Source organism: Streptomyces sp. BR1 (assembly GCF_052373795.1).
In the GTDB taxonomy this organism is placed as follows: Bacteria; Actinomycetota; Actinomycetes; order Streptomycetales; family Streptomycetaceae; genus Streptomyces.
This window is the reverse complement of record NZ_CM126252.1, coordinates 4970173-5027648: the sequence shown is the minus strand read 5'-3', so window position 1 is coordinate 5027648 and position 57476 is coordinate 4970173. Positions and strand designations below refer to the sequence as shown.

Annotated in this window: 50 protein-coding genes, 3 tRNA genes and 1 pseudogene (2 of these 54 only partly in view); 27 read left to right on the top strand and 27 right to left on the bottom strand. The window is 71.0% G+C overall.

Annotated elements, in window-relative coordinates:
• Positions 1-881, bottom strand: partial view of a phosphoribosyltransferase gene (locus ACT1U9_RS21805; RefSeq protein WP_444534355.1) — the beginning only. 1570 nt of this gene lie to the left of the window's left edge; only the first 881 of its 2451 coding nucleotides appear in the window; it begins with the start codon at positions 879-881; its stop codon lies beyond the left edge, outside the window.
• 50 nt (positions 882-931) lie between these two features.
• Positions 932-2095 carry an HpcH/HpaI aldolase/citrate lyase family protein gene (locus ACT1U9_RS21800; RefSeq protein WP_444534354.1) on the bottom strand — a complete coding sequence of 388 codons (1164 nt, stop codon included), beginning with the start codon at positions 2093-2095 and terminating at the stop codon, positions 932-934.
• Between the two features lie 227 nt (positions 2096-2322).
• Between ACT1U9_RS21800 and ACT1U9_RS21795 the strand changes: the two genes are divergently transcribed.
• Positions 2323-3180, top strand: coding sequence for a TerD family protein (locus tag ACT1U9_RS21795; protein WP_444534353.1), 858 nt, complete (start codon positions 2323-2325; stop codon positions 3178-3180).
• Positions 3181-3271: 91 nt separating this feature from the next.
• Here the strand turns inward: ACT1U9_RS21795 and ACT1U9_RS21790 are convergent, their stop codons facing one another.
• From ACT1U9_RS21790 to ACT1U9_RS21765, 6 genes are all read right to left on the bottom strand, one after another.
• Positions 3272-4006, bottom strand: coding sequence for a TerD family protein (locus tag ACT1U9_RS21790; RefSeq protein ID WP_444534352.1), 735 nt, complete (start codon positions 4004-4006; stop codon positions 3272-3274).
• Between the two features lie 131 nt (positions 4007-4137).
• Positions 4138-5286 (bottom strand): DUF475 domain-containing protein, encoded by a 1149-nt coding sequence (locus tag ACT1U9_RS21785; protein ID WP_444534351.1) that lies wholly within the window; start codon positions 5284-5286, stop codon positions 4138-4140.
• Positions 5287-5373: 87 nt separating this feature from the next.
• Positions 5374-5949 carry a TerD family protein gene (locus ACT1U9_RS21780; protein WP_444534350.1) on the bottom strand — a complete coding sequence of 192 codons (576 nt, stop codon included), beginning with the start codon at positions 5947-5949 and terminating at the stop codon, positions 5374-5376.
• An 89-nt stretch (positions 5950-6038) separates the two neighbouring features.
• On the bottom strand, positions 6039-6614 hold the full coding sequence (locus ACT1U9_RS21775) for a TerD family protein (RefSeq protein WP_444534349.1): 576 nt from the start codon (positions 6612-6614) through the stop codon (positions 6039-6041).
• Positions 6615-6735: 121 nt separating this feature from the next.
• The gene (locus tag ACT1U9_RS21770) at positions 6736-7194 is read right to left on the bottom strand and encodes a peroxiredoxin (RefSeq protein WP_444534348.1); all 459 of its coding nucleotides are present in this window, start codon (positions 7192-7194) and stop codon (positions 6736-6738) included.
• Between the two features lie 118 nt (positions 7195-7312).
• Positions 7313-7735: a DUF3052 domain-containing protein gene (locus tag ACT1U9_RS21765; protein WP_444534347.1), complete on the bottom strand. Its 423-nt coding sequence runs from the start codon at positions 7733-7735 to the stop codon at positions 7313-7315.
• 394 nt (positions 7736-8129) lie between these two features.
• Here ACT1U9_RS21765 and aceE point away from each other — a divergent pair, with 394 nt between their 5' ends.
• Positions 8130-10877, top strand: a complete 2748-nt coding sequence (aceE, locus tag ACT1U9_RS21760) for a pyruvate dehydrogenase (acetyl-transferring), homodimeric type (RefSeq protein ID WP_444534346.1) — start codon at positions 8130-8132, stop codon at positions 10875-10877.
• A gap of 66 nt (positions 10878-10943) precedes the next feature.
• On the top strand, positions 10944-11714 hold the full coding sequence (locus ACT1U9_RS21755) for a potassium channel family protein (protein WP_444534345.1): 771 nt from the start codon (positions 10944-10946) through the stop codon (positions 11712-11714).
• A 75-nt stretch (positions 11715-11789) separates the two neighbouring features.
• Here the strand turns inward: ACT1U9_RS21755 and ACT1U9_RS21750 are convergent, their stop codons facing one another.
• Positions 11790-13388 carry an MFS transporter gene (locus ACT1U9_RS21750; protein ID WP_444534344.1) on the bottom strand — a complete coding sequence of 533 codons (1599 nt, stop codon included), beginning with the start codon at positions 13386-13388 and terminating at the stop codon, positions 11790-11792.
• A 116-nt stretch (positions 13389-13504) separates the two neighbouring features.
• Here ACT1U9_RS21750 and ACT1U9_RS21745 point away from each other — a divergent pair, with 116 nt between their 5' ends.
• The 3 genes from ACT1U9_RS21745 to ACT1U9_RS21735 all read left to right on the top strand — a co-directional run bounded on the left by ACT1U9_RS21745 (position 13505) and on the right by ACT1U9_RS21735 (position 16644).
• Entirely contained in the window at positions 13505-14164 is a 660-nt protein-coding gene (locus ACT1U9_RS21745) for a TetR family transcriptional regulator (RefSeq protein ID WP_444534343.1), read from the top strand.
• A gap of 274 nt (positions 14165-14438) precedes the next feature.
• Positions 14439-15632 (top strand): alpha/beta hydrolase, encoded by a 1194-nt coding sequence (locus tag ACT1U9_RS21740; protein ID WP_444534342.1) that lies wholly within the window; start codon positions 14439-14441, stop codon positions 15630-15632.
• A gap of 148 nt (positions 15633-15780) precedes the next feature.
• Positions 15781-16644 carry a DUF4429 domain-containing protein gene (locus ACT1U9_RS21735; RefSeq protein ID WP_444534341.1) on the top strand — a complete coding sequence of 288 codons (864 nt, stop codon included), beginning with the start codon at positions 15781-15783 and terminating at the stop codon, positions 16642-16644.
• Positions 16645-16820: 176 nt separating this feature from the next.
• Here ACT1U9_RS21735 and ACT1U9_RS21730 read toward each other — a convergent pair whose 3' ends face one another.
• Both ACT1U9_RS21730 and ACT1U9_RS21725 read right to left on the bottom strand, forming a co-directional pair.
• On the bottom strand, positions 16821-17888 hold the full coding sequence (locus tag ACT1U9_RS21730; protein WP_444534340.1) for an aldo/keto reductase: 1068 nt from the start codon (positions 17886-17888) through the stop codon (positions 16821-16823).
• 6 nt (positions 17889-17894) lie between these two features.
• Positions 17895-18356, bottom strand: a complete 462-nt coding sequence (locus tag ACT1U9_RS21725) for a MerR family transcriptional regulator (protein ID WP_444534339.1) — start codon at positions 18354-18356, stop codon at positions 17895-17897.
• A gap of 87 nt (positions 18357-18443) precedes the next feature.
• On the opposite strand from ACT1U9_RS21725, the gene ACT1U9_RS21720 reads away from it, so the two are divergent.
• Entirely contained in the window at positions 18444-18914 is a 471-nt protein-coding gene (locus ACT1U9_RS21720) for a GNAT family N-acetyltransferase (protein ID WP_444534338.1), read from the top strand.
• A gap of 247 nt (positions 18915-19161) precedes the next feature.
• Positions 19162-19974: a serine hydrolase domain-containing protein gene (locus tag ACT1U9_RS21715; protein ID WP_444534337.1), complete on the top strand. Its 813-nt coding sequence runs from the start codon at positions 19162-19164 to the stop codon at positions 19972-19974.
• A gap of 111 nt (positions 19975-20085) precedes the next feature.
• Here the strand turns inward: ACT1U9_RS21715 and ACT1U9_RS21710 are convergent, their stop codons facing one another.
• Positions 20086-20745, bottom strand: coding sequence for a pirin family protein (locus tag ACT1U9_RS21710; RefSeq protein ID WP_444534336.1), 660 nt, complete (start codon positions 20743-20745; stop codon positions 20086-20088).
• 92 nt (positions 20746-20837) lie between these two features.
• Here ACT1U9_RS21710 and ACT1U9_RS21705 point away from each other — a divergent pair, with 92 nt between their 5' ends.
• The 5 genes from ACT1U9_RS21705 (at position 20838) to fabF (ending at position 25690) form a co-directional block, all read left to right on the top strand.
• Positions 20838-22034, top strand: a complete 1197-nt coding sequence (locus ACT1U9_RS21705) for a PucR family transcriptional regulator (RefSeq protein WP_444534335.1) — start codon at positions 20838-20840, stop codon at positions 22032-22034.
• An 89-nt stretch (positions 22035-22123) separates the two neighbouring features.
• Positions 22124-23038, top strand: coding sequence for an ACP S-malonyltransferase (locus ACT1U9_RS21700; protein ID WP_444534334.1), 915 nt, complete (start codon positions 22124-22126; stop codon positions 23036-23038).
• A 13-nt stretch (positions 23039-23051) separates the two neighbouring features.
• Positions 23052-24050 (top strand): ketoacyl-ACP synthase III, encoded by a 999-nt coding sequence (locus ACT1U9_RS21695; protein WP_444534333.1) that lies wholly within the window; start codon positions 23052-23054, stop codon positions 24048-24050.
• Positions 24051-24106: 56 nt separating this feature from the next.
• On the top strand, positions 24107-24355 hold the full coding sequence (locus tag ACT1U9_RS21690; RefSeq protein ID WP_188277950.1) for an acyl carrier protein: 249 nt from the start codon (positions 24107-24109) through the stop codon (positions 24353-24355).
• Positions 24356-24427: 72 nt separating this feature from the next.
• Positions 24428-25690, top strand: coding sequence for a beta-ketoacyl-ACP synthase II (fabF, locus tag ACT1U9_RS21685; RefSeq protein ID WP_444534332.1), 1263 nt, complete (start codon positions 24428-24430; stop codon positions 25688-25690).
• A gap of 84 nt (positions 25691-25774) precedes the next feature.
• Here the strand turns inward: fabF and ACT1U9_RS21680 are convergent, their stop codons facing one another.
• Positions 25775-26269 carry a DUF3145 domain-containing protein gene (locus ACT1U9_RS21680; protein ID WP_188277952.1) on the bottom strand — a complete coding sequence of 165 codons (495 nt, stop codon included), beginning with the start codon at positions 26267-26269 and terminating at the stop codon, positions 25775-25777.
• A 316-nt stretch (positions 26270-26585) separates the two neighbouring features.
• Here ACT1U9_RS21680 and ACT1U9_RS21675 point away from each other — a divergent pair, with 316 nt between their 5' ends.
• The 3 genes from ACT1U9_RS21675 (at position 26586) to ACT1U9_RS21665 (ending at position 29833) form a co-directional block, all read left to right on the top strand.
• Complete coding sequence (locus ACT1U9_RS21675; RefSeq protein WP_444534331.1) at positions 26586-27509, top strand: SGNH/GDSL hydrolase family protein; 924 nt, start codon at positions 26586-26588, stop codon at positions 27507-27509.
• 33 nt (positions 27510-27542) lie between these two features.
• A complete protein-coding gene (locus ACT1U9_RS21670) occupies positions 27543-28469 on the top strand; it encodes an aldose epimerase family protein (RefSeq protein WP_444539215.1) in 927 nt (308 codons plus the stop codon).
• Positions 28470-28636: 167 nt separating this feature from the next.
• Positions 28637-29833, top strand: a complete 1197-nt coding sequence (locus ACT1U9_RS21665; RefSeq protein WP_444539214.1) for a pyroglutamyl-peptidase I family protein — start codon at positions 28637-28639, stop codon at positions 29831-29833.
• On the opposite strand, the gene ACT1U9_RS21660 is transcribed toward ACT1U9_RS21665, so the two are convergent.
• The 3 genes from ACT1U9_RS21660 to ACT1U9_RS21650 form a co-directional block, all read right to left on the bottom strand.
• Entirely contained in the window at positions 29826-30617 is a 792-nt protein-coding gene (locus ACT1U9_RS21660) for an EI24 domain-containing protein (RefSeq protein ID WP_444534330.1), read from the bottom strand. The genes ACT1U9_RS21665 and ACT1U9_RS21660 overlap by 8 nt on opposite strands.
• Positions 30618-30765: 148 nt before the next feature.
• Positions 30766-31191, bottom strand: coding sequence for an organic hydroperoxide resistance protein (locus ACT1U9_RS21655; protein WP_444534329.1), 426 nt, complete (start codon positions 31189-31191; stop codon positions 30766-30768).
• 125 nt (positions 31192-31316) lie between these two features.
• Entirely contained in the window at positions 31317-32345 is a 1029-nt protein-coding gene (locus ACT1U9_RS21650) for an NADP-dependent oxidoreductase (RefSeq protein ID WP_444534328.1), read from the bottom strand.
• 92 nt (positions 32346-32437) lie between these two features.
• Here ACT1U9_RS21650 and ACT1U9_RS21645 point away from each other — a divergent pair, with 92 nt between their 5' ends.
• On the top strand, positions 32438-32863 hold the full coding sequence (locus tag ACT1U9_RS21645; protein ID WP_188277958.1) for a MarR family winged helix-turn-helix transcriptional regulator: 426 nt from the start codon (positions 32438-32440) through the stop codon (positions 32861-32863).
• A gap of 133 nt (positions 32864-32996) precedes the next feature.
• On the opposite strand, the gene ACT1U9_RS21640 is transcribed toward ACT1U9_RS21645, so the two are convergent.
• Positions 32997-33722, bottom strand: a complete 726-nt coding sequence (locus ACT1U9_RS21640; protein ID WP_444534327.1) for an SCO2400 family protein — start codon at positions 33720-33722, stop codon at positions 32997-32999.
• Positions 33723-33867: 145 nt separating this feature from the next.
• Between ACT1U9_RS21640 and ACT1U9_RS21635 the strand changes: the two genes are divergently transcribed.
• From ACT1U9_RS21635 to ACT1U9_RS21615, 5 genes and pseudogenes are all read left to right on the top strand, one after another.
• Complete coding sequence (locus ACT1U9_RS21635; protein ID WP_444534326.1) at positions 33868-34458, top strand: hypothetical protein; 591 nt, start codon at positions 33868-33870, stop codon at positions 34456-34458.
• Between the two features lie 326 nt (positions 34459-34784).
• Positions 34785-35822 carry a rod shape-determining protein gene (locus ACT1U9_RS21630; protein WP_444534325.1) on the top strand — a complete coding sequence of 346 codons (1038 nt, stop codon included), beginning with the start codon at positions 34785-34787 and terminating at the stop codon, positions 35820-35822.
• A gap of 227 nt (positions 35823-36049) precedes the next feature.
• Positions 36050-37588, top strand: a pseudogene (locus ACT1U9_RS21625) (sensor histidine kinase); the annotation flags it as partial.
• 309 nt (positions 37589-37897) lie between these two features.
• Complete coding sequence (locus tag ACT1U9_RS21620; protein WP_444534324.1) at positions 37898-39325, top strand: acyl-CoA synthetase; 1428 nt, start codon at positions 37898-37900, stop codon at positions 39323-39325.
• Positions 39326-39350: 25 nt separating this feature from the next.
• Complete coding sequence (locus tag ACT1U9_RS21615) at positions 39351-40709, top strand: carboxyl transferase domain-containing protein (RefSeq protein WP_444539213.1); 1359 nt, start codon at positions 39351-39353, stop codon at positions 40707-40709.
• Positions 40710-40852: 143 nt separating this feature from the next.
• Here ACT1U9_RS21615 and ACT1U9_RS21610 read toward each other — a convergent pair whose 3' ends face one another.
• From ACT1U9_RS21610 to ACT1U9_RS21590, 5 genes are all read right to left on the bottom strand, one after another.
• A complete protein-coding gene (locus ACT1U9_RS21610; protein ID WP_444539212.1) occupies positions 40853-42076 on the bottom strand; it encodes an MFS transporter in 1224 nt (407 codons plus the stop codon).
• Positions 42077-42264: 188 nt separating this feature from the next.
• Positions 42265-43005, bottom strand: a complete 741-nt coding sequence (locus ACT1U9_RS21605; RefSeq protein WP_444534323.1) for a class I SAM-dependent methyltransferase — start codon at positions 43003-43005, stop codon at positions 42265-42267.
• 690 nt (positions 43006-43695) lie between these two features.
• Positions 43696-43769: transfer RNA gene (locus ACT1U9_RS21600), tRNA-Ile, on the bottom strand.
• Between the two features lie 165 nt (positions 43770-43934).
• A tRNA-Asn gene (locus ACT1U9_RS21595) sits at positions 43935-44007 on the bottom strand.
• Positions 44008-44012: 5 nt separating this feature from the next.
• Positions 44013-44085 (bottom strand) — tRNA-Asn (locus ACT1U9_RS21590).
• Between the two features lie 185 nt (positions 44086-44270).
• Between ACT1U9_RS21590 and ACT1U9_RS21585 the strand changes: the two genes are divergently transcribed.
• The 4 genes from ACT1U9_RS21585 (at position 44271) to ACT1U9_RS21570 (ending at position 49994) form a co-directional block, all read left to right on the top strand.
• Positions 44271-44591 carry a YtxH domain-containing protein gene (locus tag ACT1U9_RS21585; RefSeq protein WP_444534322.1) on the top strand — a complete coding sequence of 107 codons (321 nt, stop codon included), beginning with the start codon at positions 44271-44273 and terminating at the stop codon, positions 44589-44591.
• A gap of 103 nt (positions 44592-44694) precedes the next feature.
• Positions 44695-46146 carry an FGGY family carbohydrate kinase gene (locus tag ACT1U9_RS21580; protein ID WP_444534321.1) on the top strand — a complete coding sequence of 484 codons (1452 nt, stop codon included), beginning with the start codon at positions 44695-44697 and terminating at the stop codon, positions 46144-46146.
• Between the two features lie 189 nt (positions 46147-46335).
• Positions 46336-48069, top strand: a complete 1734-nt coding sequence (locus ACT1U9_RS21575; RefSeq protein WP_444534320.1) for an ABC transporter ATP-binding protein — start codon at positions 46336-46338, stop codon at positions 48067-48069.
• Complete coding sequence (locus ACT1U9_RS21570) at positions 48066-49994, top strand: ABC transporter ATP-binding protein (protein ID WP_444534319.1); 1929 nt, start codon at positions 48066-48068, stop codon at positions 49992-49994. The genes ACT1U9_RS21575 and ACT1U9_RS21570 overlap by 4 nt, the downstream gene beginning before the upstream one ends.
• 91 nt (positions 49995-50085) lie before the next feature.
• Here the strand turns inward: ACT1U9_RS21570 and ACT1U9_RS21565 are convergent, their stop codons facing one another.
• The 5 genes from ACT1U9_RS21565 to ACT1U9_RS21545 all read right to left on the bottom strand — a co-directional run bounded on the left by ACT1U9_RS21565 (position 50086) and on the right by ACT1U9_RS21545 (position 57113).
• Positions 50086-51318 (bottom strand): RNA polymerase sigma factor, encoded by a 1233-nt coding sequence (locus ACT1U9_RS21565; protein WP_444534318.1) that lies wholly within the window; start codon positions 51316-51318, stop codon positions 50086-50088.
• Positions 51319-51489: 171 nt separating this feature from the next.
• A complete protein-coding gene (dnaG, locus tag ACT1U9_RS21560) occupies positions 51490-53382 on the bottom strand; it encodes a DNA primase (protein WP_444534317.1) in 1893 nt (630 codons plus the stop codon).
• Positions 53383-53411: 29 nt separating this feature from the next.
• On the bottom strand, positions 53412-54692 hold the full coding sequence (locus ACT1U9_RS21555; RefSeq protein WP_444534316.1) for an NAD(P)/FAD-dependent oxidoreductase: 1281 nt from the start codon (positions 54690-54692) through the stop codon (positions 53412-53414).
• A 153-nt stretch (positions 54693-54845) separates the two neighbouring features.
• The gene (locus ACT1U9_RS21550) at positions 54846-56147 is read right to left on the bottom strand and encodes a deoxyguanosinetriphosphate triphosphohydrolase (RefSeq protein WP_444534315.1); all 1302 of its coding nucleotides are present in this window, start codon (positions 56145-56147) and stop codon (positions 54846-54848) included.
• Positions 56148-56192: 45 nt separating this feature from the next.
• On the bottom strand, positions 56193-57113 hold the full coding sequence (locus ACT1U9_RS21545; RefSeq protein WP_444534314.1) for a sirohydrochlorin chelatase: 921 nt from the start codon (positions 57111-57113) through the stop codon (positions 56193-56195).
• Positions 57114-57299: 186 nt separating this feature from the next.
• On the opposite strand from ACT1U9_RS21545, the gene ACT1U9_RS21540 reads away from it, so the two are divergent.
• A protein-coding gene (locus ACT1U9_RS21540) for a SanA/YdcF family protein (protein WP_444534313.1) crosses the window boundary here: on the top strand, positions 57300-57476 show its 5' end (the start). 507 nt of this gene lie beyond the right edge of the window; 177 of the gene's 684 nt are visible here — the first part of the coding sequence; the start codon lies at positions 57300-57302; the stop codon falls past the right edge of the window.

Genomic DNA, 57476 nt, shown 5'->3' with positions numbered 1-57476 from the left:
AGTGCGGCCTCCAGGGTTTCCCGGTGCACCGGGAAGAAGCCGTGGCGGCCGCCATCCGGGAGGCCGGGGGGCCAGTGCAGGTCGACCGGGGCTGAGGCCGAGGGAGCGGTGCCCGGCACCGGGGTGCCGCTGTGCCCACCCGTGCCGCCCTGCGGCACGATTGCCCACAGCTCATCAGCAACGGTTTCATGTTGCGCCACCAGCGCCTGGCCTCGCTCCAGTACGCCCTCCGGTAGGTGAACCGTTCCTGCTGCCAGGGTCACCAGGTCCACGCGCGCGCCCAGTTCGGACGCGAACGTGGACAGGCGGGACTGGTCCGACGGGGAGCGCATGTCTACCAGGGCGACCACCACGTACCGCTCGCGGGGGTAGCGGGCGTGCAGTGCCCGGATCGTGTTCAGGACCGTGTTGCCCGTCGAGAACTCGTCGTCGACCAGTACCAGCGGCCCGTCCCCCGCGAGCAGCGAGGGGTCCTCCGGCAGCAGCAGGTGCGAGGTCGCGTGGGAGTGGGACTCCTCGAAGCCGCCCGCCTGCGCGACGCCCGCGACCGGGCGCCGGGTGGAGTGCAGATAGGGCGCCACTCCCAGGCCGTCGGCGACCGCATGGCCCAGACCCGTCGCCGTCTCCGCGTAACCGAGCACGACCGCGCGTGCCGACTCGGCGCCGAGCAGCGCCCGTACCTCCTCGCCCAGACCGAACCCCGCCCCGTACACCCGCGAGGGCAGCTGGGGCACATGCTTGCCCAGCACGTTCGAGACCAGCAGATGCGCCCGCTTGGGGTTGCGGCGCAGGGCCAGCCCCAGCAGGGCGCGCAACCGCTCGTCACCTTGCAGTTCGACCCCGAGCCGCTCCGCGACCCACGTTCCCGACCAGACCACCACGTTCGCTACGTCCTCTAGTTGTTCGCTGGATTGTTGTCCGGGTGTGCCGGTCAGCCGGACAGGCCGGCGGTCAGCAGCTCCACGAAGCCGGTGTCCTCGCGCGCGACGCCGAACACCTCGGCGCGCTGCAGGGTCCGCTCGGCCCAGGCGCGGTGCGGCTTCACCTCGTTCATCTTGTTCGTGTACGCCGAGCGCAGCACCCCTCCCCCGCCGCGCTCGGGCCGCAGGATGTCCTGCGCGTCGCTGTACTCCTCGTGGCTGACGACGGAGAGCGCGTGCACCGGCACCACGTGCGAGGGGTGGATGCAGGTCTTGCCGAGCAGTCCGTTGGCGCGGTCGAGTTCTATCTCGCGCAGCAGGCCGTCGATGTCGTGCTCGATCAGCGCGTCGCGCAGGTCCTCGGCGCGGCCCTCCAGGAAGGGGCTGCGGCGCAGCTGCGGCTTGAACATGCGCTCCTGGAGCCGGAAGTACTCCCAGACCGGGCCGGTGATGGTGAAGCCGGTGCCGTCGGCGCGCCCCAGCACGTTCACCACGTCCGCGATCACCCCGGCCACGATCTGCACGTCGTACGCCGTCATGTCGGGCGAGCGCCGCAGCCCGTACGCGGAGCAGAAGTCGGTGACGCCGAGCCGCAGCGCGAGCACCCGCTCGCGGTACTTGTCGACGGTGCGGGCGATCCCGGTCAGCGTCTCGCAGCGGGATTCCAGATGCAGCAGCTCGGGCGATTCGAGCACCGGCATCGCGAAGAGCCTGCGCCCGCTCGCCGCCTCGGCCACGGCCAGCGCCTCCAGGAACGGCACCCCGCGCTCCTCGGTGAACTTCGGCAGCACGAACCCGGAGAGCAGCCGGGCGGTCGGGCCGAGCCGGTGCACCAGGTCGGGGATCTGGGAGGGCTCGCGGACCCGGATGAAGAGCAGCGGCGGCTCACCGCCGCGCGCGTCGAGGTCGGCGAACTGGCGGACCAGATTGGCCTCGGCCCCCGCGACCTCCGCGTCGTCGATCGAGTCCTCCAGGCAGAGCACCATGGACACGACACCCCGGCGGGCCTGCTTCATGACGTCGTCGGCGAGCGTGGGCCGGGTCGCCGGGCTGTAGAGGGTGGCCCCCAGGGCGGCGGAGAGCAGGCGCGCGGGCGAGTCCGGGCTGAACTCGGCGGGCTCCCGATGGAAGAGATCCTTCCGAGCAGCAGGCGGAACGTGTCCGAAGTGACGCATATGGATTCCCCTGAACTGCAACGATGGCCCGGACTGACGTGTTGGGTGGCCGGTAATAGTACGTAGGAACACGTGTCCCGAGTTCCCCACCCGCGTGAAATCCAGGTAACCCGCCCACCCCCTTCCCGTGCGGTGTGCGTACGCGGTACGTAAGGTACGTACCGCTCATCTGCGGGACAAGGCCCCCGCGTTGTCCGGGCGGGCGGCGGGAAGGCAGGATGGCGAGCATGACGCACGCGATGCTGAAGGGATCGAACGTCCCGCTGGACGCCATGGCCGTACGGGCGGTGCTCCGCTGGACGCCCGGCGCCGACGTGCCGGACGTGGACGCCTCGGCGCTGCTGCTCGCCGCCGACGGCCGGGTGCGTTCCGACGAGGACTTCGTCTTCTACAACCAGCCGCGCCATCCCTCGGGCCTGGTGCGGCGACTGTCGAAGAAGCGGGTCGCGGAGGCGTTGACCGACACCATCGAGGCCGATCTGGCCGCGCTGGACCCGTCCGTCGACCGCGTCCTGGTCACCGCGTCCTCGGACGGCGCGACCTTCGGCTCGGTGCGCGATCTGCGGGTCCTGCTGTACGACGCGGGGCCGGGCGGGACCGAGCCGCTGGCCGTGTTCGACGTACGGGCGGAGACCGGCGAGGAGACCGCGATCATCTGCGGCGAGCTGTACCGGCGCGCGGACGCCTGGAAGTTCCGCGCGGTGGGGCAGGGCTATCCGACCGGCCTGGTGGGGCTCGCCACCGAGTACGGGATCTCGGTGGACGAGGCCACCGAGGACGCCTCCTCTGGCGCGACGGCGGCCCCGGCCGCGCCGGAACCGGCCCGTCCGGCCTTCCCGGCGCATGCGCAGACCTCGGCCCAGCCGCAGACCCAGCAGTACCCGCCGCCGCCCGCCTCCTCGCCCTCCTACGGGTATCCGCACCCGGCGCCGCCGCAGTACCCGCCCGCGCAGCAGCCCGCCTACGGCTATCCGCAGCCGGCCTCCGCGCAGCCCTCGTACGGCTATCCGCAGCCAGCGGCGGCTTTCGCGCCGGACCCGAACTTCGTACTGCCGCCGATGGGGCCGCAGTTCATCCGGCAGTGACACCGGTGACGGCCGCGGTGGCAGCAGCGGCCGTCGCAGAAACGGTTCGCGGGTGGGCGATAAACCGCCCGGCCCGCTCACGCGCGCGCTCTCATGCCTTCGTCTTGTAGCCGCGGCCCCACTGCAGCCCCCATCCGTACAACCGGTCCAGCTCGGCCTGGAAGCCGTACACGAACTTCACCTCGCGCCGCACGACCATGTCGCCCTTGATGTTCTCGATGGTCACCACCGCGCAGGAACGCGCCTGCGGGGCGTGCTCGTCGAGGTCGATCTCGATGCGCGGGCCGTTGCTCGGGAAGAGCGTGACCTTCGCGTGCGTACGGTCGAACGCGGGCGTCGAGTCGTAGATGTAGACGAAGATCAGCAGCCGCTTGATGGACTCGCGGTGGTCCAGGTTGACGTATATCGTCTCGCCGGACGCCGAGCCGAACCGGTCGTCGCCGCTGAGCTGCACATACGGCGGCGCGTTGGTGGCGCCGAAGAGGCTGCCGAGCGGCTGCACCACGCCCTTGGAGCCGTCGGTGAGCTCGTACATGCACCCGAGGTCGAGGTCGACGTTGACCAGGGCCTGACTGTGCGCCTGGACCACCTCGGGCTTGAAGAGCTTGAGGGGGTGGCGCAGTACGCTCGGCTGCGCGCGGCCGCCCAGGTCGGAGGTGCGCATCCGCCACGACAGGTTGACGCGCAGATTGCCCCCGTTGGCACCCTGCTTGCCGAGCGAGACCACCGGATGCCGCTTGGTCAGCTCGATGGAGTTGCTGGCGGCGCTGCCCGTGTCGAACTGCGCCGAAGGCCTGCCCCGCAACAGGCTGTCCCAGAAGGCCATCTGTCCCCACCCCTATGCAAAGAGAACGGCGGGGCGGCCAGGAGGCACCGGACCTCATGACCGCCCCGCACAGAGCGTTCCGCAATCGTCGGCGGATCACACCACTCAGTGAGTGATCACACCAGGGAGATTCAGGCTCCCGTGACGGCTTCGGCCTTCTCGCTGCCGGCCTCTTCGCCGCCCTCGGCCGCAAGCCGCTTGTTGCGGCGGACCGACGACCAGAAGGACCAGGCGATCAGGACGACGCCGACGAGGCCGGTGATGACCTCGTTGATCTCGTACTGGATGGTGACCAGGAGGATCACCGAGAGGGCGCCGATCGCGTAGTGCGCGCCGTGCTCCAGGTAGACGTAGTCGTCGAGGGTGCCCTGGCGGACCAGGTAGACGGTGAGCGAGCGGACGTACATGGCGCCGATGCCGAGGCCGAGCGCCATCAGCACGATGTCGTTGGTGATGGCGAAGGCGCCGATCACACCGTCGAAGGAGAACGACGCGTCCAGGACCTCAAGGTAGAGGAACATGAAGAACGCGGCCTTGCCGGCGAGCAGGACCGCCGAGGCGCCGCCCCGGCCGGTCTTCTTGGCCTCTTCCTCGGCCTCCAGCTCGCGCTCCTCCTCTTCTTCGAGGCGGTCCTCGAAGTAGCCGGAGAGCCCGCCGACGATCATGTACGTGATCAGACCGGCGATGCCCGCGATGAGGACGGTCTGGGCCTTGTCCGCGTGCGCGCCGCCGTGCAGATGGGCGTGGGTCGCGAACGTCATCGACGAGATGAGCAGGACGACCAGCGCGACGGCGACCGAGAGCATGTCGACCTTGCCGAGCTTGGCCAGCGGCCGCTCGATCCAGCGCAGCCACTGGATGTCCCGGTCCTCGAAGATGAAGTCCAGGAAGATCATGAGCAGGAACATGCCACCGAAGGCGGCGATCGACGCGTGCGCGTCGGTCACGAGCTCCTTGTAGTGCTCCTTCTCGTTCAGCGCGAGGTTGACGGCGTCGATGGGGCCGATCTTGGCGCTGATGGCGACGATGACGACGGGGAAGACCAGCCGCATGCCGAAGACGGCGATCAGGACGCCGACCGTGAGGAAGATCTTCTGCCAGAAGGCATTCATCTTCTTCAGGATTCCGGCGTTGACCACCGCGTTGTCGAACGACAGCGAGATCTCCAGGATGGACAGGATCGCCACGATCCCGAACGCGGTCCAGCCGTCGTAGAGCACCGCGAGCGCGAGGCCCACCGCGGTGATCACGAATGACCAGCCGAAGGTTTTCAGAATCACTGACTACCCCATCTAGCTCATGGGGGTCCCCCGGACCAGGTCCGAGGGAGAGTCTCCCCCCGCGCCGCGCACCTCTTGGGCACAGCTTTACGAAACATTGACCCCGAAGTCTAGAGCGATGCCCCGCAGTCCGGACGCGTACCCCTGTCCCACGGCACGGAACTTCCACTCGCCGCCGTAGCGGTAGAGCTCGCCGAAGATCATCGCGGTCTCCGTCGAGGCGTCCTCGCTCAGGTCGTAGCGCGCGAGCTCCTGGCCGTCGGTCTGGTTGACCACGCGGATAAACGCGTTGCCGACCTGGCCGAAGGACTGGCCGCGGTTCTCCGCCTCGTGGATCGAGACCGGGAAGACGATCTTGTCGCAGGCGGCGGGCACCTTCGTGAGGTCGACGATCAGCGACTCGTCGTCGCCCTCGCCCTCACCCGTCAGGTTGTCCCCGGTGTGCTCGACCGAGCCCTCCGGGCTCTTCAGGTTGTTGTAGAAGACGAAGTACTCGTCCCCCAGGACCCGGCCCGAGGCGCAGAGCAGGGCGCTGGCGTCGAGGTCGAAGTCCGCACCGGTGGTGGAACGCGCGTCCCAGCCGAGGCCGACCAGCACCTGGGTGAGGTTGGGTGCGGCCTTGGAGAGGGAGACGTTGCCTCCCTTGGCGAGCGTGACGCCCATGATCGTGAATCCTCCCCTGAATGGCGAACGAAGGGTTGAGCGCGTCCGGCGCCGCACGGGGTGCGGCGCCGGACGAGGGAGAGCGAGGCTCAGACGTTGACGCCGAAGTCCTGCGCGATGCCGCGCAGACCCGACGCGTAACCCTGGCCGATGGCGCGGAACTTCCACTCCGCGCCGTTGCGGTACAGCTCGCCGAAGACCATGGCGGTCTCCGTCGAGGCGTCCTCACTCAGGTCGTAACGGGCCAGCTCCGAGTTGTCGGACTGGTTCACGACGCGGATGTACGCGTTGCGGACCTGGCCGAAGGACTGCTGGCGGCTCTCGGCCTCGTAGATCGAGACCGGGAACACGATCTTGGCGACATCGGCCGGAACTCCGGCCAGGTTCACCTTGATCACTTCGTCGTCGCCCTCGCCCTCACCCGTGAGGTTGTCCCCCTGGTGCTCGACGGAGCCGTCGGGGCTCTTGAGGTTGTTGAAGAAGACGAAGTTCGAGTCGTTGGCGACCTTGCCCTGGTCGTTGGTCAGCAGCGCGCTGGCGTCCAGGTCGAAGTCACCCCCGGTGGTGGTACGAGCGTCCCAGCCCAGACCCACGATGACCGCGGTCAGGTTGGGGGCGGCCTTGGTCAGCGAGACGTTGCCGCCCTTGCTGAGGCTGACTCCCACGAGTCCTCCCAATGGTGTGAGGGGCCGGCTTGGTCAGCGTCCCCGTCCGTACGTTGTATCGGATCAACGTCTGGATCCTAGTGACCGGTTCCCGCCTCAAACAGGCGATTCGACCGAAGGATCACAGGGTGTCGAGCGCCTTCACGTAGTCATTGAGGTCGCGGGCGTCCGGAAGGCCGTTCATGACGGTCCAGCGCACCACGCCCTCCTTGTCGATCACGAAGGTGCCGCGCACCGCGCAGCCCTTGTCCTCGTCGAAGACCCCGTACGCGCGCGAGGTCTCGCCGTGCGGCCAGAAGTCCGAGAGCAGCGGGTACTCCAGGCCCTCCTGCTCGGCGAAGACGCGCAGGGTGTGGATGGAGTCGTTGGAGACGGCGAGCAGCTGGGTGTCGCGGTCCGTGAACTGCGGCAGGTTGTCGCGCAGCTCGCACAGCTCGCCCGTGCAGACGCCGGTGAAGGCGAACGGGTAGAAGAGGAGCACCACGTTCTTCTCGCCGCGGAAGTCGGAGAGCTTCACGGTCCGGCCGTGGTTGTCCTTCAGCTCGAAATCCGGGGCCTTGGTGCCGACCTCGATCGCCATGGAAACGCCATCCCTTCTGTGGGCCTCTGCCGAGGCCGCATGGGCCGTTCAGGTGAGGAACACATTACGCACAGGGCCCCCGCCGAAGAATCCGGCGGGGGCCCTGGGGCGTGGAGGATCAGCGCTTGCCGGACTTCAGGCGGGTGCCCGACCAGTCCTTGCCGACGCTGATGCTCTTGGCCGACGAGAGGCCGGCCGTCTGCGCGGCGTCGTTGATGTCGCTGGGCTCGACGTAGCCGTCCCGGCCGGTCTTGGGAACCAGCAGCCAGATGGTGCCGCCGTCCTCAAGAAGGCCGATGGCGTCCACCAGCGCGTCTGTAAGGTCCCCGTCCTCGTCACGGAACCACAACGTCACGACGTCGGCGACGTCGTCGTAGTCCTCGTCGACCAGGTCCTGGCCAATCAGCGATTCGATGCCCTCGCGGAGATCCTGGTCGACGTCTTCGTCGTAGCCGATCTCCTGGACCACCTGTCCGGGCTCGAACCCCAGCCTGCTGGCCGGGTTGGTCCGCTCCTCCGCGTGGTCCGCGGTCGCGCTCACGGCTTGCCTCCTGATCTTGATTCGGTAAGTACTGCAGCCGCGCGCGTACGCGAGGCTTGTGGGCGTAGTCCACACGGGCGGGACGAATCGCGCAAGTACCAGGCCCCCGAACCCGCCCTTTGGGGTGCAGTGTGCCCCCACTCAGGGGCGCGCGCCGTCCCGCCGGTGATTCATCCCACACCCTTGCAGATAGTTTGCATGCTTCTGCGCCCTGCGTACGCCAATCGTGGTCACGCCCCCTTTGGGGAACACGCTGACGGCTTGGGCGTAAGGTTGCGATTTGGGCTGCCGTACATCCCGTTACCCCTCGGTAGAGATGACGTTTGCGTCCCCGCGGTCCACGATGGGATGCGGCGCACCACACCCGCACGCCCCCCGACAGCGAAGGAACAGCGTGGCTTCCGGATCCGATCGCAACCCGATCATCATTGGCGGCCTTCCCAGCCAGGTCCCGGACTTCGATCCGGAGGAGACCGAGGAATGGCTCGCCTCCCTGGACGCGGCGGTCGACGAGCGGGGCCGTGAGCGCGCCCGCTATCTGATGCTCCGCCTCATCGAGCGCGCCCGCGAGAAGCGCGTGGCCGTGCCGGAGATGCGCAGCACGGACTACGTCAACACCATCGCCACCAAGGACGAACCGTTCTTCCCCGGCAACGAGGAGATCGAGCGCAAGGTCCTCAACGCGACCCGCTGGAACGCCGCGGTCATGGTCTCGCGCGCCCAGCGCCCGGGCATCGGGGTCGGCGGCCACATCGCCACCTTCGCCTCCTCCGCCTCGCTCTACGACGTGGGCTTCAACCACTTCTTCCGGGGCAAGGACGACGGCAAGGGGGGCGACCAGATCTTCTTCCAGGGGCACGCCTCCCCCGGCATCTACGCGCGCGCGTACCTCCTGGACCGTCTCTCCGAGCAGCAGCTCGACGCGTTCCGCCAGGAGAAGTCCAAGGCGCCGTACGGCCTGTCGTCGTATCCGCACCCGCGTCTGATGCCGGACTTCTGGGAGTTCCCGACCGTCTCGATGGGCCTCGGCCCGCTCGGCGCGATCTACCAGGCCCGGATGAACCGCTACATGGAGGCGCGCGGCATCGCCGACACCTCCGACTCGCATGTGTGGGCCTACCTCGGCGACGGCGAGATGGACGAGCCGGAGTCGCTCGGCCAGCTCTCCATCGCCGCGCGCGAGAACCTGGACAACCTCACCTTCGTCGTCAACTGCAACCTCCAGCGCCTCGACGGCCCGGTGCGCGGCAACGGCAAGGTCATCCAGGAGCTGGAGTCGCAGTTCCGGGGCGCCGGCTGGAACGTCATCAAGCTGGTCTGGGACCGCTCCTGGGACCCGCTGCTCGCCCAGGACCGCGACGGCATCCTGGTCAACAAGCTGAACACCACGCCGGACGGCCAGTTCCAGACGTACGCGACGGAGACCGGCGGCTACATCCGCGAGCACTTCTTCGGCGGCGACCACCGGCTGCGGGCCATGGTCGAGAACATGACCGACCAGCAGATCCAGCACCTGGGCCGCGGCGGTCACGACCACAAGAAGGTGTACGCGGCGTACGCGGCGGCCAAGGCGCACAAGGGCCAGCCGACCGTGATCCTGGCGCAGACCGTCAAGGGCTGGACGCTCGGCCCCAACTTCGAGGGCCGCAACGCGACCCACCAGATGAAGAAGCTGACGGTCGAGGACCTCAAGCGCTTCCGCGACCGGCTGCACATCCCGATCACGGACGCCCAGTTGGAGGCCGGCGCGCCGCCGTACTACCACCCGGGCCGCAACTCCGAAGAGATCCAGTACATGCACGACCGCCGCAAGGGCCTGGGCGGTTACGTCCCGACCCGTGTGGTGCGCGCCAAGCCCCTGCCGCTGCCCGAGGACAAGACGTACGCGGCCGCGAAGAAGGGCTCGGGTCAGCAGTCGATCGCCACCACCATGGCGTTCGTCCGCATCCTGAAGGACCTCATGCGGGACAAGGAGATCGGCAAGCGGTTCGTGCTGATCGCGCCCGACGAGTACCGCACGTTCGGCATGGACGCGTTCTTCCCGAGCGCGAAGATCTACAACCCGCTCGGCCAGCAGTACGAGGCCGTCGACCGCGATCTGCTCCTCGCCTACAAGGAGTCGCCGACCGGCCAGATGCTGCACGACGGCATCTCCGAGGCGGGCTGCACGGCCTCGCTGATCGCCGCGGGCTCGGCGTACGCGACGCACGGCGAGCCGCTGATCCCGGTGTACGTCTTCTACTCGATGTTCGGATTCCAGCGCACCGGCGACCAGTTCTGGCAGATGGCCGACCAGTTGTCGCGCGGTTTCGTCCTGGGCGCGACCGCCGGGCGTACGACGCTGACCGGTGAGGGCCTTCAGCACGCCGACGGCCACTCGCATCTGCTCGCCTCGACCAACCCGGGCTGTGTCGCCTACGACCCGGCGTTCGGCTTCGAGATCGCGCACATCGTGCAGGACGGTCTGCGCCGCATGTACGGCCAGACCGCCGACGGCAAGCCGGGCGAGGACGTCTTCTACTACCTCACCGTCTACAACGAGCCGATCCAGCACCCGGCCGAGCCGGCCGACGTCGACGTGGACGGCATCCTCAAGGGCATCCACCGCTACTCCCAGGGCACTTCGGGCACCATCCCGGCGCAGATCATGGCGTCCGGCGTGGCCGTCCCGTGGGCCGTCGAGGCGCAGCGCATCCTCGCCCAGGAGTGGAACGTCAAGGCCGACGTCTGGTCCGCGACCTCCTGGAACGAACTGCGCCGCGACGCCGTCGAGGTGGAGGAGCACAACCTGCTCCACCCGGAGGAGGAGCAGCGCGTCCCGTACGTCACCCGCAAGCTCTCCGGCGCCGAGGGGCCGTTCGTGGCCGTCTCGGACTGGATGCGGGCCGTGCCGGACCAGATCTCGCGCTGGGTGCCGGGCCCGTACACCTCGCTGGGCGCCGACGGGTTCGGCTTCGCCGACACCCGGGGCGCGGCGCGGCGCTTCTTCCACATCGACGCGCAGTCGATCGTCCTCGCGGTGCTGACCGAGCTCGCGCGGGACGGCAAGGTCGACCGCTCGGTCCTGAAGCAGGCCGTGGACCGCTACCAGCTCCTCGACGTCGCGGCGGCACACCCCGGAGCCGCGGGCGGCGACGCGTAGCCCGAACGCACAGCCCCTGGCGGCGGCGCGGCTTCACGGCCGCGCCGCCGCTTTTACGATGCGGACATGACGCAACTACCCGCACAGACGCGGTGGGAGCGGCTCACGCAGTGGCCGCTGCTCGCGCTGGCCGTCGCCTTCGCCCTCGCCTATGCCGTGCCCGTCGTCCACCCGGGAGCCGGGCTCGGTATACAGAAAGCCTGCGTCCGCGTGGAGTGGGTGGTGTGGGGCTCGTTCGCCTGCGACTACCTGGTACGGCTCGCCCTGTCGGGGCAGCGGCTGCGGTTCGTCCGTACACATTGGCTGGATCTGCTCGCGGTGGTGCTGCCGCTGATCCAGCCGCTGCGGCTGCTGCGGGTCGTCTCCACGCTCGCCCTGGTGGGGCGGCGGGCGCGGATGGCTCCGCAGATACAGCTGACGGTGTACGTCGGGGGCGCGGTGGTCGGCCTGCTGATGTTCGGCTCGCTGGCCGTGCTCGAAGTGGAACGCGACGCCCCGGGCGGGAACATCAAGACCCTGGGCGACGCGGTGTGGTGGTCGTTCACGACGATGACCACGGTCGGCTACGGCGACCACGCCCCGACCACCGGGCTCGGGCGGCTGATCGCGGTGGGCCTGATGCTGTCGGGCATCGCCCTGCTCGGTGTGGTGACGGCGAACATCGCCGCGTGGTTCATCTCCCGGTTCGAGCGCGACGGTGAGGAGGAGCGGCGCCAGACCGCGCTCCTGGAGACGCTGGCCCAGGAGGTGCGGGCGCTGCGCACGCAGGTGTCGGCGCTGTCCCGCGCGGAGGAGCACGTCTGCGAGTGCGGCACCCGCAGCGCGCCCCTGCCGTGAGCGGCACACCGTGACGTCAGCCGTCAGATCTTCAACGCCCGTACGCCGCAAGTGACTTGGGGACCCACGCGCCCCTCAGATGTGCCCCGCGCCCGCCCCCGCCCCCGCGTTCTCCCCGCGCTTCGTCAGCATCGCGACCAGCGCCGCGAGCACCGCCACGATGCCCGCGACCATGAACGCCGTGCTCATGCCGGACACGAACGTGTCGTGCGCGACCCCCGCGATCCTGCCCGCGACCTGCGGCGGCGTACCCGGCTGAACCGGCGCGATGCCGACCTCGACCACCTTGGACGCGGCCGACGACTGCTCCGCCGTCAGGGGCGGAAGCTTCGCGTCCGCCCAGTTGTCCGGGAGTTCGGCGGAGACCCGGGAGGCCATCACCGCGCCCAGGACCGCCGTGCCGAGGCTGCCGCCGACCTGCATCCCGGCCTGCTGGAGGCCGCCCGCGACACCAGAGAGCTCCAACGGGGCGTTGCCCACGATGACTTCGGTCGCGCCGACCATGACCGGGGCGAGGCCGAGCCCGAGCAGGCCGAACCACACCGACATGGTCACCGTGCCGGTCCCGACGGTGAGTTGGGACATGCCGAACATGGCCACCGCCGTGCAGACCATGCCGCCGACCAGCGGGACGCGCGGGCCGAGCTTGGTGATCAGGGCGCCCGCGACGGGCGAGGCGACGATCATCATGCCGGTGAGCGGCAGCAGATGCAGCCCGCTGTCCACGGCCGACATCCCGTGGACGTTCTGCAGGTAGAACGTCACGAAGAACAGCCCGCCCATGAAGGCGAAGGCCATCAGGATCATCAGCACCGTGCCCGCCGACAGCGGTACGGAACGGAACAGGCCCAGCGGGATCAGGGGTTCGCGCACCTTGGTCTCCCAGAGCGCGAACAGCACGAAGCTGAGTACGGCGGCCGCGATGAACCCCAGCGTCCGGCCGCTGCCCCACCCGTACTCCGAGCCCTTGATGAGCGCCCAGATCATGCAGAACATGGCGGCCGAGAGCAGCACGATGCCGAGGACGTCGAACGACTTCGGCGCGTTCTCGGCGCGGTGGTCGCGCAGGATCACCAGGCCGAGGACGAGCGCGAGCACGCCGACCGGCACATTGATGAAGAAGACGGACTGCCAGCTGACGTGCTCGACGAGCACACCGCCGAGGATCGGGCCGCCCGCGGTGGACGCGCCGATCACCATGCCCCAGATGCCGATCGCCATGTTCAGCTTCTCGGCCGGGAACGTGGCGCGCAGCAGCCCGAGCGCGGCGGGCATCAACAGCGCGCCGAACAGGCCCTGGAGCACGCGGAACGCGATGACCAGCGCTGCGCTGTTGGAGAGCCCGATGGCGCCGGACGCGGCCGCGAAGCCGACGACGCCGATCAGGAAGGTCTGGCGGTGGCCGAACCGGTCGCCGAGCTTGCCGGCCGTGATCAGCGAGACGGCGAGCGCCAGCATGTAGCCGTTGGTGATCCATTGGACGTCGGCGAGCGACGCGCCGAGGTCCTTCTGGATGGCGGGGTTCGCGATCGCGACGATCGTGCCGTCGAGCGCGACCATCATCACGCCGATCGCCACGGATATGAGCGTCAACCAGGGATGGCCGCGCAGCCCCTTGACCGGCGCCGGGGATGCGTCCTGCGGCGTCTTTTCCACGGTGGTCTGACTAGTCATGCGTCCGAGGCTAGTGTCAGCCACTGACAGTTGACAAACGCTTTCACTAGTCGGTGGCTGACACATGGGCCACCGGTAGGCTGAGCCACCCAAAGTGACCGGAAGAGGACCTGTCTGTGACGGTGGAACAGCACGCGGCACCGCCCGCCCCCCAGCGCGGCCTGCGCGAGCAGAAGAAGCAGCGCACCCGGGACGCGCTGCTGCGTGTCGCCCTGGAGCTGTTCACCACCAAGGGGTACGAGGAGACGACCGTCGACGAGATCGCGGACGCGGTCGACGTCTCCCAGCGCACCTTCTTCCGCTACTTCGCCAACAAGGAGGCGGTCGTCTTCGCCGTCCAGGAGACGGTCGAGGCGCACTTCGCGGCCGCCCTGCGCGCCCGCCCCGCCGACGAGAGCCCCTTCACCGCGCTGCGCGAGGCCGTGATGGAGGCCTGGGGGACGCTGGAGGAGACGCTCCAGCCGATCGTCCCGGTCGAGCTCTACATGCGGACGTACCAGGTCATCGAGTCGACGCCCGCGCTGCTCGCCGTCCATCTGCGGCGCACCGCCGAGATGGAGGAGCAGAGCGCGCGGCTGATCGCCGAGCGCGAGGGTCTTGACGTCGACGCGGATCCGCGGCCCCGGGTCGCGGTGGCGGCGTTCACCGGTGTGATGCGGGTCGCGGGCGGGCTGTGGGGCCGGGGCGAGGACACGGACGTGGACGCGCTGCGGGCGCTCACCGGCACCTACCTCGACCACCTCGGCCCGGCGCTCGCGGACGACTGGCGCGCCTGACAACACGCCGGGCACACCCGTACGACACCCGATCGTGGCGAGGGTCACCCCGCCCCGCCCCGGCCGTGGCGCGGATCACCGCATGAAACACCGCGGCCCCGAAAGTGCGAGGCAGGGGCGGTGGCGCGCCCCGTACACGCCCGGCGCGCGTCGCACGGAGTGTGCGCCCGCGCGCGCGGTCGGTGACACCTCCTCAACCTCCACGACCTGTTCAAACGTGATCTGAGTCACTGTCACCCCAGTGGACCTCGCGGGCCTCCTACTCTGTACCGCAGTGACTTCCTTCGACTCCTCCCCCACACTCAACGTCTGGCGCGCGCTCCTGGCGCTCGCCGTCGTGTTCGTGATGCTCGGGACCTCGGGATGGACCGCGGTCCGCGGCCACCAGGGGTCGACCGAGCCGCGCGCCGTCGCCCTCGCCGCCTGGGCGCGGGGCACCGTCAACGGCGAGAAGCTGCCCGAGGCGGACGCCTCCGCCCACCGGATCACCCGCTTCTTCGCCTCGCTGACGCCGGCCGAGCGCACGGATCTCGTCCACCGGTACCCGCTGGTCGTCGGCAACCTCAACGGCGCGCCGATCCCGCTGCGCTACGAGGCGAACCGGCAGGCCCTCGCCGAGGCGCGCGACGTCGAGCGGGCCCGTACGCACGACAACCGGCTCTCCTCCGACGGCCGCCAGCAGGCGAGCCGCCGCATGCACCGGTTCGAGTCGCTGCTCGACGACGGCCGCCAGATCCTCGCCTTCGACCCCTCCGACAGCGGCCGGGTCGCCGAGGTCTTCGGCGACCTGGAACACGCCGAGCGGGTCTCGGTGATCATCCCGGGCGTCGACACCGATGTGCTGACGTTCGAGAAGAGCAGCCGCAAGTACACCGCCCCGGTGGGCATGGCGCAGTCGCTGTACGCGGCGGAGCGCGCGGCCGGTCCGCGCACCCGCACCGCGGTGATCGCCTGGGCCGACTACACGACGCCCGTCGGGCTCGGCATCGACTCCGCGATCGGCCGGCTCGCCGAGGACGGCGCGGTCCGCCTGGACGCGCTGGTCCGCGGGCTGCCCGGCAACGCGCCGGTCTCCCTGTTCTGCCACAGCTACGGCTCGGTGCTGTGCGGCGTGGCCGCGCACCGGCTGCCGCCGCGGGTCGTGGACATAGCGGTCGCGGGCAGCCCCGGTATGCGTACGCAGAACGCGTCCCACCTGGGCACCTCGGCGCGGGTGTGGGCGATGCGGGACCGGGACGACTGGATCTCCGACGTACCGCATCTGGATGTCGCGGGGCTCGGCCACGGCGCCGACCCGGTGTCCGCCGGGTTCGGGGCGCGGGTGCTCTCGGCGGCCGGCGCGGTCGGCCACACCGGCTATTTCGAGCCGGGCACCACATCTCTCGCCAACTTCGCCGCGATAGGCGTGGGTTCGTACCAGTCCGTGAGCTGTGCGAGCGCCGACTCGCTGTGCGCCACGGCCTCCTGAGCTCCCCGAAAAGAGCCCCGGAGACGGATTTTCCGGCGGCGCCGGGGCCTTACGCGCGTAGAAACCGGCCCCGGCGCGACCGTCCGTACGGCATTGCGGCGGGCGCCGAGGGGGGACGCGCGGGCGTGCGCCGCCTACGATGAGGCGCATGGGTGATGTGCTGGCCGGAATTCATGCCACCTGGGAGTTCGAGCCCGACTCCGTACTCATCCGCTTCGAACGGGGGATCCGCGCGCCGAAGCTGTTCCAGGCGCTGCGCGAACGACGCATCCCCCACGAGGCGTTGGAGTCGGTGACGCTGACCCAGGGCAAGCGCGGCACGGTGGTGCTGCACGCGGTGCCGAGACCCGGCGCCGATCCGCTGATGGAGGCCGCGGCGGGACAGCTGAAGGACGGGTGCGACCCGTACCGCCTGGTGCTGCCCGCGGAGCGCGAGACGCTCGCCGAGTACTACGCGGACGAGCTGCGCGCGCTGCTCGGCCGGGACGCGGCCGAGCCGTCGGAGCGGTATCTGGTGGCCGCTCCCGAGCTGCCGCAGAACTTCAAGGCGTACGACGGCAGGGCGTCCTTCGACGGGCGGCAGGTGTCGTTCCGCTGGTTCTGGACGGGCGCGTCCTCGGCGAAGTGGAAGGCGGGCGACCAGACGTTCCCTGTGGCGTCGCTGTGCGGCGTCGAGTGGCGCTCGCCGGAGGTCTTCGACGGGTATCTGCGGCTGCTGCGGCGCGCGGCGGACGACTCCGCCCCGCTCCAGGCCGACCAGGACCCGGCCGCGGTCGTCTTCGGCCTCGGGTACGGGCCGGTCCATGAGTCGCTGCCGTTCGCGGCCGCGATCCTCCAGGCGGTACGGGGCGCGGCCGCCGTCCCCGTCCCGGCCCCCCGGACCGCCCCCGGCCTGCGCGACCCCGCCGACATCGCCGAAAGAATCCGCCACCTCGGCGAACTGCATGAGGCGGGCCTGGTGACGGACGCGGAATTCACGGCGAAGAAGACGGAGTTGCTGGCGCAGCTGTGAGGGGGTTTTCGGCTGCGGACCGTGCGGGGTTGCTCGCGCAGTTCCCCGCGCCCCTAGGTAGTCAGGGGCGCGGGGAACTGCGCGAGCAGCCACCCACGGTCCGCAGCCGAAGAACCAGGCCGCCCGCCCAGGACTTTCGGGAAGGGGCGGGGTGGGGGTCAAGCAGCCCGCAGCGGCTACCCCTCCCGGTTCACCGCCGTGAAGTCCATGTTCGCGTAGCGGTCGCCCGATACCTGGGCCGCGAGCGGCTCAAGCACGGCCAGCTCGTCCGCGGCGAGCGTGATCCGCGTCGCGCCCGTGTTCTCCAGGAGGCGGCTGCGCTTGCGGGTGCCCGGGATCGGCACCACGGACAGCCCGTGCACCTGGGCACGCTGCTGCACCCACGCGAGCGCGACCTGCGCGGTGGTCACCCCGTGCACCGCGGCGATCTTGTGCAGCGGCGCCAGCAGCGCCGCGTTCGCCTTCGCGTTCTCGTCCGAGAAGCGCGGATGCGTCCGGCGGTGGTCGTCGCTCGCCAGCTCCTTGCTCGCGTCGGCGAACGCACCGGTCAGCAGCCCGCGCCCGAGCGGCGAGTACGGCACGAACGTCACCCCGAGATCGGCCGCCGCGCCGACCGCGCTGCGCTCGACGTCCCGGCTGAAGACCGACCACTCCGACTGGAGCGCGGCGATGGGGTGCACCGCGTACGCGTCGCGCAACTCCGCGCCGGTCACCTCGCTCAGGCCCAGGTACTTGACCTTGCCCTCCGCCACCAGCTCGGCCATCGCGCCCACGGTCTCGACGAGCGGCACCTGCGGGTCGCGGCGGTGCATGTAGTAGAGGTCGATGACGTCGACGTTCAAGCGGCGCAGGCTCGCCTCGACGGCCTTGCGGATGTACGCGCGGCTGTTGTTGAAGCCCCGGTAGTGCGGGTCGTCCACCCGCCGCTCCAGGCCGAACTTGGTGGCCAGGGTGATCTCGTCGCGGTGCGCGGCCACGAACGGCGCCAGGAACTCCTCGTTGGCGCCGAACCCGTACACGTCGGCCGTGTCTATCAGGGTGACGCCCGCCTCGACGGTCGCCTCCAGGGTGTCGCGGGCCGCCGCCTCGTCCGTGTCGCCGTAGAACTCGCTGATGCCCATGGCGCCGAAGCCCTGGACACCGATCTGCGGGCCGTCGTTGCCCAGTCGTACGGTGGCGATCTTCTCGTCGCTCGAAGCATTGCCCGAAGCGTTGCTCATGGCGGTGTTCTCAGCCGTGCTCATAGCCGTTCAGAACCTCTCCGACGCCCGCCGGGCGTCCGCGTAAAAGTTGATCTTGTGATCGAGGACGGCGAGCGTGTCCTGGAGCTCCGCCATGCGCACGACGACGTCGCGCCGGGTCTGCTCCAGGAGTTCCTGGCGCGCGTCGAGGGTGTGCTCCCCCTCGCGCACCAGCTCCGCGTACCGGACCATGTCCGCGACCGGCATCCCGGTCAGGCGGAGCTTGGACACGAAGGCCAGCCAGTCGAGGTCCTTGTTGGTGAACCGCCGCTGCCCGGTGTGCGACCGGTCCACGTGCGGCATCAGCCCGATCCGCTCGTACCAGCGCAGGGTGTGCGCGGTAAGTCCGCTCAAGGCCGCGACCTCGCTGATCGTGTAGCGGTCCTGGCCGTCGGGGCGGGGGTGCAGCGGCGGGGTCTTGCACAGACCCACCGGCACCGGCTTCACAGGAATGCTCTCGATCACCGTCATGACCACCAACCTAGAACGTTGGAGTGCACTCCAAGCAAGCAGAAAAAGCTGGGGAGTTTGCCGCGCGCCGGATTAGGGTCCGACCTCATGAGCCTCGCACGCCCCGCCACACCCGAAGACGCCGAAGAGCTGGTACGCCTGCGCAAGGTGATGCAGGACTCGATGTTCGGCGCCCCGCATCCGGACGTCAGCTGGCAGCCCGCCGCCGTCGCGACCCTGCGCCGCAAGCTGGCCGAGCCCGAAGGGGACTTGACCGCCTTCGTCGTCGACCGGCCGGACGGACCCGGCCTCGCCGCGTCCGCCGTCGGCACGATCGAATACCGTCTCGGCGGCCCCGGCAACCCTTCGGGCACCACGGGTTACGTCTTCAGCGTCGCCACCGACGAGAGCATGCGCCGACGCGGCTACTCGCGCGCGTGCATGGAGGGCCTGCTCGACTGGTTCCGCGAGCGCGGCATCCACAAGATCGACCTGCGCGCCTCGGCCGAGGGCGAGCCGCTCTACACCTCGCTGGGCTTCGTCCGCACGCCCGATCCCGCCATGCGGCTGTCCTTGTAGAACCGCTAGGGCCTGTCCGGTGGATCCTGCCTGGGACGCGGGGGTCTGGTGCGCACATCTGCCGCGTTGTCGTCGGTTGCCGACGCCCCCAAGTTCTCGGCTCCGCTCGAACAGGGGGCACCCCCATCGCGTCGCCGCCCTCCTCCGCCTTGCAGCTGCACGCACCAGACCCCCGCTCACCAGCGCCGAAAGGGCATCCGGGACCGCAGGCGGCAAGATCCACCGGACAGGCCCTAGGCTCGTACGCATGAAGAGCCTGGCGCTGATCGAGAACTGGCCCGTGCCGCACGCGGCGGCCGCCGTCGTCCGTGCGGACGGCACCGTCGCCGGGACGCACGGCCCCACCGGGCAGCGCTTCCCGCTCGCCTCCGTCACCAAGCCGCTCGCGGCGTACGCGGCGCTCGTCGCGTACGAGGAGGGCGCCGTCGAGCTGGACGAGCCCGCCGGGCCCGAGGGCTCGACGATCCGCCATCTGCTGGCGCACACCTCGGGGCTGGCGTTCGACGAGCACCGGGTGATGGGGGCGCCGGGTGAGCGGCGGCTCTACTCCAACGCGGGGTTCGAGGTCCTGGGCGACCACATCGCGAAGGCCACCGACATCCCGTTCGCGGAGTATCTGCGCCAGGCCGTGCTGGAGCCGCTGGGGATGACGTCGACGTCGCTCGACGGGTCGCCCGCGAAGGACGGGGTCTCGACGGTCGAGGACCTGGCGCGGTTCGCGGCGGAGGTCCAGGCGCCGCAGCTGCTCCACCCCATGACGGTCGCCGAGGCGATGACCGTGCAGTTCCCCGGCACGAAGGGTGTCCTGCCCGGGTACGGGCACCAGAGCCCCAACGACTGGGGCCTCGGCTTCGAGATCCGCTCCACCAAGTCCCCCCACTGGACGGGCAGTTCATCCTCCCCCCGCACCTTCGGCCACTTCGGCCAGTCCGGCACGTTCCTGTGGATCGACCCGGAGGCGTCAGCGGCGTGCGTTGCCCTGACGGACCGGGCGTTCGGCCCGTGGGCGGTGGAGGCGTGGCCGCCGTTCACGGACGCGGTGCTCGCGGAGCTGGCGTAGTTATCGACTGCGGACCGTGCCGGGTTGCCCGCGCGGTTCCCCGCGCCCCTGGGTAGTCAGGGGCGCGGGGAACTGCGCGATCAGCCCCCACGGTCCGCAGCCGAAGACCCCCTACACCTCGTTCAGCTCCCAGAACAGCAGCTCCGACCGCGTCGACGCGACCAGGTCGAGGTCGGCCGCCTCGGCGATTCGGGCCGAGTCGCCGGGGCCCAGACGCGTCCCCGCCAGATCCACCTCGCCCCGCACCACGTGCACGTACACACCGGGCGCATCCGGCACCGCGGTGCGCTCGCCCGAAGCGAGGCGGCGGACGTACAGCATCGCCCCCGCCGCGAGCACCGCGTACGGCGTGGAGTCGGCGATGCCCCGGACGATCTCGTACGACGGGTCGCCGCCCGGCCGCTTCGGCGCGAGCCACATCTGGACGAAGACCAGCGGACCGGCGCCGTCGTTGCGTTCCTCGTGCCGCACGCCCCCGGCCGAACTGAGGTGCTGGACGTCCCCGGCCCGTACGACGGTCGCGTGGCCCTCCGAGTCACGGTGGGTCAGCTCGCCCTCGACGACCCAGGTGACGATCTCGGTGTGGCTGTGCGGATGCTCGTCGAAGCCCGCGCCGGGCGCGAGCCGCTCCTCGTTGCAGGCCAGGACCGGACCGAAGCGCAGGTTGTCCGGGTCGTAGAAACGGCCGAAGGAGAAGGCGTGCAGGGACTCGATGCCGGCCGCCGCCTCACCGCCCCGGTAGCGCTCGTCGGCGCGCCTCACGGAAATCACGGGATCCACGGTAGCCCCGGGCCCGGGCCGCGGAAACGCCCCACCAACCCCCGGCAGGGCACGCACCCGTCCTGATAAGGCAGTCTTGTCCCGTGCCCGAACCCGAATCGCCGCAGCCGCCGAACGCCGCCCATCCGCACGCAGCGACCCTGAAGCGTCTTGAGCAGTCGTCCGGCAGGCTCGCCGCGAACGCCATCGCCCGCATGGACGAGACGCTGCCGTGGTACCGGGCGATGCCGCCGGAGAACCGGTCCTGGATCGGACTGGTCGCCCAGGCCGGCATCGCCGCCTTCACCGAGTGGTTCCGGCATCCCGACACCCCGCAGGCGATCTCCACGGACGTCTTCGGGACCGCTCCGCGCGAGCTGACCCGGGCGATCACCCTGCGCCAGACCGTGGAGATGGTCCGCACCACGATCGAGGTCATGGAGGCCGCGATCGAGGAGGTGGCCGCTCCCGGCGACGAGTCGACGCTGCGCGAGGCGCTGCTCGTCTACGCGCGTGAGATCGCCTTCGCCACCGCCCAGGTCTACGCCCAGGCCGCCGAGGCACGCGGTGCCTGGGACGCCCGGCTTGAGTCCCTGGTCGTCAACGCGGTGCTCTCCGGGGAAGCCGACGAAGGGGCCGTTTCGCGGGCCGCCGCCCTGGGGTGGAATTCGCCCGAGCATGTCTGCGTAGTCCTCGGCACCGCCCCCGACGGCGACAGCGAGCTCACCGTCGAGGCGATCCGGCGGGCCGCCCGGCACGCCAAGCTACAGGTCCTCACCGGTGTGCTCGGCGACCGCCTCGTCGTCATCGCGGGCGGCAGCGACAACCCGCTCCAGGTCGCCAAGGCCCTGATCGGGCCGTACGCGGCCGGTCCCGTGGTGGCCGGTCCCGTCGTCCCCGACCTGCTGGCCGCCACCCGGTCCGCGCAGGCCGCGGCCGCCGGGCTCAAGGCGTGCTCGGCCTGGCAGGACGCCCCCCGGCCCGTTCTGGCGGACGATCTCCTGCCGGAGCGCGCGATCGCCTCCGATCCGGCCGCGCGCGACCAGCTGGTGGAGGAGATCTACAGACCGCTGGAGGAAGCGGGCTCGGCGCTCCTGGAGACCCTGAGCGTCTATCTGGAGCAGGCGAGCAGCCTGGAGGGCGCGGCCCGGATGCTCTTCGTGCATCCCAACACCGTGCGCTACCGGCTGCGACGTGTGACCGACGTCACCGGCTGGTCGCCCTCCGATGTACGTTCCGCCTTCACGCTCAGGATCGCGCTGATCCTGGGGCGTCTGGCCGACGGAGATCCACAGTCCTAGACTTTTGTCGGACACCCACAATTCCCCCGACGGTTCTTCGTCCCTGTCCCCACGGGCGAGCAGGGCCGTCCACAAGAGAGAGTGTGAGAGTGCTCGTACTCGTCGCTCCCGGCCAAGGCGCTCAGACGCCCGGCTTCCTGACTCCCTGGCTCGACCTCCCCGGCGCCGCCGACCGGCTCGCCGCGTGGTCCGACGCCATCGGGCTCGACCTCGTCCACTACGGCACGCAGGCGGACGCGGACGCCATCCGCGACACCTCGGTGGCCCAGCCCCTGCTGGTCGCCGCCGGTCTGCTCTCCGCCGCGGCACTGGGTGACATCACGCCCGGCGCGGTCGCCGGCCACAGCGTGGGCGAGATCACCGCCGCCGCGTACGCCGGTGTGCTCTCCGATGACGCCGCGCTCGGCTTCGTACGCAAGCGGGGCCTCGGCATGGCCGAAGCCGCCGCCGTCACCGAGACCGGTATGTCCGCGCTGCTCGGCGGCGAGCCCGAGGTCGTCTTCCCGCACCTGGAGAAGCTCGGCATCACCCCGGCCAACGTGAACGGCGCCGGCCAGGTCGTGGCCGCGGGCACCCTGGAGCAGCTGGCCGCCCTGGAGGCGGACAAGCCCGAGGGTGTGCGCCGCGTCGTGGCCCTGAAGGTGGCCGGCGCGTTCCACACGCACCACATGGCCCCGGCGGTCGCCGCCCTCGAAGAGGCGGCGGGCTCGCTGGAGATCGCCGACCCCCGGTTCACGTACGTCTCGAACGCCGACGGCAAGACCGTCGCCACCGGCGCCGAGATCGTCGGCCGCCTGGTCAACCAGGTTTCGAACCCCGTCCGCTGGGACCTCTGCATGGAGACGTTCCAGGAGCTGGGCGCCACCGCCATGATCGAGGTCTGCCCCGGCGGCACGCTGACGGGCCTCGCCAAGCGCGCGCTGCCCGGTGTGAAGACCGTCGCCCTGAAGTCCCCGGACGACCTCGAAGCGGCCCGCGCGCTCATCGCCGAGCACGCCGGATAAGGAGCCGTAGCGCATGTCGAAGATCAAGCCCAGCAAGGGCGCGCCGTTCGCCCGGATCATGGGCGTCGGCGGCTACCGGCCGACCAGGGTGGTCCCCAACGAGGTCATCCTGGAGAAGATCGACTCGTCCGACGAGTGGATCCGCTCCCGTTCCGGCATCGCCACCCGGCACTGGGCCTCCGACCAGGAGACCGTGTCGGCGATGTCGGTGGAGGCCGCGGGCAAGGCCATCGCGGACGCCGGGCTCACGCCCGAGCAGATCGGTGGCGTGATCGTCTCCACGGTCTCGCACTTCAAGCAGACCCCGGCCGTCGCCACCGAGATCGCGGACAAGATCGGCGCGATCAAGCCGGCCGCGTTCGACATCTCGGCGGGCTGCGCGGGCTTCGGCTACGGCCTGACCCTCGCCAAGGGCATGATCGTCGAGGGTTCGGCCGAGTACGTGCTGGTCATCGGCGTCGAGCGGCTCAGCGACCTGACCGACCTGGAGGACCGCGCGACGGCCTTCCTGTTCGGCGACGGCGCGGGCGCGGTCGTGGTCGGCCCCTCCGACGAGCCGGGCATCGCCCGTACGGTCTGGGGCTCGGAGGGCGACAAGTCCGAGACCATCAAGCAGACCGTGCCGTGGACCGAGTACGACAGCTCGGCCGGCAAGTTCCCTGCGATCACGCAGGAGGGCCAGGCGGTGTTCCGCTGGGCCGTGTTCGAGATGGCGAAGGTCGCCCAGCAGGCGCTGGACGCGGCCGGGATCAGCGCGGACGACCTGGACGTCTTCATCCCGCACCAGGCCAACATGCGGATCATCGACTCGATGGTGAAGACCCTCAAACTGCCGGAGCACGTCACGGTCGCGCGTGACGTGGAGACCACCGGCAACACCTCGGCCGCCTCGATCCCGCTCGCGATGGAGCGGCTTCTGGCGACCGGACAGGCGAAGAGCGGCGACACCGCGCTCGTCATCGGCTTCGGGGCGGGTCTCGTGTACGCCGCGACGGTCGTTACCCTCCCCTAGGCACACCGGATCATCCGGATGCCCATAAACCCGTAAAAACACTGAAGGAGCGCCACATGGCCGCCACTGAGAAGGAGATCGTCGACGGTCTCGCCGAGATCGTCAACGAGATCGCCGGCATCCCCGTCGAGGACGTCCAGCTGGACAAGTCCTTCACGGACGACCTGGACGTCGACTCGCTGTCCATGGTCGAGGTCGTCGTCGCCGCCGAAGAGCGCTTCGACGTCAAGATCCCGGACGAGGACGTCAAGAACCTCAAGACCGTCGGCGACGCCGCGGGCTACATCCTGAAGCACCAGGCCTGATCTCAGGCACGGTCTGCCACCCAGCGGTGGCGCCGCTGTTTCACGCCTCTTACACACGTGGAGAAATTTCCTGTGAGCTCGACCAATCGCACCGTGGTCGTCACCGGTATCGGCGCAACCACACCGCTGGGTGGCGACACCGCCTCGACCTGGGAAGGTCTGCTGGCGGGCCGTTCCGGCGTCCGGCCCCTGGAGGACGAGCGCTTCGCCGACCTCCCGGTCCGGATCGCCGCCACCGCCGCCGTCGACCCGGGCGAGGTTCTGCCCCGCCCGCTCGCCCGCAAGCTGGACCGCTCGGCGCAGTTCGCGCTGATCGCGGCCAGGGAGGCGTGGGCCGACGCGGGTTACACCGCTCCCGCCGGTGAGGACCAGCCGATCGCCCCCGAGCGGCTCGGCACGGTCATCGCCTCCGGCATCGGCGGTGTGACCACCCTGCTCGACCAGTACGACGTGCTCAAGGAGAAGGGCGTACGCCGCGTCTCCCCGCACACCGTGCCGATGCTGATGCCCAACTCCCCCTCGGCCAACGTCGGCCTCGAGGTGAACGCCCGGGCCGGCGTGCACACCCCCGTCTCCGCCTGCGCGTCGGGCGCCGAGGCGATCGGCTACGCCGTCGAGATGATCCGCACCGGCCGCGCCGATGTCGTGGTCGCCGGCGGCACCGAGGCGGCCATCCACCCGCTGCCGGTGGCCGCGTTCGCCAACATGATGGCGATGTCCAAGAACAACGAGAACCCCGAGCAGGCCTCGCGCCCGTACGACAAGGCCCGGGACGGCTTCGTCCTCGGCGAGGGCGCCGGTGTCGTGATCCTGGAGTCGGCCGAGCACGCCGCCGAGCGCGGCGCGCGGGTCTACTGCGAGGTGCTCGGCCAGGGCCTGTCGGCCGACAGCCACCACATCGCGCAGCCCGAGCCGACCGGCCGGGGTGTCGCGGCGGCCCTGCAGAACCTGCTGGACTCCACGGACCTCAAGCCGTCCGAGGTCGTCCACCTCAACGCCCACGCGACGTCCACCCCGCAGGGCGACGCCGCCGAGATCAAGGCGCTGCGCAAGGTCCTCGGCGACGACATGGACCACATCGCGGTCTCCGCGACCAAGTCCATGACCGGGCACCTGCTCGGCGGCGCCGGCGGCATCGAGACCGTCGCCACGGTCCTCGCGCTGTACCACCGCACGGCGCCCCCGACCATCAACGTCGACGAGATCGACGACGACATCGAGGCCGACATCGTGCGCGGCGAGCCCCGCGAGCTGCCGGCCGGCTCGATCGCCGCGATCAACAACTCGTTCGGCTTCGGCGGTCACAACGTGGTGCTCGCGTTCCGTTCCGTCTGAGTACGCGCGCATACGTAACGCGAAGGGCCCCCACCCATCGGTGGGGGCCCTTCCGCATACGCAGCAGCCTCGGACGTACGGGCCTCACACGACCTGGTGCAGCCAGCGGACCGGCGCGCCCTCGCCCGCGTACCGGAAGGGCTCCAGCTCGTCGTCCCAGGGCTTGCCGAGCAGGCGGGCGATCTCGGCCTCCAGGTCGGTCTCGCCGCGCACCGAGCGGGCGAGCGCCGCGCGCAGCCGGTCCTCGGGGATCAGGATGTCGCCGTGGATGCCGGTGACCGCGTGGAAGATGCCCAGGTCGGGCGTGGCGCTGTAGCGCTCGCCCTCGGCTCTCGCGCACGGCTCGGCCGTCACCTCGAAGCGCAGCATCTGCCAGCCGCGCAGCGCGGAGGCCAGCTTGGAGGCCGTGCCGGTCTCGGCCTGCCAGGAGAACTCGGCTCTCCAGGTGCCGGGCGATGCGGGCTGGCGGATCCAGTCGAGCTGGACGCGCACACCGAGAACGCCCGCCACCGCCCATTCGACGTGCGGGCACAGCGCGCGCGGGGCGGAGTGGATGTACAGAACTCCACGTGTCGTCACCGGGACCTCCAGTGCGGTTCGAGGTTCGCCTTCCCCAGCGGCCTCGCGCCCCTACCGGTCTCGGTCAGGACAGCACCTGACATTCTGCCCCGGGGATCAACAGTAAACAGCATCGGGAGGTAATCTCCTGAAAGGGGACAGTATGTGACGTGATGTAATTTACCGGAGCCGTCTGGCGTGGTTCCTCTGGCTGGACGGGCCAAAGCTACCGCGCGGAGCGGACAGAAGGGTGTCGTACGGTCGGTCCTGGGCCCGGGAAACACGAAGCTTTCACTCGCCAGGACGCCGACCGCACCCGTGAGGGAGGGGACCGGGGATGGACCAGGGGACGTTGCCGACGCGCCGAAGCCGCCCCGCGCGGGCCCGAACGGCCGCCGCGGCCCTCGTGGCGACCGCGCTCGCGGTCACGGCGGGCTGTACGAGTTCGGGCGCGCCGGGCACCTCGCACGCGCAGGCCCCGAACAAGCCCGCGCCGACACCGACCGTGCACTGGAACCCGCGCCCCGCCTCCATCGCGGCCGTCGGCGACTCCATCACCCGGGGCTTCGACGCCTGCATGGTGCTCTCCGACTGCCCCGAGGCGTCCTGGGCGACCGGCACCGACACCGATGTGCACTCGCTGGCGACCCGGCTGCTCGGCGAGGAGTCGGCCGCCGACCGCAGCTGGAACTACGCCAAGACCGGCGCCCGGATGGCGGACCTGCCGGGCCAGCTGACCCGCGCCGCCGCCCACCGCCCCGAGCTGGTCACGGTCATGGTCGGCGGCAACGACGCCTGCCGGGACTCGGTGGACGGCATGACCTCGGTGGCCGACTTCAAGGCGGGCTTCGAGACCTCCCTGAACCAGCTGCGCAGCACCCTGCCCAAGACCCAGGTGTACGTGTCGAGCGTGCCGGACCTCAAGCGCCTGTGGTCGACCGGGCGGGGCAACGCACTGGGCAAGCAGATCTGGAAGCTCGGCATCTGCCGCTCGATGCTGAGCGACGCGGACGACCTGGGCGCGGCGGCGGTCGAGCGGCGCGACGCGGTGTACCAGCGGGTGGTCGCGTACAACAAGGCGCTGAAGGACGTCTGCGCGAAGGACCGTTACTGCCGTTACGACGGAGGCGCGGTCTTCGACTTCCGCTTCACCGACGACCAGTTGAGCCACTGGGACTGGTTCCACCCCAGCAAGGACGGCCAGGGCCGGCTCGCGGAGATCGCGTACCGCAATGTGACGGCGGCGCGGCCGCCCGTGTGACCGGCCGGGCCCCGGATTCCCCTTAGGCTTCCGATCATGGAACTCTTCGGGACCCTCGACGACGGTACGGCCGTGCACCGCTGGACGCTGGAGCGCGGCGGTACGCGCGTGCGCGTGCTGACGTACGGCGGCATCCTGCAGTCGGTCGAGATCCCGGACCGGGACGGGGTCCTGGACGAGGTGACCCTCGGCTACGCCAAGGTGGCCGGCTATGTGGCGGACCCCGCCCCGTACTACGGGGCCCTGGTGGGCCGGTACGCGAACCGCATCGCGCACGCCTCGTTCGTCCTGGACGGCGTCCGCCACGACCTGGCCCACAACAACGGCCCGCACAGCCTGCACGGCGGCGAGCACGGCTTCGACAAGCGGGTGTGGGACGCGGAGGCGCTCTCCCCGTACGCGGTACGGCTCTCGCGCGTGTCCCCGGACGGCGAGGAGGGCTTCCCCGGGCGCCTCGACCTGTCGGTGACGTACGAGCTGCACGAGACGGGTGCGCTGCGCGTCGGCTACGAGGCGGCGGTCAGCGAGGCGGCGACGGTCGTGAACCTGACCAACCACGCGTACTGGCAGCTGGGCCCCGGCCCGCACGCGCTGCGGGTGAACGCCGGGCGGTACACCCCGGTGGACGCGACCTGCATCCCGACGGGCGAGTTGGCGCCGGTGGAGGGGACGCGGTTCGACCTGCGCGAGGCGCGGGTCGTGGACACGTCCTACGACCACAACTTCGTCCTGGACTCGGAGGCGGCCGCCGAGCTGTACTGCCCCGCCTCGGGCCGGCTCCTGACGGTGACGACGTCGGAGCCGGGCCTCCAGGTGTTCACCGGCGGCCCCCGGGGCGGAGTCGCCCTGGAGACCCAGCACTTCCCGGACTCCCCCAACCGCCCGGAGTTCCCGAGCACGGTGGTGCGGCCTGGTGAGGTGTACATGTCGCAGACGGTGTACGGATTCGGCGTCCGCTAGACGGCGGGGACGGGCAAGCCAAACCCGTCCGCCTCCCTAGTCGCCTCGAATCCCCCTGTTCACAAGGGAGTTCCTTCCCGATACTGGCCGCCCATGCCTTGACGGAAGGATGCCCAGTGGTACGTGTACGGGTACGGGGAGCGCGGCTCGCCCTGGTGATCGCTTCGATGACGTTCGGCGCGGTGCTCGCGCCGGTGCAGGCGCAGGCGTCGGCCACGACGGGGGCGCCGCCCACCGTGGAGGAGCAGCGGCTCGACGGGGCCGTGCCGCAGGAGATCCTGCGGCGCTCCGGATTCGACGACGCGGCGCCGGAGTTCACGCGCGCGCTGGCGGACGTACGGTCCTACCGCCAGGCCGACCGCCTGGTCGCCCGCGAGGGCGCGCGGCTGTGGCGGCGGGCCGTGGACCGGGCGCAGGGGCGCGGCCCCGCGGGCGGCGACCTGAGCCGGGACGACGACCGGCCGCTGTACTGGGCGCGCCTTGGTCTGACCCGTGAACTGCGCGGCTGGGAGCCGGAGTTCGGCCTCACCGAGGCACGCCGGGCCGCGCTGATCGACCACCTGGAGCGCTCCTCGCGCGGCCAGGACTCCATCACGTATCCCTCGGGCAAGGGCTTCAAGCGGATCCTGGTGACCGGCTTCGACCCGTTCACACTCGACCGTGACATCCGGATCAGCAATCCGTCGGGGGCGACCGCGCTCGCCCTGGACGGCACCTGGATACGGACGGCGGACGGGCCCGCGCGCATCGAGACGGCCATGTTCCCGGTGCGCTACGACGACTTCGCGGCGGGCACGGTCGAGCGCGCGCTGCGGCCGGTGCTGCCGCAGGTGGACCTGTTCACCACGGTGAGCCAGGGACGGGTGGGGCGGATCGACGTCGAGCGCTTCAACGGGGCCTGGCGTGGCGGGTTCCCGGACAACGACAACGTGTCGCGTACGGAGACGGTGCCGGTCTCCGACCCGGCGTCGCAGCCGCAGTGGACCACGACGACCTTGCCGTACAAGGCGATTGTGGCGGCGAAGACCGGGCCCTTCCCGGTGTACGACCACACCTCGGTGACCGAGATCCCGGCGGGCGGGACGGACCCGGTGGTGCGTGACGACGGGCCCACGGCCGGGTCGACGGCGCGGGAGGGCGGGGGCGGCGACTACCTCTCCAACGAGATCGCGTACCGGGTGACGCTGCTGCGCGACCGCCTGGGCCTCACGATCCCGGGCGGGCATGTCCACACCCCGGTGCTCCAGTTCGGCGCGGGCAACACCGATCCGGCGACGGGCTCGATCACGGACCCGGAGTTCGTCCGCAACCGGCTCGACATCATCGCGCAGATCCGGGAGATCGTGGGGGTGGCGGCTAGCTGAGGGCCCCGGTGGGCGCGGGCTCGGCGTCGTCCGCCGGGTCCGCGGCCTCCCCGGTGAGGTCCCGCACCATCAGCGTCGCGCCCGCGACCGCCCCCGGCATCAGGAACACCGCGACGAACGGCACCAGGAACGCCAGCGTCAGCGGGACACCGAACCCGAGCACGAGCATCCGCCGCCCGCGCAGCAGGACCAAGCGCTCCCGCAGCTCCACGCCCCGCCGCTGGAGCGCCACCGCCGTCAGCTCCTCGGCGAGGAAGAACCCGGAGACGCAGAATCCGATCGCGGGGATCACGGTCTGCCCGACCACCGGCAGGAAACCGAGGCCGAACAGGATCACGCCGTACGCGGCCACGCGCACCAGGATCCGCAACGAATCCCGGGCGGAGATCCACAGCTCGCGCCAGAGCGGCAGCCCGGACTCGGGCGCGTCCCCGCCGCTCTCGGCCCGGTCCACGTCCCCGGACAGCTTCTCGTAGAACGGCTGGCCGATGAGCAGGGTGACCGCGGTGAAGGTGATGATCGCGAGGAACAGGCCCATGGCGAAGACGAGGGCGGTCAGAAAGCCCCGGAACAGCGCGAGCCACGGCGAGGACCAGCCGTCGGCGAACGGCGTCGCCCAGCCCACGAAGTCGTCCGCGCCATAGGCGAGGCCTGTCAGCGCGGCCGCGTACAGGACGAGGGTCACAAGCCCCGGCAGCAGTCCGAACCCGAAGGCCCTGCCGTGTCCGGCGACCCATCGCTGCCCTTTGACCAGATAACCGAAGCCCGCCCCGAGATCACGCATGGCCGGATTCTATCGACCGGTAACCGCCCCTCTTTATGGCAATTGCCCTCGGTTTCCAGGCGCTCGGAGGGGTTTCGGACGCACGAAGGGCCGCACCCCGCCGAGTGCGGCCCTTCGCAGGTGACAAGTGGCGTACGTGGCGTACGGGTCAGGCGACCGCGAGGTCGACCGTGATGTTGCCGCGCGTGGCCTTCGAGTACGGGCAGACCTGGTGCGCCTTCTCGATGAGGGCGCGCGCGGTGGCCTCGTCCACGTTCGGGATGGCCGCGGCGATCTTCACGATGATGCCGAAGCCGTCGTCGTTCTTGCCGATGCCGACCTCGGCGGTGACCGTCGAGCCGGATATGTCGGCGTTCTCCTGGCGCGCGACGACGCCGAGCGCACCCTGGAAGCAGGCGCTGTAACCGGCCGCGAACAGCTGCTCCGGGTTGGTGCCCGCGCCGCTGCCGCCCATGGCCTTCGGCGGGTTGACGACGACGTCGAGCTGGCCGTCGTCGGTGGCGACGCGGCCGTCGCGGCCGTTCTCGGCGGTGGCGACGGCGGTGTACAGAACGTCGGACTGCTGGATGGACATGCTGGGTGCTCCTCCTGCTCGTTCCCGGCCGCTCGCGCCCACGGCAGCCGTGATGTGGAAAGACCTTATCGGATGACGGAAGTCACCCGATAAGGTCGGTCACCGAGGTGGAGCTATGTTCTGGGTCACTCGCCCAGCGAGACGACCATCTTTCCGGTGTTCTCGCCGCGCAGCATGCCCAGGAACGCGTCCGCGCCGTTCTCGATGCCCTCGACGACCGTCTCGCCGTACTTGAGCTCACCGGAGGCGATCCAGCCGGCCACGTCCTGGACGAACTGCGGCTGGAGCGCCGCGTGGTCGCCGACGAGGACGCCCTGGAGCCGCAGGCGCTTGCCGATGATCATGGCCATGTTGCGCGGGCCGGGGGTCGGCTCGGTGTCGTTGTAGCCCGCGATCATGCCGCAGATGGTGGCGCGGCCGTGCACGTTCATCGAGGAGATCGCGGCTTCGAGGTGGTCGCCGCCGACGTTGTCGAAGTAGACGTCGACGCCGTCCGGGGCCGCCTCGCGCAGCTGGTCGCGGACCGGGCCCTTCTTGTAGTTGAAGGCGGCGTCGAAGCCGAGCTCCTCCACCAGCCACTTCACCTTCTCGTCTGAACCGGCCGAGCCGATGACGCGCGAGGCACCCTTGATCCGGGCCATCTGGCCGACCAGGCTGCCGACGGCGCCGGCCGCGCCGGAGACGAACACGGAGTCGCCCTCCTTGAAGGAGGCGACCTCGAAGAGACCCGCGTACGCGGTCAGACCGGGCATGCCGAGCACGCCGAGGTACGCGGAGAGCGGGGCGAGGGAGGCGTCGACCTTGGTGGCGTGCTTGGCGTCCACGTCGGCGTACTCGCGCCAGCCGAGCCCGTGCAGGACGTGGTCACCGACGGCGTAGCGCTCGTCGGCCGAGGCCACGACGACACCGACCGCGCCGCCGTCCATCGGCTTGTCGAGCGCGAACGGCGGGATGTACGACTTCACGTCGTTCATCCGGCCGCGCATGTACGGGTCGACGGACATGAAGAGGTTGCGCACCAGGATCCGGCCCGCGGCGGGCGCCACGACCGGGGTCTCCTTGAGCGCGAAGTCGGTCGGGACGGGCCAGCCGTGCGGGCGGGCGACGAGGTGCCATTCACGGCCGGTGGCGGGGAGTGCGGACGGTACGGACATGAGAGCTGCGCCCTTCCTGGATTACTTCAGGTACTGAAACAACCATGCTCCTGGATATTTGAGATTGTCAAGTAACTGGGTACCCTGTATTCATGGCCCCACGTATGGATCCCCTGAGCCTCGAAGTCGTCGAGCTGATCGGCACGGTGGTGGCCCGCTACCACGAGGAGTACGAGCGGGCCGCGTCCGAGCACGCGCTGACCGGCGCCCAGGCGCGCGTCCTGCGCCTGCTCTCGCTGGGGCCGGTCCCGATGCGCCAGATCGCCCTCAAGCTGAAGTGCGAGCCGTCCAACGTGACGGGCATCATCGACCGCCTGGAGGCCCGCGGCCTGGCAGAACGCCGCCCCGACCCGGCGGACCGCCGAGTAAAACTGGCGGCCCCGACGGAGGAGGGCCAGACCACGGCCACCCACCTCACCGAGTCCCTGAACTTCGCCCGCGAGCCACTGGCGGAGCTGTCGACGGAGGAACGGACGGTGCTGAGGGACTTGCTGAGGCGGATGCTGGGGGCGACCTGACGGTCCCGGGTGCCTTGAGGGGCGCGCGGACTCGCGGGTGAGCAATACGGTCCCGGTCCACTTAAGGGGCGCGGGGAACTGCGCGACCAGCCACGCACGGTCCGCAGCCGAATCGCACCACCACCCGGCGGAGCTAGACGCACCACCAGAGAAAACGAGTGCAAGAGGTCTTCGTAGGAGAAGGAGTGGGCGAGGGCGCGGGCCCGGGCTGCCCAGGCGGCGGGGCCGAATCCGAAGCGGACGGCGAAGGGGCTCCGGACGGACCGGGCGACCGCGTCCCACCCGTGGCACCGGAGGTGGCCCCCGGAGCAGACGGCTCGCCAGTACGACCCGCACGCGTGCCACCAGGCACAGGCACCCCACTGGCCCCCGGCCAGGGCCGCGCACCGCCACCCTTGGCATGCGACTTCCCATGCCCGGCAGACGCAGGCACCGCACTGGGCCGCCGGGGCCCACCCTCACTCGCGTCCGGCGCGGGCGCAGACGTCTCCTGAGAGATCTGCTCCTCGTCGTGGACGGACGTCGCCGCACCCCGATCGTTCGCAGGCGGCTCGATGGCCAGCTCGGCAAGCCCCAGCGCACCGGCCGCGAGCACCACACCGGCGGACCCGAACAGCACGAGGCGGCCGCGCCGCTTACGGGCCCGGCGACGCGTACGCGCCCGGGGCTGCTCGCGTTCGCGCTCGCGGCGCGCCCGGCGGTACCCGGTCGGGGCGGCGTCGGTGGCACCGGCCGCGGCGGTGTCGTACACCCCGAGGTCGATGATGTCGGGCTGCCGCAGTTCCTCGGCGGGGGTGCCGCATCCGGCGCAGGCCAGTGCGCCGTTGAGGTGCCGTCGGCAGACGTGGCAGTAATCCATGGCCAACGGAGGCTATGCGGGTAGCCGTCAACAATTGGGGCCCGCAGTGTGTGGATCCTGTGTGGAACCCGATCTTCCATGGCGTGTCCCCCGTACGAACCCGGGCGTTCGGTGCGTTGTCAGTGGGGCCGGGCAGGATGGGGTCATGACGGACGCACAGCCGCATTCCACCGGCCCGGCGCAGCCCGGTTCCTTCGGCCCGCGCGACTTCCAACTCGTCCTGCTGCGGCGGATGGCCGACCACCAGCCGGGCCTGGTCGAGGACGCCCGGCGCGAGCTCGGGGTGTCCATAGCCGAGATGCGCGAGGCCAACCGGCGCTGGCAGGCGATGGTCCGCTCACCGCGTTCGCGCGGCGCGGCGGCCCGGTACCGGTCGGTGCTCGGCGAGCCCGAGCGCGTGGTGCCGCGCAAGGTGGGCGACCTGGAGTGCGAGGCGCGGCTGTGGCCGGTGCCGCTCTGGCCGACGCTGCGGTTCGAGGTGCTGGCGGGGCCGGACGGGACGGTGTGGAACGAGTGGCTGATCCGGGCGCCGGGTTCGCCGGGTCCGGTGCTGACGTCCGCGGACGACTTGCGCCCGTGGTCCTGCACAGTCGACGAGGCGGCCCGCGCGTTTCCCCCGGCCCGGCCGATGGAAGGCAGCGCGCCCACGCGCTGGCAGCTGGAGCTGACCGTGCCGGGCGACGGCCGCCGCGTGGCGGAGTTCTCGTGGGGGCTGCTGCAACGCCTGTTGCCGTAGGGGGTACGGATCTCATCTGCGGGCCGGTGGGGGCTGATCGCGCAGTTCCCCGCGCCCCTAAAAGCTTGGGGCCGAGCCAAGCTTCCGGGTTCCGGTGGACGACCTAAGGGGCGCGGGGAACCGCGCGACAAGCCCCCACCGGCCCGCAGGCAAAAGACTCACCCTCCTAGGCGGCACGCCGGAGTGCGACGAACTGTCCCCCGATCAGCCCCGCCTCCGGCGGGTTTGGCACTCAGTCAGCCGACGCCCGACCGGCGCAGCCCAGCGCGCGGCGGGCACGTCGGGAACGGACGATTCGATCAAGAGCCCCACTCGGGAGGATCGCCGTGAGCGTCAGTCTGGAACAGTTGCGCCGTTGCCATGTAGCCGTAGACCTCGGGGCCGCGAGGACGCGTGTATTCGTCAAGGGCCTCGGACTCGTCGTGGACGAGCCCAGCGTCGCGGCCGTCAACACCCAAACCGGCGCGCTGATCGCCGTCGGCACGTTCGCCGAGAAGATGACGGGCCGTACGCCGGACTACATCCGGGTCGCCCGCCCCGTATCCGGCGGCACCGTCGTCGACATCGAGATGGCCCAGCGCATGCTGCGCCATCTGATCGGCGAGAAGCTGCGGCGCCAGCTGCGGCGCAAGCCCCGGCTGCGGGCCGCCGCCTGCACCCCGCACGAGGCCGACCCGCTCGCCCAGCGCGCCACCATCGAAACGCTGGTGGGACTCGGCGCCCGCCGGGTCGAGCTGGTCGACACCCTGATCGCGGCGGCCGTCGGCTGCGGACTCCCGGTCGAGCAGCCGACCGCCACCATGATCATGGTGTGCGGGGCGGCCACGACCCAGATCGCGGTGCTCTCGCTGGGCGCGATCGTCACCGCCGAACGCATCCCCGTCGGCGGCGACGCGATCGACCACGCCGTCATCCAGCACCTGCGCCACCAGCACGAACTGATGCTGCCGAGCCAGTCCGTACGCCCCCTCCAACTCGCCCTCAGCGGCAACGGCCTGACCCCCCAGGGCCCGGCCTCCACCGAGATCCACGGCCGCGACGTCGCCACCGGCCTGGCGCGTTCGGTCCAGGTCGACACGGCGGCCGTCCGCGACGCGATCCACACCCCGCTGACCGCCGTCCTCGACGGCATCGGCAAGGTCCTGCGCGACTGCCCGCCCGACCTGGTCGCCGACCTCGCGGACCGGGGGATCATGATGGTCGGCGGCAGCGCCCTGCTGCCGGGCCTGGACCAGATGCTGCGCAAGGCGACGGGCATGCCCGTGGCCATCGCCGAACGCCCGGACATCTGCGCCATCCTCGGCCTCGGCTCGATGCTGGACGGCAAGATCGAGCCGATGGTCCTGGACCCGCTCGCGGAGTGACAAGACCGTACGGGACCGGTGGTACGGGAGGGGCGGACGTGGGAGAGGACACGACGGAAAGCGACGGACCGGGACGCCGGGCGGGTACGGATCCGGCGGATACGGGCCCGGGCCCGGCAGACACGGATCCGGACCCTGGCCCAGGCCCGGCGGACACGAACCCGGTAGTCAAAGGCCCGGCGGATACGAACCCGGCAGCCAAGGGCCCGGCAGGCACGAGCCCCGCGGCCGAAGCAGGCCCGTCGCCCCGGCTCCCCGTCCTCCTCGACGCCGTCCTCAGCGTCGGCTCCGAGCTCGAACTCCGCACCACCCTCCAGCACATCGTGGACACCGCGGCCGACCTGACCGACGCACGGTACGGCGCGCTCGGCGTGGTCGACCCCGAGCGCGGGCGGCTCACCGAGCTGTTCACCACCGGGCTCACCGACGCCGAGCGGGAGCGGATCGGGGCGGTCCCCGACGGGCGCACCGGACTGATCGGCGCGCTCATCCACGACCCCCGCCCGCTGCGGCTGGCGGATCTGACCGCCGACCCGCGCTCGTCGGGCGTGCCGCCGGGCCATCCGCCGATGCGGTCGTTCCTGGGCGTGCCCATCCGCGTACACACCGAGGTGTTCGGCAACCTCTACCTCACCGAGAAGCGCGGCGGTCCCTTCACCGAGGAGGATCTGACGCTGCTGCGCGTGCTCGCCTCGCAGGCGGGGATCGCGATCGGCAACGCCCGCCTGTACGAGACGGCCCGGCGGCGCGAGCGGTGGATCGAGGGCGCGGCCGCCGTCACCACGTCGCTGCTGACCGGCGACACGGCGGCGGACGCGCTGATGACGGTCGCCGAACGCGCCCGGCTGCTCGCGGACGCGGCCGCCGGGGTGGTGCTCCAGCCCACCGAGGCCGGCGGGATGGAGATCGTCGCGGCCTCCGCGCCCGACGACCCGGCCGACTTCGTGGGCACCGCCATCGAGCCCGGCTCGCCCGTACTGGTCCAACTGCTCAGCGGCGAGCCGGTGTTCATCGAGGACTCGGCGACCGATCCCCGGATGACCACGCACGTACGCACCCGGTTCGGACCGAGCATGATGCTGCCGCTGCAGAGCGGCGGCAAGCTCATCGGCACGCTCGCGCTCCCCCGGCGGCGCGGCGGCCGCCCGTACTCGACGGTGGACCGGCTGCTGGCCGCACAGTTCGCCTCGCAGGCCGCGCTCGCGCTGGTCCTGGCGGACGCGCAGCACAACCGCGAGCGGCTCGCGGTGTACGAGGACCGCGACCGGATCGCGCGCGATCTGCACGACCTTGTCGTCCAGCGGCTGTTCGCGACCGAGATGATGCTGGAGTCGACCCGCCGCCGGGCCACGAAGGCGTCCGCCGACGACACGGACGAGCTGCTGACCCGGGCCGTGGACGAGCTGGACTCCACGATCCAGGAGGTGCGTACGGCCATCTTCGCCCTCCAGCAGCCGCCCGCCGACGCGCCGACGACGCTGCGGGGGCGGGTGCTGCGCGAGACCGACGGGGCGGGGGCGCTGCTCGGGTTCCGGCCGTCGGTCCGGTTCGAGGGGGCGGTGGATGCGCTGGTCTCCGACGATGCCCGGCTGCTGGCGGCCCTGCGTACGGCCCTGGCCACCGCGCACCGCCGTACGGGCATCTCGTCCGTCGCCGTCACGGTCGACGCGACGGCGACGCTGCCGGACGGCCGCCCCGGAGTACGCCTCACCGTGACGGACGACGGCACGCCGGGCGGCGAAACGGTGTGGCAGGCACCGCTGTAGCCCGCCGGGGGTTTGATCCCCCACCCCACCCCTTCCCGAAAGCCCTTGGCGGGCGGCCTGGTTCTTCGGGTGCGAGCCGGTGGGGGTTGCTCGCGCAGTTCCCCGCGCCCCTAGGAGGGCCCTTCGGGCCCATAAGGGGCGCGGGGAACTGCGCGAGCAACCCAGCATGGTCCGCACCCGACCAGATCCCTCGGAGAGTTTCGGGAAGGGGCGGGGTGGGGCAGATCACGCCGGAGACGGGGCGCGCCGCGTAGGGTTTCCGCAGGCCGGTGGACGGCCGGTGCTGTCGAACCGCGAGGAGCCCCGTACGTGTCCGCTCTCTTTCCCGCCCTGCTGACCGCCAGCAACAAACAAGCGCTACGGTTCGACGGACGCGCCCTCACGTACGCGGAACTCGCCGCCACGGCGGGCTCCTTGGCGGAACGGATCGAAGGGGCCGGACGGGTCGCGGTCTGGGCGACCCCGACGCTGGAGACGGCCGTGGGCGTGGTCGCGGCACTGCTGGCCGGAGTCCCGGCCGTACCCCTGAACCCCAGGACGGGCGAACGGGAACTGGCCCACATCCTGAAGGACAGCACCCCCACAGCGATCCTCGCGGCCCCGACCGACCAACTACCGCCCGCACTGGCCGAGTTGACCCGTATCGAGGTCGTGGTAGCGGGCGCAGCCGACCCCACCCCGGAGCGGACACTCCCGCAGACCGACCCCGAATCCCCCGCCCTCATCGTCTACACCTCCGGCACCACCGGCCCGCCCAAGGGCGCCGTCCTCCCCCGCCGGGCGATCGCCACGACGCTCGACGCGCTGGCGGACGTCTGGGGCTGGACGGCCGATGACGTACTCGTCCACGCCCTGCCCCTCTTCCACGTACACGGCCTGATCCTCGGCATCCTCGGCCCGCTGCGGCGCGGCGGAACGGTGCGCCACCTGGGCAAGTTCTCGGTCGATGGGGTGACCCGCGAACTGTCGTCGGGCGCGACCATGCTCTTCGGCGTACCCACGATGTACCACCGGATCGCCGAATCCCTCGACACCGACCGGGAGTTGACCAAGGCACTGGCCGGGGCGCGGCTGCTGGTGTCGGGGTCGGCCGCACTGCCCGTACACGACCACCGCCGCATCACGGCGGCGACCGGTCGCGCGGTGATCGAGCGGTACGGGATGACCGAGACGCTGATGAACACGAGCGTACGGGTGGACGGCGACCCTCGCCCCGGCACGGTCGGCGTACCACTGCCGGGCGTGGAGCTGCGGCTGGCGGACGATTCGGACGGCATCGGCGAGATCCAGGTGCGCGGCCCGAACCTGTTCAGCGGCTACCTCAACCGCCCGGACGCGACGGCCGCGGCCTTCACCGAGGACGGCTGGTTCCGCACCGGCGACATGGCGAGCCTGGACGCGGACGGTTACGTACGGATCGTCGGCCGCAAGGCCACCGACCTGATCAAGAGCGGCGGGTACAAGATCGGGGCGGGCGAGATCGAGAACGCCCTGCTCGACCACCCCGGGGTGCGCGAGGCGGCCGTCACCGGGGAGCCGGACGCGGATCTCGGGGAGCGGGTGGTGGCCTGGGTGGTCCCGACGGATCGTCAATCCCCTCCCTCAGAAGAGGAGTTGGCGAACCATGTCGCAGCCCAGCTGGCCCCGCACAAACGCCCCCGTACGGTCCACTATCTCGACACGCTGCCCCGCAACGACATGGGCAAGATCATGAAGCGGGCGCTGAAGAGTGCCTGAGGGGAGCCGCCCGAGCGCCCGGCACATGGTCGCCGTCGTCACGGACGACTTCACCGAACTGCGCCCGCCCGAGCGCGAGACGGCGCCCGACGGTCCACTCCTCTGGGCGGGGTACGCGGCGTCACGGGCCCGCGCGACGGAGCGTACGGGCGAGGACGAGTCGGTGATCCATGGCGTGGCGAAGGTGGAAGGTCACTCCTGCGTCCTGATCTCCTTCGAATTCGGCTTCCTGGGCGGGTCGCTGGGCGAGCGGACCGGGGACCGCCTGGAGGCCGCGTACGCGACGGCCCGGGAGCGGCGGCTGCCGCTGGTCTCGCTGATCTCGACCGGCGGCAGCCGGATGCAGGAGGGCATGATCGCCCTCACCCAACTCCAGCGCGTGGCCCGCCAGTCCGCCCTGCTGCGCGCCGTCGGACTCCCCCAGATCGCGGTCCTGCGCGACCCCACGACCGGCGGCGGCTGGGCCACGCTGGGCGCGGGCGCGGACGTGATCCTCGCGCTCCCCGGCGCCCAGATCGGCTTCGCGGGCTCGCGGGTCCGGCCCGCGGACGCGGACCCGGCGGCGTACTCGGCCGAGGGGCAGGTGGCGGCGGGGGCGGTGGATGCGGTGGTGCGGGTGGAGGAGTTGCGCGGGGTGGTGGGGGCGTGGCTGGGGTTGCTGGGTGCGCCTGTCGAGGTGGGGTCGGGTTCTGAATGCGGGGCCGGCGAGCGTGCGGTGGTGCCCGCCGACGTGCCGGACGCGCTGTCGGACGTCCCGCTGCCCGTCACCGGCTGGGACGCGGTACGTGCGGCGCGGGCGGCGGGGCGACCGCGTGCATCGGCGTATCTGGACGCGTACTTCACCTCCCGTATGGCGTTGAGCGGGGACCGGTGCGGGGGTGTGGACGACGGGATGCTCTGCGGGTTCGGGCTGCGGGACGGGCGTACGGTCGCGTACGCGGCCCAGGCCGGCACCGCGACGCGGCCCGCGGGCTACCGCACCGCCGCCCGTCTGATCCGCCTCGCCGACCGGCTGGGCGTGCCCGTCCTGACCCTGGTCGACACGCCCGGCGCGGCGAACGACGCGGCGGCGGAACGTGCCGGGCAGGGCGCGGCCATCGCCGACTGTTTCGCGGCGGTGGCGTCGGCGGTGGTGCCGGTGACGTCGCTGGTGATCGGGGAGGGGGGATCGGGCGGGGCCCTCGCCTTGTCCGCCCCGTCCCGTACGTGGGTCACGGCCGACAGCTACTTCTCCGTGATCGCGCCGGAGCTGGCGGCGGCGATCCTGAAGCGGGGGCCGGGAGATATCCACGCCACGGCGGACCACCTGCGGCTACGTCCCCAGGACCTGGTGGAACTGGGCGTAGCCCGCGGCGTGATCTCCCCCACCCCACCCCTTCCCTGAACCCTCCGGGGGTGGAGCCCTCGGCCCCCGTTTGTCTGCGGATCGTGCTGGGTTGCTCGCGCAGTTCCCCGCGCCCCTAACTACCTAGGGGCGCGGGGAACTGTGCGAGCAACCCCCACCGGGGCCAGCCAAAGAACCGGGACTCACGCCTCCGGCGCACGCGCGTCGTACCGGGCGAAACGGCGTCGGCTCAGGCCCAGCAGCGTCACGGCCACAACACACGCGACCCCACCCCCCGTGACCGCCACACCAGGCGACGCGAGGTCCGCCGTCGTCCCCGCGAGGAAGTCGCCCAGACGCGGCCCACCCGCGACGACCACGATGAACACCCCCTGCAACCGCCCCCGCATCTCATCCGGCGCAGCCACCTGCATCATCGTGTTCCGGAACACCATGGACACGGTGTCCGCGCACCCCGCGAGGGCGAGAAAGACGAGCCCGAGCCACAGATTCCGCGTCAGCCCGAACACCGCGATCGCCGCACCCCACGCGCCCACCGACAGCAGAATGGCCAGCCCGTGCCGGTGCACACGGCTGAGCCACCCCGAGAACACCCCGCCCAGCAACGCCCCGAACGCGGGCGCGGCGACGAGGAGTCCGGTCGTCCGCGCGTCACCGCCGTACCAGAGCACCGCCACCGCCGGGAACAGCGCACGCGGATGCGCGAGGATCATGGCGCAGAAGTCGGAGAAGAACGTCATCCGGAGATTGGGACGGGTCGCGAGGAAGCGGAACCCGTCGAGCACGGAGGCCCGCTTCGCGGTCGTACGGTCCCGGTCGGGCAGCATCGACGGCAGCCGCCACATCGCGTACAGCGCGGCGCTGAAGCTCACGGCGTCCAGCAGATACGCCGACTGGTATCCCGCGAAACCGACCATCAGCCCACCCAGCATGGGCCCGACGAGGGTCCCGGAGGTGGTGGTGATCGAGCCCAGAGCGTTCGCGGCGGGCAGTTGTTCCGGCGGCAGCAGCCGGGGGATCATCGAGGACCGGGCGGGCGCGTTGAGCGCGGCGCAGACCGACTGCAGCGCGACGATCCCGTACAGGAACCACACATGCGCGAACCCGGCGAAGGCGGCCGCGGCGAGCCCCGCCGACAGCACGGCGGACCCGGTCGCGCTGGCGAGCCCGAGCTTGCGCCGGTCGACGGTGTCGGCGATCGCACCGCCGTACAGCCCGAACACCATCAGCGGCACCAGCGAGAACAGCCCCACAAGGCCGACGGAGAAGCTGGACCCGGTGATGTCGTAGACCTGGAGCGAGATCGCGAGCGAGGTCATGCCCTGCCCGACCCACGAGATCGTGTTGCCGAACCAGAGCCGCCGGTAGTGCGCGGAGGTCCGCAGCGGCGTGAGGTCGGCGAGTATTCGGGTGCGGTCGTCGCCGTTACGGCTACGGGCCTTACCGTTACGGGCTTTGGCTTCGGGCTGCGCGGTCACGCGGGATGGTAACCGGGGCGGGTGGGACGACGCTTCCGAGTTTCACGCCAGGAGTTCCCGAGGCGTACGAGGGCGCCCCATTTCCACAGAAACAGGGCGCCCTCGTACACATCAGGTCAGACGCGCTCCGCGTGCACGTACGACATCGGGTAGACGATGCGGCCCTTCTCGTCCACGTCGAACGCCTCCGGGTCGAACGGCAGCGTGCCGCCCGCCTCGACGCGCTGCTTCTCGAAGTACTCGCGGGTGTGGTTGGTGGTGCAGAGGCTGTCCTCGATGGAGAGGATGCGCCACTGTCCCTCGCCCTCCAGGTTCAGCCGGAAGTTCTCCTTGCTGACCCGCAGCTGCTGCGGCGGCAGACCCTTCAGCTCGGACTCGGCGAAGCCGTAGACGTGCAGCTGGGCACCGGGGGCGGTCACCCGGTGCAGGGCGGCCGCGTACGCGCGCCGCTGCTCGTCGTTGAGCACGTGGTAGAGCCCGTAATCCAGAACGGTCTCGAAGCCGCCCTCGATGCCCTCGAACTTGGTGGCGTCGGCGACCGCGAAGTTGACGTCGAGCCCTCGCTCACGGGCGCGCTCCTGCGCCTGCCCGACGGCGGAGGGCGAGAAGTCCAGGCCGGTGACGGCGTGGCCCCGGCTCGCCAGGTGGAGCGAGTTCTGCCCGGTGCCGCACCCCGCGTCCAGCACCTTCCCGCGGAACGCGCCGGACGCCTCCAGGGCCACCACGACCGGCTGCGGCTCGGGGATGTTCCAGGGCGCGAAGTCGAACTTCATCCCCAGGCCCTCGGTCCCCACCTTCCCCGCGTACAGCGGGTCGAAGTTGGCGCTGCCCGCCGTGTAGACCTGCTCCGTGCTCACGTGGTGCCTCCCGTTGTGCGCTGCGCGGAAATTAAGTGATGCGGTCAATCTCCCGGACCGAATCACCTCCGGACAAGCCTGAACGGGCGTATTGCGGCGACCTGTACGTTCAAACGCGGGAATTCCGCGGTTGCACAGTGCTCTTGACAAATTGGCCGCCACTCGGACGTGACCCGCCGCCCCGGACGCGTGCCGCGCGCTCGACGGTCCGCGCCCCCACGGCCCGTGGCCAGGCCAGGCGCCCCACCAGGCCAGGCGCCGAGCGGGGTCGGGCCGGGGCGCGGCGGCCACACGGCGGCCCGGGTTCCAGAAGCGTCCCCGCCTCCATTTCCCGAATTCGGAATTCCGCCGCCCGCACACTTCCCGTACGTACGGAATTCGGCAGGGCCGGAAACGAATGAGAGTCGACCCCACATGAATCGAAGGTCGGGGATCGGGGAATCACAGAAGATGAATCCCGGGTTCCGGATCTCTGATTCGCGCGTACCGCGCGCTGCCCCCGTCGGCGCCCCGGCGTCGGCGCCCGCCATCCGCCCGGCGCCCGCTCCCCGCCGAAGACGCCCTGCGGTCCGGCCGACAGATCGGCCGCCGGTCTCCACCGTCCTCACGATCGCCGCGCGGCGCCCCCGCCCTCCGCCAGGAGAGCAGGGGAACACCGAGGCTGAACGTTTCTGCGAAGGAGGCGCAGAGTGGGGCGGGTGGGACTCGAACCCACGGCCGACGGATTATGAGTCCGCTGCTCTAACCGGCTGAGCTACCGCCCCTAACGGCGCGTCGCGCACATTTGTGCGCGCCGTCTGCCGCAGCATAGCCGCTCATACGATCTCCTGCCTCGGATGGTCGGCAACGCACGACCATGAGGACCGCACAGCGGGCTGCCCGGTTCCCCCGGGCATGAAAAAGGACCCTCAAGGGGTCCTATTCCACAGCTCTCCCGACTGGACTCGAACCAGTAACCTGCCGGTTAACAGCCGGCTGCTCTGCCAATTGAGCTACAGGAGATCGAGCTCCCCCGACTGGACTCGAACCAGTAACCTGCCGGTTAACAGCCGGCTGCTCTGCCAATTGAGCTACAGGGGAATGCTCCGTTGCATCGAACGTACCTACCCCGGGTGTCCCCGGGCGGCGTGCGCTCGCTGCGACACATACATTAGCGCAAGCAGGGGGGTGCTCCGCCAATCGGTTCCGCCCCGGGTGATCACGGGGCTGCACGGGTAGGCGCAGCACACGACGCCACAGCGACGTCAGACAGACGCCACAGAAGGGTGACCGCCATGCGCTACCGGCTCACGTTCGCCGTCGGACTCGTCGTCGGGTACGTGCTCGGGACCCGGGCCGGGCGCGAGCGGTACGAGCAGTTGAAGAAGTCCGTACGCCAGGTCGCCCAGAACCCGGCCGTCCGCAACACCGCCGAGTCGGCGGCCCAGAACGGCCGCGCGTACGCGGGCAAGGCGTTCAGCGCGGTGAGCGACAAGGTCTCCGAGAAGGTCGGCGACAAGATGCCGGGCGCGGTCGCCGACCGGGTGCGGTCGCTGCGCGAGCGCGGCCAGGGCAGCGACGACGACTGGGGCACCAGCAACACCTGACCCAGGCGGCGTCGGCCGGAAGCGACACCCGACCCACCACCAACCGCAACACCTCACCCACGCGTGGCCTCCGTGACCCCGGGCGTGATGCAGAATCGTGCGCATGGGGATAGTCGCCGGGCTGGACAGCTCTTCCGCCTTCACTCGCATCGTCGTCTGCGACACCGACACCGGTGCCGTCCTGCGGCAGGGGTACGCCCCGCATCCCGTGGACCCGAAGGCCACCGAGGTCGACCCGCAGGCCTGGCTGCTCTCACTCGGCGAGGCCGCGGCCGGCGGGCTGCTCGAAGGTGTGCAGGCCATCGGCGTCGCCGCCCAGCAGCACGCGCTGATCGCGCTCGACGGACAGGGTGCGCTCGTACGCGCCGCGCTGACCGGCAACGACAAGCGCGCCCAGGTCGCCGCCGCCGATCTCACCGACTCGCTCGGCGGGCGCGAGGCATGGGCCAAGGCGGTGGGATGCGTTCCGCAGGCCGCCCAGGCCGTGGCCAAGCTGCGCTGGCTGGCACGGAACGAGCCCGAGGCCGCGAAGCGCACCGCCGGGATCGTGCAGGCCCATGACTGGCTGGTGTGGCAGCTGCTCGGCCGGCCCGCACGGCGCACCACCGACCGGGGCGCCGCGTCCGGCACCGGGTTCTGGTCCGCCGCGACCGGCTTCTACCGGCCCGACCTGGTCGAGCTCGCGCTCGGCCACCAGGTGGCGCTGCCCGAGGTGCTCGGCCCCGCCGACGCCGCCGGCACCACCCCCGAGGGGCTGCTGATCTCGGCCGGCACCGGCGAGACCATGGCCGCCGCCTTCGGGCTCGGCGTCGGCCCCGGCGACGCGGTCGTCTCGCTCGGCGCCTCGGGTTCCGTCATGGCCGTGCATCACGAGGCGCTGGCCGACCCGGCCGGGATGATTACGTCCTTCGCCGACGCCACCGGCCGCCATCTGCCCGTCGTGCATACGAGCAACGCCGTACGGGCGCTGCGCGGCACGGCCGAGATGCTGGGCGCGGAGAGCCTGGAGGAGCTGTCGGCTCTCGCGCTGAAGTCCACGCCGGGCGCCAGCGGGCTCGTGCTGCTGCCGTATCTGGAGGGCGAGCGCACGCCCCGGCTGCCGCACGCCGCCGGGACGCTCGCCGGGCTGCGCCGCGAGTCGATGAAGCCGGAGCATCTGGCCCGGGCCGCGTTCGAGGGCATGCTCTGCTCGCTGGCGGACGCGCTGGACGTGCTGCGGATGCGCGGCGTCGAGGTCCGCCGGGTCTTCCTGCTGGGCGCCGCGGCCGAACTGCCCGCCGTGCAGGCGGCCGCGCCCGCGATCCTGGGCACGCAGGTGGTCGTCCCGCAGCCCGCCGAGTACGCGGCCCTGGGCGCGGCACGGCAGGCCGCCTGGGCGCTCGGCGTCTCGCAGGGCACCCTGGCCGCGCACACCCCGCCGGCCTGGCAGGGCGCGGCCGCGCAGGTCTTCGAGCCGGGCGAGGAGCTGGCCGTGGGGCAGGCGGTGCGCCAGCAGTACATCGCGATACGGGACGAGATCCACCCGGGCGCGTTCGGTGGCGGCACGGCGTCCTGACCCGTCCCGTACCGGGCCGTACGGAGGATTCGTACGACGGACTCCGGCGTGGCGACTTGACTACGCCGGAGGTCCGCCCTTTACTCATCCTTTTGACTCGCCCTTGGCTTAATTGCTTGGGATAGCGGGGGTGGTGTGTCGCAAGATGGGGTTCGATACCCCGATCTTGCCGACCCGGAGAGCCCCCACGTGCTCATACGACTTCTGCGGACCCATCTGGTTCCGTACAAGAAACCGATCGCGCTCCTGGTGCTGCTCCAGCTGCTCCAGACCTGCGCGACCCTCTACTTGCCGACCCTGAACGCCGACATCATCGACAACGGTGTCGTCAACGGGGACACCGGCTACATCCTGGAGTACGGCGGCGTCATGATCGCCGTCAGCCTGGTGCAGGTCGTCTGCAACGTCGGTGCCGTCTTCTTCGGCGCGCGGACCGCCGCCGCCGTGGGCCGGGACATCCGGGCGGCGGTGTTCGGGCGCGTCCAGTCGTTCTCCTCTCGCGAGGTGGGCCACTTCGGGGCGCCGTCCCTGATCACCCGGACCACCAACGACGTCCAGCAGGTCCAGATGCTGACGCTGATGTCGTTCACGCTGATGGTGTCCGCGCCGATCATGTGCGTCGGCGGCATCATCATGGCGCTCGGCCAGGACGTCCCGCTCTCCGCGGTGCTGCTGGCCGTGGTGCCGGTGCTCGGGATCTCGGTGTCGCTGATCATCCGCAAGATGCGGCCGCTGTTCCGCACCATGCAGACCCGCCTGGACACGGTGAACCGCGTGCTGCGCGAGCAGATCACCGGCAACCGTGTGATCAGGGCGTTCGTGAAGGACGACTACGAGCAGAAGCGCTTCGGCGGCGCGAACACCGAGCTGACCGACGTGTCGCTCGGCACCGGCCGCCTGATGGCGCTGATGTTCCCCACCGTGATGACGGTCGTGAACGTCTCGTCCGTGGCCGTGGTGTGGTTCGGCGCCCACCGGATCGACAACGGGTCGCTGCAGATCGGCCAGTTGACCGCGTTCCTCACGTATCTGATGCAGATCGTGATGGCCGTGATGATGGCCACCTTCATGTTCATGATGGTGCCCCGCGCCGAGGTCTGCGCCGAGCGCATCGAGGAGGTGCTCGGCACCGAGACCAGCGTGGTGCCGCCGAAGGCGCCCGTGCGCGAGCTGCGCCGCAGCGGTCATCTGGAGGTGCGCGGCGCCGACTTCACCTACCCGGGCGCCGAGGAGGCCGTGCTCAACGGTGTGGAGCTGGTGGCCCGGCCCGGTGAGACGACCGCGATCATCGGGTCGACGGGCAGCGGCAAGTCGACGCTGCTCGGGCTCGTACCGCGGCTGTTCGACGTGACCGACGGATCGGTCCTGGTCGACGGCGAGGACGTGCGCGGAATCGATCCCGTACTGCTGGCCAAGACGGTGTCGATGGTGCCGCAGAAGCCGTATCTGTTCTCCGGGACGGTCGCGACCAACCTCCGTTACGGGAACCCGGACGCCACCGACGACGAGCTGTGGCACGCGCTGGAGGTCGCCCAGGCCAAGGAGTTCGTGAGCAAGCTGGACGGCGGGCTCAACGCGCCGATCGCCCAGGGCGGCACCAATGTCTCCGGCGGCCAGCGCCAGCGGCTCGCGATCGCGCGCACGCTGGTGCAGCGCCCCGAGATCTATCTCTTCGACGACTCGTTCTCGGCGCTCGACTACGCGACGGACGCAGCCCTGCGGGCCGCGCTCGGGCGCGAGACTCGGGAGGCGACCGTGGTGATCGTCGCCCAGCGGGTCTCCACGATCCGCGACGCCGACCGGATCGTCGTCCTGGACGAGGGCCGGGTCGTCGGGACCGGCCGGCACCACGAGCTGATGGCGGAGAACGAAACGTACCGGGAGATCGTGCTCTCCCAGCTGACGGAGGCTGAGGCGGCATGAGCGGCGGACCCATGGCCCGGATGATGGGCGGCGGCGACGCCCAGCGCTCGATGGACTTCAAGGGCTCCTCGAAGCGGCTGCTGCGCCAGCTCGCGCCGGAGAAGCGCACGCTCTGGGTGATGCTCGGGGCCGGTGTGCTCAGCGTGGCCGCCTCGGTGGTCGGGCCCAAGATCCTCGGCAAGGCGACCGACCTGGTCTTCGCGGGCGTCGTCGGGCGGCAGATGCCGGACGGCGCGACCAAGGACGCGGCCCTGGCGGGCCTGCGCAGGAAGGGCGAGGGCGGCCTCGCCGACATGCTCTCCGGGGTGGACTTCACGCCCGGCCACGGCATCGACTTCGACGCGGTCGGCCGGGTGCTGCTCCTCGCGCTCGCGGTGTACGTGGCCGCGGGGCTGCTGATGCTGGTGGCGACCCGGCTCTCCAACCGGGCCATCAACCGCACGGTGTTCCGGATGCGCGAGGAGGTGCAGGCGAAGCTGTCGCGGCTGCCGCTGTCGTACTTCGACCGGGCCAAGCGCGGCGAGGTGCTGAGCCGGGCGACCAACGACATCGACAACATCTCGCAGACGATGCAGCAGACGATGGGCCAGCTCATCAACTCGCTGCTGACGATCGTCGGCGTGCTCGCGATGATGTTCTGGATCTCGCCACTGCTCGCCCTGGTGGCGCTGGTGACCGTACCGCTGTCGGTGTTCGTGGCGACCAAGGTCGGCAAGCGCTCGCAGCCGCAGTTCGTGCAGCAGTGGAAGACCACCGGCAAGCTCAACGCGCACATCGAGGAGATGTACACCGGGCACACCCTGGTGAAGGTCTTCGGGCGCCAGGAGGAGTCGGCGCGGCAGTTCGCCGAGCAGAACGACGCGCTGTACGAGGCCGGGTTCAAGGCGCAGTTCAACAGCGGTGTGATGCAGCCGCTGATGATGTTCATCTCGAACCTGAACTACGTCCTGGTCGCGGTCGTCGGCGGTCTTCGGGTCGCCTCCGGCACGCTGTCGATCGGCGATGTGCAGGCGTTCATCCAGTACTCGCGCCAGTTCTCGATGCCGCTCACCCAGGTCGCCTCGATGGCGAACCTGGTGCAGTCGGGCGTCGCGTCCGCCGAGCGGATCTTCGAGCTCCTGGACGCGGACGAGCAGGAGCCGGACGCGGCGACGGGCGAGCGGCCGGTGGAGCGGCGCGGAGCGGTCACCCTGGAGAAGGTGGCGTTCCGCTACGAGCCGGACAAGCCGCTCATCCACGAACTGTCGCTGAAGGTGGAGCCGGGCCAGACGGTCGCGATCGTCGGCCCGACCGGCGCGGGCAAGACCACGCTGGTCAATCTGCTCATGCGGTTCTACGAGGTGACGGACGGGCGGATCACCCTGGACGGGGTGGACGCGGCCAAGATGTCGCGCCAGGAGCTGCGCGCGGGCATCGGCATGGTGCTCCAGGACACCTGGCTGTTCGGCGGGTCCATCGCGGACAACATCGCGTACGGGGCGGACCGTTCGGTCACCCGCGAGGAGATCGAGGAGGCGGCCCGGGCGGCGCACGCGGACCGGTTCATCCGGACGCTGCCGGACGGGTACGACACGGTGATCGACGACGAGGGGACGGGGGTCAGCGCGGGCGAGAAGCAGCTGATCACCATCGCCCGGGCGTTCCTGTCGGACCCGGTGATCCTGGTGCTCGACGAGGCCACGAGCTCGGTGGACACCCGCACCGAGGTGCTGATCCAGAAGGCGATGGCGCGGCTTGCCCATGGGCGTACGTCGTTCGTCATCGCGCACCGGCTCTCCACGATCCGCGACGCCGACGTCATCCTCGTGATGGAGAACGGCTCGATCGTGGAGCAGGGCACGCATGACGAGCTGCTCGCCGCCGAGGGTGCTTACGCACGGCTGTACGCGGCGCAGTTCGCGCAGGCCGTGGCCGAGGTCGACTAGAGCTGTTCCGGCGCCGGGGTCCGCCTGTGCCCACCCGTTCCGCCCCAGCGGAACGATTGCCCACAGGCGGGGCGGACCACGGCGTCGGCGCTCAGTCCAGGTAGCCCCTCAACTGGTCCGCGAACGCGTGGTCGCGGAGTTTGTTGAGCGTCTTCGACTCGATCTGGCGGATGCGTTCGCGTGTCACGCCGAAGATGCGGCCGATCTCCTCAAGGGTGCGCGGGCGCCCGTCCGCGAGCCCGTAGCGCAGCTGGACCACCTTGCGCTCGCGCTCGCCCAGCGTGGACAGCACCGCCTCCAGGTGCTCGCGCAGCAGCAGGAACGCCGCGGACTCCACGGGGGACGCGGCGTCCCCATCCTCGATGAGGTCGCCGAGCGCCACGTCGTCCTCCTCGCCGACCGGCGCGTGCAGCGAGACGGGCTCCTGGGCCAGGCGCAGGACCTCGCTGACGCGCTCCGGCGGCAGGTCCAGGTGCGCGGCCACTTCCTCCGGCGTCGGCTCGTAGCCGCGCTCCTGGAGCATCCGCCGCTGCACCCGTACGACCCGGTTGATCAGCTCCACGACGTGGACGGGGACACGGATCGTCCGGGCCTGGTCGGCGAGCGCGCGGGACATGGCCTGACGGATCCACCAGGTCGCGTACGTGGAGAACTTGTAGCCCCGCGCGTAGTCGAACTTCTCGACCGCGCGGATCAGTCCGAGGTTTCCCTCCTGGACCAGGTCGAGCATGGTGAGCCCGCGCCCGACATAACGCTTGGCGACGGAGACGACCAGGCGCAGGTTCGCCTCGATCAGTCGGCGCTTGGCCATCCGGCCCATGACCACCAACTTGTCCAGGTCCACGGCGAGTTGGGAGTCCGGATCGGGGGTGGTGCTGAGCTTCTCCTCGGCGAACAGGCCCGCTTCGACCCGGCGGGCGAGCTCGACCTCCTCGACGGCGGTGAGCAGCGGGATCCGCCCGATCTCCCGCAGGTACTGCCGGAAGAGGTCGGAGGACGGTCCGCCGGTGTCCACGCGCCCCGGCACCCGCTCGGGCGGCTCGGGCACCTCCACCACCTCGTCGACGAGCGGTTCGACGGCGGGCGCATCGGCCTCGGGGTGGAGCACGGCCCGGGTCTGCGGGGGCACAGTGGCGACGTCGGTATCGGTCAGGGTCTGGGTCTGCACGGGGGCGACCTCCAGGGTGATCGCTGCCGGATCGGGGGCGTGCGGCAGCGGGACGGGGGCGGCCGGGCCGCTGTCCGTCCCGTACACGATGAGCGGATCCGCGGGGGTGAGGTACCCACCTTCGGTGGGCCGGCCGCGCTCCGAGGACTCAGGCACCGCACCCCAGTGTGGGGTAAGACACATCTCCGCCACGAGGGGCGTGCGATGACTTTTTGAAGCCGGTCCGTGACCGGGCGGTTACCCGTGCGGCAGCGGCGTCGTGCCGCGCTGACTCCGGTACGGGTACCCCGCGGTGGTCCCGCTACCCCGGCAGGCCCGGGCCGGACCTCAGAGTGCTTGTGCGCCCCGGTTGCGCAGCGCCTGGCCGTACTGCTGGAGGACCCACAGCTCGTTCTGCACCGCGCTGAGGCGCGCGGGGTCGCCGTTCTGGCCGAGGCGGGCCAGGGTGCCCTGGATGTCGAGGAGGCGGCGGTCGACGGCGCGGCGGCGCACCCACACCAACTGCTCGCCCGCGTACGCCTCGTCGACCACGCGCGCGTGGATCGCCTCCACGGCGAGCTCGGTGACGAGCGCGCGGACCGTGTCGTCCGGCGCCGACTCCATGACGGCGGGGAGGTAGTCGGAGGGCGCGTCCGTGGCACCGCCCGCGTCCATGATGCACTGGCGGACCGCCGCGTACGGCGGGGCCGTGAACTCGTCCACGCCGTACGCGTCGAACGCCGGGGAGACCAGGTTCGGGTACTGGAGCGCCAGCTTCAGCAGCTCGCGCTCGGTGCGGTGGGCGGGGCTGCGCAGATTGAGCGCGGGGCCGGAGGCGGCGGCGACCGGTGCCTGCACCTCCCCGTACCCGCGACGGCGCTCGGGCGCGGGGCCCTTGCCGCCACGGTCGCGGGCCCAACGGGCCAGCTGGGCAACGCGCTTGACCACGAACTGGGTGTCCAGGATGCCCAGGATGCCGGCCAGCTGGACGGCCACCTCGTGCTGGGAGGCGACGTTCTTGATGCGCGCGACGATCGGCGCGGCCTCGTCGAGCGCGGCCGCGCGGCCCGCCGGGGTCTCCAGGTCGTAGCGCTGGACGATCTGGCGGATCGCGAACTCGAAGAGCGGGGTGCGGGGCTGGACCAGGTCCGCGACCGCCTCGTTGCCCTTCGCGAGACGCAGCTCGCAGGGGTCCATGCCGTCGGGGGCGATCGCGATGTAGGTCTCGGCGGCGAACTTCTGGTCGTCCTCGAAGGCCCGCAGGGCGGCCTTCTGGCCCGCCGCGTCACCGTCGAAGGTGAAGATCACGCGCGCGCTGCCGTTGTCCATCAGCAGGCGGCGCAGGATCTTGATGTGGTCGCCGCCGAAGGCGGTGCCGCAGGTGGCGATGGCGGTGGTGACCCCGGCCAGATGGCAGGCCATCACATCGGTGTAGCCCTCGACCACGACCGCGCGGCTCGCCTTGGCGATGTCCTTCTTGGCGAGGTCGATCCCGTACAGGACCTGGGACTTCTTGTAGATCGGGGTCTCGGGGGTGTTGAGGTACTTCGGGCCGTTGTCGTCGTCGCGGAGCTTGCGGGCGCCGAAGCCGACGACCTCGCCGGAGACATCGCGGATCGGCCACATCAGCCGTCCCCGGAAGCGGTCGATGGGGCCGCGGCGGCCCTCCTGGGAGAGCCCGGAGAGGGTCAGCTCCTTGTCGCTGAAGCCCTTGCCGCGCAGGAAGCGGGTGAGGTGGTCCCAGCCCGCCGGGCTGTAGCCGACGCCGAAGTGGGCTGCGGCCGCCTGGTCGAAGCCGCGCTCGGCGAGGAAGGCGCGGCCGATCTCCGCCTCGGGGCTGGTGCCCAGCTGCTCGATGTAGAACTGCGCGGCGATCTTGTGCGCCTCGACCAGGCGGATGCGCTCACCGCGCTGGTGGGACGGGTTGTAGCCGCCCTCCTCGTACCGCAGGGTGATGCCCGCGGTGGCGGCCAGGCGCTCGACGGCCTCGGAGAACGACAGGTGGTCGATCTTCCGGACGAAGGCGATCGTGTCGCCGCCTTCCTGGCAGCCGAAGCAGTGGAAGAGACCCTTGCTGGGGCTGACCTGGAAGGACGGGGACTTCTCGTCGTGGAAGGGGCACAGGCCCTTGAGGTTGCCGCCGCCCGCGTTGCGCAGCTGGAGGTACTCGGACACGACGGCGTCGATCGGGACCGCGTCCCGGACCGCCTTCACGTCGTCATCGTTGATCCTGCCTGCCACGCATGAATACTACGGGCAGCATGTGACAGTCAGGGCGCCTCCGGTGCGAGGTCCTCCAGGGGTGTGGAGGGGTCCGAGAGGCGGTCGGGGTCGACCTGGACGCCCTTGCTGCCGGCCCGGATCAGCCGCTGGATGGGACCTGTGACGTCCCACACATTCACGTTCATCCCGGCGAGCACCCGCCGCTCCTTGAGCCAGAACGCGATGAACTCGCGCTTGCCCGCGTCGCCCCGCAGCACCACCTGGTCGTAACTGCCGGGCGGCGCCCAGCCCGAGTACTCAAGGCCCAGGTCGTACTGGTCGGAGAAGAAGTACGGGATCCGGTCGTACGAGACCTCCTGGCCCAGCATCGCGCGCGCGGCGGCCGGGCCGCCGTTGAGGGCGTTGGCCCAGTGCTCGACGCGCAGCCGGGCGTCCAGCAGCGGGTGGTGGGAGGCCGCCACGTCGCCTGCGGCGAAGATGTCCGGGTCGGAGGTGCGCAGGGAGGCGTCGACGGCCACGCCGCCGCCGTCGGCGCGGTCGACGAGGGCGAGCCCGGCGTTCTCGGCGAGCGCGGTGCGCGGGGCGGCGCCGATCGCGGCGAGCACGTCGTGCGCCGGGTGCTCCTCGCCGTCGTCGGTACGGGCGGCGAGCACCATGCCGTCCTGGCCGACGATCTCGGTGAGCCGGGCGCCGAAGTGGAAGCGGACGCCGTGCTCGGCGTGCAGATCGGTGAAGATCTGGCCGAGCTCGGGGCCGATGACCTGGTGCAGCGGGGTGGCTTCGGGTTCGACGACGGTGACCTCGGCGCCGTAGCCGCGCGCGGCGGCCGCGACCTCCAGGCCGATCCAGCCGGCCCCCGCGATCACGAGGTGGCCGTTGTCGCGGCCGAGCGCCTTCAGGACGTTGCGCAGCCGCTCGGAGTGGGCGAGGCGGCGCAGGTGGTGGACGCCCGCGAGGCCGGTGCCGGGGATGTCGAGGCGGCGGGGCTCGGAGCCGGTGGCGAGCAGCAGCTTGTCGTAGCCGATGAGGGTGCCGTCCCCCAGGCGTACGGTTTTGGCCGCGCGGTCGATGGCGGTGACGGTCTGGCCGAGGTGCAGCTCCACGTCGTTCTGCGCGTACCAGGCGGGCTCGTGGACGAAGACGCTGTCGCGCTCCTCCTTGCCGGAGAGGAACCCCTTGGACAGGGGAGGCCGTTCGTACGGGTGCTCCCGCTCGTCGCCGATGAGGATCACCCGGCCGTTGAACCCCTCCGCGCGCAGGGTCTCGGCGGCCTTGGCCCCGGCCAGTCCTCCACCGACAATGACAAATGTCCGGTCTGCGTCGACCACTTGATGCCTCCTCGTTGCTCGACCGCCACCTGCGAGCGTCCCGCACGGAGCGTGATGGGGGAAGAGGGCTTGCTCCGTTGGGGGCGCCGAGTGGCCGGGCTTCATCGGTGCGGCAGACGCCCGCTCGGTGTCTGCCGATGCCTCATGGATACGTCATCGGTGACACGCTGTGAGTCTGGAGTGCAGGGACAGCGCGGCCGCGTCCGTCAAGGACGCGATCTGGTCGACGATGACCCGTTTGCGCGCGCGGTCGTCACCGGCGGCCGCGAACAGCGCGCGGAACTGCGGGTCCAGGCCGTCCGCCGGGGCGCGCGCCGTGAGCGCTTCGGCCAGTTCGGCCAGAATCACGCGCTGGTCGGCGCGCAGGCGCTCCTGTTCGTCGCGCTGCATCACATACCGGTCGGCCACCGCCTTCAGCACGGCGCACTCGTTGCGGGTGGCGCGCGGCACGACCAGTTCCGCCCCGTACCGGCTGAGCCGGCCCGAGCCCCAGCGCGCCCGGGTGGCCCCCTCGGCGGCCAGGCAGAACCGGCCGATCAACTGGCTGGTGGCGTCTTTCAGCCGGGCCTGGGCGACCGCCGAGCCGTCGTACCCGTGCGGCCACCACTCCTCGCCGATCAGCCGGTCAAGGGCGTCGGCGAGCTCCTGCGGATCGGTGTCGGCCGGTACGTACCGGCCGATGGCCACGCGCCAGATGTCGGCGCGCTCCGGCTCGGAGAAGAGCAGGTTCGGGTCGATGTGTCCGGCGTGCAGCCCGTCCTCGAAGTCGTGGACCGAGTACGCCACGTCATCCGACCAGTCCATGACCTGGGCCTCGAAGCACTTGCGGTACGGCTCGGCGCCCTGGCGCACCCAGTCGAAGACCGGCAGGTCGTCCTCGTACACCCCGAACTTCACGGACTGCGGGTCGGTGGGGTGGGCGCCGCGCGACCAGGGGTACTTGGTGGCCGCGTCCAGGGCGGCGCGGGTCAGGTTGAGGCCGACGCTGACCGGCTCGCCGCCGCGCTCGCCGCGTACGAACCGCTTGGGCTCCAGGCGGGTCAGCAGGCGCAGCGACTGCGCGTTGCCCTCGAAGCCGCCGCAGTCCTTGGCGAAGTCGTTGAGCGCCTGCTCGCCGTTGTGCCCGAACGGCGGGTGGCCCATGTCGTGCGAGAGGCAGGCGGCCTCGACCAGGTCGGGGTCGCAGCCGAGCGCCGCGCCGAGCTCGCGGCCGACCTGGGCGCACTCCAGCGAGTGCGTGAGGCGGGTGCGCGGGCTCGCGTCCCACAGCTGGCCGGTCACGCCGGGCGTGACCACCTGCGTCTTGCCCGCGAGGCGGCGCAGCGCACCGGAGTGCAGCACCCGCGCGCGATCGCGCTGGAAGGCGGTGCGGCCTGGCCGTTTGTCCGGCTCGGCGGCCCACCGCTCGACGTCGGACGGGTCGTATCCCGGGTGAAGTCCTGCGATGCCTTCCATGCACCGACAGTAAACGGAACCACTGACAAGCGGCGTTCCGCGGGATCAAGCTGTGGCGAGTTCGCGCCGCAGCGCGCCGAAGGGGGCGGCGGCGAGCGCCTGGTCGTAGCGGTGCAGGACCAGTCGCGCGACGGCCGGGTGCGCGCCGAGCGGCGCCGCCGCGACCCCGCGCGCGTAGCCGGCGCACTGGGTCGCGAACCGGCCGGGCGCGGTGAAGTACGAGGCGATGGCGGTGCGGTGGCGGCCGCGCGCGGCGAGCGCGCGCAGCGCGTCGGGGACGGTGGGCGCGGCGGCCGAGGCGTACGCGGGTATCACCGGCACCCCGCCCAGCCGCTCGCTGAGCATCTCGGCGGTGCGGCGGGTGTCGGCGGCCGACTCGGGGTCGCGCGAACCGGCCCCGGCCAGCACCACTCCGCCGCTGCGACGCGCGCGCGGATCGTCCTGCCACCCGGCCTCGACCAGCCGCTCGTACAGCGCCTCGACCAGGAGCGGATGCGGGCCGAGCGGCTTGGCGGTGCGCGCCCGCAGCCTCGGCGCGGCCGCGACGGCTGCCGGAATGTCCTGTTTGACGTGGAAACCGCGACTGAGGAGCAGCGGTACGAGGACGGCGCGGCCGGCGGCGAGCGCGGCAAGCGTGTCGGGCAGCGCGGGCTCGTCGATCTCGATGTGGCCCAGGCGTACGTCGAGTCCGGGGCGCACCTCGCGGACCAGGTCGAGCAGCGCGGTCACGGTCCGCAGCGCCCGGGGGTCGCGACTGCCGTGCGCGACGGCGACCAGGGTGGGCCGGGCCGCGTCGGGTATGTCGGTCGGGGGCATCGGCTTGCGGCTTCCGTTCAGTCGTACGTGGCTGAGCTGGCTGCCCAGTTGGGCGGTGATACGGGTGAGGAGCTCGGCCGTGCTGTCGAGCGGCAGCGAGCGGCGGGCGGGCAGGGGCTGCGCGTGCGTCTCCGTCTCCATCTCCGTCATGGACCGATCCTGCCGGGCTCACATTGCCACGCCGTTGCGCGGCGGTGACGAGTGTTTTCCGCCGCCTCACGAAGCGCCTGGCAGACCGGGGAAATACGGCCGGAGAACCGTTTCGGCCCTCCCCGGCGTCCGAGCACTCGGATCAGTGATCGGGATCAATGGACACAGTCGACCCAGGGGGACCTCATGCGCCTGCCGCGCCTTCGCGTACGGATCCGGCTGCCGCGCACCCGCAAGGGTCAGCGCCGCCTGGTGCAGGGCGTCGCCGCCGCCTGCGTCCTCGCGCTGGCGCCCGCCGCCTGGATGTTCGTCGCGGCCGACGGCAAGGTCGGCACCGTCGCGCAGGCGCCCGCGTCGGGGGTC

Bases quoted from the DNA above. Each gene is read 5' to 3' on its own strand.
- ACT1U9_RS21695 (WP_444534333.1), top strand. From the start codon at position 23,052: ATGTCGAAGATCAAGCCCAGCAAGGGCGCGCCGTTCGCCCGGATCATG.
- ACT1U9_RS21545 (WP_444534314.1), bottom strand. From the start codon at position 57,113: ATGACGGAGATGGAGACGGAGACGCACGCGCAGCCCCTGCCCGCCCGC.
- ACT1U9_RS21720 (WP_444534338.1), top strand. From the start codon at position 18,444: ATGAGCCTCGCACGCCCCGCCACACCCGAAGACGCCGAAGAGCTGGTA.
- ACT1U9_RS21645 (WP_188277958.1), top strand. From the start codon at position 32,438: ATGGCCCCACGTATGGATCCCCTGAGCCTCGAAGTCGTCGAGCTGATC.
- ACT1U9_RS21570 (WP_444534319.1), top strand. From the start codon at position 48,066: ATGAGCGGCGGACCCATGGCCCGGATGATGGGCGGCGGCGACGCCCAG.
- ACT1U9_RS21675 (WP_444534331.1), top strand. From the start codon at position 26,586: ATGGACCAGGGGACGTTGCCGACGCGCCGAAGCCGCCCCGCGCGGGCC.
- ACT1U9_RS21665 (WP_444539214.1), top strand. From the start codon at position 28,637: ATGACGTTCGGCGCGGTGCTCGCGCCGGTGCAGGCGCAGGCGTCGGCC.
- ACT1U9_RS21615 (WP_444539213.1), top strand. From the start codon at position 39,351: ATGGTCGCCGTCGTCACGGACGACTTCACCGAACTGCGCCCGCCCGAG.
- ACT1U9_RS21750 (WP_444534344.1), bottom strand. From the start codon at position 13,388: ATGACTAGTCAGACCACCGTGGAAAAGACGCCGCAGGACGCATCCCCG.
- ACT1U9_RS21690 (WP_188277950.1), top strand. From the start codon at position 24,107: ATGGCCGCCACTGAGAAGGAGATCGTCGACGGTCTCGCCGAGATCGTC.
- ACT1U9_RS21780 (WP_444534350.1), bottom strand. From the start codon at position 5,949: ATGGGCGTCACGCTCGCCAAGGGAGGCAACGTCTCCCTCTCCAAGGCC.
- ACT1U9_RS21635 (WP_444534326.1), top strand. From the start codon at position 33,868: ATGACGGACGCACAGCCGCATTCCACCGGCCCGGCGCAGCCCGGTTCC.
- ACT1U9_RS21755 (WP_444534345.1), top strand. From the start codon at position 10,944: ATGACGCAACTACCCGCACAGACGCGGTGGGAGCGGCTCACGCAGTGG.
- ACT1U9_RS21735 (WP_444534341.1), top strand. From the start codon at position 15,781: ATGGGTGATGTGCTGGCCGGAATTCATGCCACCTGGGAGTTCGAGCCC.
- ACT1U9_RS21715 (WP_444534337.1), top strand. From the start codon at position 19,162: ATGAAGAGCCTGGCGCTGATCGAGAACTGGCCCGTGCCGCACGCGGCG.
- ACT1U9_RS21800 (WP_444534354.1), bottom strand. From the start codon at position 2,095: ATGCGTCACTTCGGACACGTTCCGCCTGCTGCTCGGAAGGATCTCTTC.
- ACT1U9_RS21550 (WP_444534315.1), bottom strand. From the start codon at position 56,147: ATGGAAGGCATCGCAGGACTTCACCCGGGATACGACCCGTCCGACGTC.
- ACT1U9_RS21580 (WP_444534321.1), top strand. From the start codon at position 44,695: ATGGGGATAGTCGCCGGGCTGGACAGCTCTTCCGCCTTCACTCGCATC.
- ACT1U9_RS21730 (WP_444534340.1), bottom strand. From the start codon at position 17,888: ATGAGCACGGCTGAGAACACCGCCATGAGCAACGCTTCGGGCAATGCT.
- ACT1U9_RS21795 (WP_444534353.1), top strand. From the start codon at position 2,323: ATGACGCACGCGATGCTGAAGGGATCGAACGTCCCGCTGGACGCCATG.
- ACT1U9_RS21650 (WP_444534328.1), bottom strand. From the start codon at position 32,345: ATGTCCGTACCGTCCGCACTCCCCGCCACCGGCCGTGAATGGCACCTC.
- ACT1U9_RS21770 (WP_444534348.1), bottom strand. From the start codon at position 7,194: ATGGCGATCGAGGTCGGCACCAAGGCCCCGGATTTCGAGCTGAAGGAC.
- ACT1U9_RS21725 (WP_444534339.1), bottom strand. From the start codon at position 18,356: ATGACGGTGATCGAGAGCATTCCTGTGAAGCCGGTGCCGGTGGGTCTG.
- ACT1U9_RS21790 (WP_444534352.1), bottom strand. From the start codon at position 4,006: ATGGCCTTCTGGGACAGCCTGTTGCGGGGCAGGCCTTCGGCGCAGTTC.
- ACT1U9_RS21660 (WP_444534330.1), bottom strand. From the start codon at position 30,617: ATGCGTGATCTCGGGGCGGGCTTCGGTTATCTGGTCAAAGGGCAGCGA.
- ACT1U9_RS21640 (WP_444534327.1), bottom strand. From the start codon at position 33,722: ATGGATTACTGCCACGTCTGCCGACGGCACCTCAACGGCGCACTGGCC.
- ACT1U9_RS21655 (WP_444534329.1), bottom strand. From the start codon at position 31,191: ATGTCCATCCAGCAGTCCGACGTTCTGTACACCGCCGTCGCCACCGCC.